The organism is Falsirhodobacter halotolerans, assembly GCF_022899245.1.
In the GTDB taxonomy this organism is placed as follows: domain Bacteria; phylum Pseudomonadota; class Alphaproteobacteria; order Rhodobacterales; family Rhodobacteraceae; genus Falsirhodobacter; species Falsirhodobacter halotolerans.
Genome location: NZ_JALJAZ010000002.1, coordinates 226,742 through 272,717, shown reverse-complemented (window position 1 = coordinate 272,717; position 45,976 = coordinate 226,742). Strand labels below are relative to the sequence as shown.

Annotated in this window: 46 protein-coding genes (1 of these 46 only partly in view); 31 read left to right on the top strand and 15 right to left on the bottom strand. The window is 62.0% G+C overall.

Annotated elements, in window-relative coordinates; genetic code table 11:
* The coding region (locus tag MU449_RS14685; RefSeq protein ID WP_244739404.1) for a tetratricopeptide repeat protein at positions 1 to 598 on the top strand (598 nt) is incomplete at its 5' end.
* Between the two features lie 4 nt (positions 599 to 602).
* Here MU449_RS14685 and MU449_RS14680 read toward each other — a convergent pair.
* From MU449_RS14680 to MU449_RS14650, 7 genes are all read right to left on the bottom strand, one after another.
* Complete coding sequence (locus tag MU449_RS14680; protein WP_244739403.1) at positions 603 to 977, bottom strand: hypothetical protein; 375 nt, start codon at positions 975 to 977, stop codon at positions 603 to 605.
* A 1-nt stretch (position 978) separates the two neighbouring features.
* A complete protein-coding gene (locus MU449_RS14675; protein ID WP_244739401.1) occupies positions 979 to 2,253 on the bottom strand; it encodes a type II and III secretion system protein family protein in 1,275 nt (424 codons plus the stop codon).
* Positions 2,254 to 2,278: 25 nt separating this feature from the next.
* Positions 2,279 to 4,405: a type III secretion system export apparatus subunit SctV gene (sctV, locus tag MU449_RS14670; protein WP_244739399.1), complete on the bottom strand. Its 2,127-nt coding sequence runs from the start codon at positions 4,403 to 4,405 to the stop codon at positions 2,279 to 2,281.
* Entirely contained in the window at positions 4,402 to 4,734 is a 333-nt protein-coding gene (gene sctY, locus MU449_RS14665) for a type III secretion apparatus assembly chaperone SctY (RefSeq protein ID WP_244739397.1), read from the bottom strand. Before sctY ends, sctV begins: the two co-directional genes overlap by 4 nt.
* Positions 4,731 to 5,120 (bottom strand): hypothetical protein, encoded by a 390-nt coding sequence (locus MU449_RS14660; RefSeq protein WP_244739396.1) that lies wholly within the window; start codon positions 5,118 to 5,120, stop codon positions 4,731 to 4,733. Before MU449_RS14660 ends, sctY begins: the two co-directional genes overlap by 4 nt.
* A gap of 28 nt (positions 5,121 to 5,148) precedes the next feature.
* Complete coding sequence (locus MU449_RS14655; RefSeq protein ID WP_244739395.1) at positions 5,149 to 6,027, bottom strand: SctD/MshK family protein; 879 nt, start codon at positions 6,025 to 6,027, stop codon at positions 5,149 to 5,151.
* A 62-nt stretch (positions 6,028 to 6,089) separates the two neighbouring features.
* Complete coding sequence (locus tag MU449_RS14650; protein WP_244739394.1) at positions 6,090 to 6,254, bottom strand: hypothetical protein; 165 nt, start codon at positions 6,252 to 6,254, stop codon at positions 6,090 to 6,092.
* Positions 6,255 to 6,452: 198 nt separating this feature from the next.
* On the opposite strand from MU449_RS14650, the gene MU449_RS14645 reads away from it, so the two are divergent.
* Genes MU449_RS14645 through sctT form a run of 12 tightly spaced genes read left to right on the top strand, consistent with a single transcriptional unit; the run spans position 6,453 to position 13,916 of the window.
* On the top strand, positions 6,453 to 7,058 hold the full coding sequence (locus MU449_RS14645; RefSeq protein ID WP_244739393.1) for a hypothetical protein: 606 nt from the start codon (positions 6,453 to 6,455) through the stop codon (positions 7,056 to 7,058).
* Between the two features lie 22 nt (positions 7,059 to 7,080).
* On the top strand, positions 7,081 to 7,293 hold the full coding sequence (locus tag MU449_RS14640; RefSeq protein WP_244739392.1) for a hypothetical protein: 213 nt from the start codon (positions 7,081 to 7,083) through the stop codon (positions 7,291 to 7,293).
* Positions 7,290 to 7,700 carry a hypothetical protein gene (locus MU449_RS14635; protein WP_244739391.1) on the top strand — a complete coding sequence of 137 codons (411 nt, stop codon included), beginning with the start codon at positions 7,290 to 7,292 and terminating at the stop codon, positions 7,698 to 7,700. The genes MU449_RS14640 and MU449_RS14635 overlap by 4 nt, the downstream gene beginning before the upstream one ends.
* Positions 7,701 to 7,708: 8 nt before the next feature.
* Entirely contained in the window at positions 7,709 to 8,470 is a 762-nt protein-coding gene (gene sctJ, locus MU449_RS14630; RefSeq protein ID WP_244739389.1) for a type III secretion system inner membrane ring lipoprotein SctJ, read from the top strand.
* The gene (locus MU449_RS14625) at positions 8,467 to 8,982 is read left to right on the top strand and encodes a hypothetical protein (protein ID WP_244739387.1); all 516 of its coding nucleotides are present in this window, start codon (positions 8,467 to 8,469) and stop codon (positions 8,980 to 8,982) included. Before sctJ ends, MU449_RS14625 begins: the two co-directional genes overlap by 4 nt.
* Positions 8,979 to 9,551 (top strand): hypothetical protein, encoded by a 573-nt coding sequence (locus MU449_RS14620; RefSeq protein WP_244739385.1) that lies wholly within the window; start codon positions 8,979 to 8,981, stop codon positions 9,549 to 9,551. Before MU449_RS14625 ends, MU449_RS14620 begins: the two co-directional genes overlap by 4 nt.
* Positions 9,548 to 10,867: a FliI/YscN family ATPase gene (locus MU449_RS14615; RefSeq protein ID WP_244739383.1), complete on the top strand. Its 1,320-nt coding sequence runs from the start codon at positions 9,548 to 9,550 to the stop codon at positions 10,865 to 10,867. Before MU449_RS14620 ends, MU449_RS14615 begins: the two co-directional genes overlap by 4 nt.
* A complete protein-coding gene (locus MU449_RS14610; RefSeq protein ID WP_244739381.1) occupies positions 10,864 to 11,310 on the top strand; it encodes a hypothetical protein in 447 nt (148 codons plus the stop codon). The genes MU449_RS14615 and MU449_RS14610 overlap by 4 nt, the downstream gene beginning before the upstream one ends.
* 5 nt (positions 11,311 to 11,315) lie before the next feature.
* Entirely contained in the window at positions 11,316 to 12,176 is an 861-nt protein-coding gene (locus MU449_RS14605; RefSeq protein ID WP_244739380.1) for a FliM/FliN family flagellar motor switch protein, read from the top strand.
* Positions 12,173 to 12,829 carry a type III secretion system export apparatus subunit SctR gene (gene sctR, locus MU449_RS14600; protein ID WP_244739379.1) on the top strand — a complete coding sequence of 219 codons (657 nt, stop codon included), beginning with the start codon at positions 12,173 to 12,175 and terminating at the stop codon, positions 12,827 to 12,829. Before MU449_RS14605 ends, sctR begins: the two co-directional genes overlap by 4 nt.
* Positions 12,830 to 13,099, top strand: a complete 270-nt coding sequence (locus tag MU449_RS14595) for an EscS/YscS/HrcS family type III secretion system export apparatus protein (protein WP_244739378.1) — start codon at positions 12,830 to 12,832, stop codon at positions 13,097 to 13,099.
* A gap of 4 nt (positions 13,100 to 13,103) precedes the next feature.
* Positions 13,104 to 13,916 carry a type III secretion system export apparatus subunit SctT gene (gene sctT, locus MU449_RS14590; RefSeq protein WP_244739376.1) on the top strand — a complete coding sequence of 271 codons (813 nt, stop codon included), beginning with the start codon at positions 13,104 to 13,106 and terminating at the stop codon, positions 13,914 to 13,916.
* Positions 13,917 to 13,952: 36 nt separating this feature from the next.
* Here sctT and MU449_RS14585 read toward each other — a convergent pair whose 3' ends face one another.
* The gene (locus MU449_RS14585; protein WP_244739374.1) at positions 13,953 to 14,414 is read right to left on the bottom strand and encodes a hypothetical protein; all 462 of its coding nucleotides are present in this window, start codon (positions 14,412 to 14,414) and stop codon (positions 13,953 to 13,955) included.
* 913 nt (positions 14,415 to 15,327) lie between these two features.
* Between MU449_RS14585 and MU449_RS14580 the strand changes: the two genes are divergently transcribed.
* The 16 genes from MU449_RS14580 to MU449_RS14505 all read left to right on the top strand — a co-directional run bounded on the left by MU449_RS14580 (position 15,328) and on the right by MU449_RS14505 (position 35,748).
* Positions 15,328 to 16,116, top strand: a complete 789-nt coding sequence (locus tag MU449_RS14580) for a metallophosphoesterase (protein WP_244739373.1) — start codon at positions 15,328 to 15,330, stop codon at positions 16,114 to 16,116.
* Between the two features lie 76 nt (positions 16,117 to 16,192).
* Complete coding sequence (locus MU449_RS14575) at positions 16,193 to 17,305, top strand: AAA family ATPase (protein ID WP_244739371.1); 1,113 nt, start codon at positions 16,193 to 16,195, stop codon at positions 17,303 to 17,305.
* A gap of 95 nt (positions 17,306 to 17,400) precedes the next feature.
* Complete coding sequence (locus tag MU449_RS14570) at positions 17,401 to 17,874, top strand: DUF6634 family protein (RefSeq protein ID WP_244739370.1); 474 nt, start codon at positions 17,401 to 17,403, stop codon at positions 17,872 to 17,874.
* Between the two features lies 1 nt (position 17,875).
* Positions 17,876 to 18,694 (top strand): phosphoesterase, encoded by an 819-nt coding sequence (locus MU449_RS14565; RefSeq protein WP_244739369.1) that lies wholly within the window; start codon positions 17,876 to 17,878, stop codon positions 18,692 to 18,694.
* A 1-nt stretch (position 18,695) separates the two neighbouring features.
* Positions 18,696 to 19,103 carry a hypothetical protein gene (locus MU449_RS14560; RefSeq protein WP_244739368.1) on the top strand — a complete coding sequence of 136 codons (408 nt, stop codon included), beginning with the start codon at positions 18,696 to 18,698 and terminating at the stop codon, positions 19,101 to 19,103.
* 112 nt (positions 19,104 to 19,215) lie between these two features.
* A complete protein-coding gene (locus MU449_RS14555; RefSeq protein ID WP_244739367.1) occupies positions 19,216 to 19,386 on the top strand; it encodes a hypothetical protein in 171 nt (56 codons plus the stop codon).
* A 34-nt stretch (positions 19,387 to 19,420) separates the two neighbouring features.
* The gene (locus tag MU449_RS14550; RefSeq protein WP_244739366.1) at positions 19,421 to 21,442 is read left to right on the top strand and encodes a type I restriction-modification system subunit M; all 2,022 of its coding nucleotides are present in this window, start codon (positions 19,421 to 19,423) and stop codon (positions 21,440 to 21,442) included.
* A complete protein-coding gene (locus MU449_RS14545; protein ID WP_244739365.1) occupies positions 21,439 to 22,749 on the top strand; it encodes a restriction endonuclease subunit S in 1,311 nt (436 codons plus the stop codon). Before MU449_RS14550 ends, MU449_RS14545 begins: the two co-directional genes overlap by 4 nt.
* Complete coding sequence (locus tag MU449_RS14540) at positions 22,746 to 23,672, top strand: GIY-YIG nuclease family protein (RefSeq protein ID WP_244739364.1); 927 nt, start codon at positions 22,746 to 22,748, stop codon at positions 23,670 to 23,672. Before MU449_RS14545 ends, MU449_RS14540 begins: the two co-directional genes overlap by 4 nt.
* Positions 23,669 to 26,908: a type I restriction endonuclease subunit R gene (locus tag MU449_RS14535; RefSeq protein WP_244739362.1), complete on the top strand. Its 3,240-nt coding sequence runs from the start codon at positions 23,669 to 23,671 to the stop codon at positions 26,906 to 26,908. The genes MU449_RS14540 and MU449_RS14535 overlap by 4 nt, the downstream gene beginning before the upstream one ends.
* 98 nt (positions 26,909 to 27,006) lie before the next feature.
* The gene (locus MU449_RS14530) at positions 27,007 to 29,292 is read left to right on the top strand and encodes an AAA family ATPase (RefSeq protein WP_244739360.1); all 2,286 of its coding nucleotides are present in this window, start codon (positions 27,007 to 27,009) and stop codon (positions 29,290 to 29,292) included.
* Positions 29,293 to 29,500: 208 nt separating this feature from the next.
* Positions 29,501 to 30,118, top strand: coding sequence for a hypothetical protein (locus MU449_RS14525; RefSeq protein ID WP_244739359.1), 618 nt, complete (start codon positions 29,501 to 29,503; stop codon positions 30,116 to 30,118).
* Between the two features lie 1,020 nt (positions 30,119 to 31,138).
* Positions 31,139 to 31,681 carry a hypothetical protein gene (locus tag MU449_RS14520; protein ID WP_244739358.1) on the top strand — a complete coding sequence of 181 codons (543 nt, stop codon included), beginning with the start codon at positions 31,139 to 31,141 and terminating at the stop codon, positions 31,679 to 31,681.
* Complete coding sequence (locus MU449_RS14515) at positions 31,681 to 33,852, top strand: Mu transposase C-terminal domain-containing protein (RefSeq protein WP_244739357.1); 2,172 nt, start codon at positions 31,681 to 31,683, stop codon at positions 33,850 to 33,852. Before MU449_RS14520 ends, MU449_RS14515 begins: the two co-directional genes overlap by 1 nt.
* Positions 33,853 to 33,856: 4 nt before the next feature.
* Complete coding sequence (locus tag MU449_RS14510) at positions 33,857 to 34,816, top strand: ATP-binding protein (protein ID WP_244739356.1); 960 nt, start codon at positions 33,857 to 33,859, stop codon at positions 34,814 to 34,816.
* Between the two features lie 2 nt (positions 34,817 to 34,818).
* The gene (locus tag MU449_RS14505) at positions 34,819 to 35,748 is read left to right on the top strand and encodes a TniQ family protein (RefSeq protein ID WP_244739355.1); all 930 of its coding nucleotides are present in this window, start codon (positions 34,819 to 34,821) and stop codon (positions 35,746 to 35,748) included.
* 827 nt (positions 35,749 to 36,575) lie between these two features.
* Here the strand turns inward: MU449_RS14505 and MU449_RS14500 are convergent.
* The 7 genes from MU449_RS14500 to MU449_RS14470 form a co-directional block, all read right to left on the bottom strand.
* Positions 36,576 to 37,313, bottom strand: a complete 738-nt coding sequence (locus tag MU449_RS14500; protein WP_244739354.1) for a FadR/GntR family transcriptional regulator — start codon at positions 37,311 to 37,313, stop codon at positions 36,576 to 36,578.
* Between the two features lie 344 nt (positions 37,314 to 37,657).
* Positions 37,658 to 38,701, bottom strand: coding sequence for an Ldh family oxidoreductase (locus MU449_RS14495; protein ID WP_244739353.1), 1,044 nt, complete (start codon positions 38,699 to 38,701; stop codon positions 37,658 to 37,660).
* Positions 38,701 to 39,663, bottom strand: coding sequence for a phosphoglycerate dehydrogenase (locus MU449_RS14490; RefSeq protein WP_244739352.1), 963 nt, complete (start codon positions 39,661 to 39,663; stop codon positions 38,701 to 38,703). The genes MU449_RS14495 and MU449_RS14490 overlap by 1 nt, the downstream gene beginning before the upstream one ends.
* Complete coding sequence (locus tag MU449_RS14485; protein WP_244739350.1) at positions 39,660 to 40,547, bottom strand: dihydrodipicolinate synthase family protein; 888 nt, start codon at positions 40,545 to 40,547, stop codon at positions 39,660 to 39,662. Before MU449_RS14485 ends, MU449_RS14490 begins: the two co-directional genes overlap by 4 nt.
* Positions 40,548 to 40,558: 11 nt before the next feature.
* Complete coding sequence (locus MU449_RS14480) at positions 40,559 to 42,043, bottom strand: tripartite tricarboxylate transporter permease (RefSeq protein WP_244739348.1); 1,485 nt, start codon at positions 42,041 to 42,043, stop codon at positions 40,559 to 40,561.
* A gap of 60 nt (positions 42,044 to 42,103) precedes the next feature.
* Positions 42,104 to 43,060, bottom strand: a complete 957-nt coding sequence (locus tag MU449_RS14475) for a Bug family tripartite tricarboxylate transporter substrate binding protein (protein WP_244739347.1) — start codon at positions 43,058 to 43,060, stop codon at positions 42,104 to 42,106.
* A 24-nt stretch (positions 43,061 to 43,084) separates the two neighbouring features.
* On the bottom strand, positions 43,085 to 43,549 hold the full coding sequence (locus MU449_RS14470; RefSeq protein ID WP_244739346.1) for a tripartite tricarboxylate transporter TctB family protein: 465 nt from the start codon (positions 43,547 to 43,549) through the stop codon (positions 43,085 to 43,087).
* A gap of 615 nt (positions 43,550 to 44,164) precedes the next feature.
* Between MU449_RS14470 and MU449_RS14465 the strand changes: the two genes are divergently transcribed.
* Both MU449_RS14465 and MU449_RS14460 read left to right on the top strand, forming a co-directional pair.
* Positions 44,165 to 45,106 (top strand): LysR family transcriptional regulator, encoded by a 942-nt coding sequence (locus tag MU449_RS14465; RefSeq protein WP_244739345.1) that lies wholly within the window; start codon positions 44,165 to 44,167, stop codon positions 45,104 to 45,106.
* 216 nt (positions 45,107 to 45,322) lie between these two features.
* On the top strand, positions 45,323 to 45,976 hold the 5' portion of the coding sequence (locus MU449_RS14460; protein ID WP_244739344.1) for a TRAP transporter substrate-binding protein. It continues 327 nt past the right edge of the window; only the first 654 of its 981 coding nucleotides appear in the window; its start codon is at positions 45,323 to 45,325; the stop codon falls past the right edge of the window.

Genomic DNA, 45,976 nt, shown 5'->3' with positions numbered 1-45,976 from the left:
CAGCCCGGCGGCGCAGATCCGGCTTGGGCAGGGGATGCTGGACGCAGGCCAACCCGAACGTGCGGCGACGGCCTTTCGTGCCGCCCTGAACACCGCGCCGGAGAATGGCCCCGCGCTTTTGGGTCTGGGCACTGCGCAGTTGCGCGCGGATCAGGTGGAGGGCGCGGCCCGCACGCTGGCCATCGCGGCGCCCAAGGTGCGCAGCTCGGCGGCCTACAACCGGCTGGGAACAGCGCTGATCCTGACGGGCCAACCGCCCGAGGCGGAGGCCGCGTTCCGTCAGGCCCTGAAGCTGGAACCGGCCAATCTGGACACGCAGTCCAACATCGCGCTGGCGCAGGCGCTGGCGGGCCAGCCCGCCGCGGGGGCTGAGACGGCGCGCGCCGTCACAACCTCCCCCCGGTCCGAGCGGCGGCATTACCGCAATCTCATGTTGATCCTCGTGCTTGCCGGGCAAGAGGACGCGGCCCGTGCGGTTCACGTTCCCGACGATGGCGAGGCCGACCGTCGCGCGTTCATCGCCGAGGCGCGCAACATCCGGTCCATCGCCACCCCCGCCGGTAAGGCGCGCGCGATCGGTCTGCTGGCGGGCGGCTGACATCTCAGTTCAGCCGGTCGGTGGTGGACAGGCCGTCTTCGGGCAGACGTTCGGGTGGGGGGGCGGTGCCATCGATCACCCGACGTGCCGCCCGCGCCTGCGGCGCGGCCATGGCCGGACCGGGGGTGCGCCCACGCATCAGGTCCGACGGCGCGGCCGCCATCATCTGAAGGTTCAGCGCGTTGGCGCATCCCGGCGGCAGATAAAGCGGGTCCGCCGCCACGTCGGGCGTGATGCAGGCATCGGGCACCATGCGGCCGGAGGCTGCTCCCTTCTGAACCAAGCCACCCCCAAGATACTGGTAGTTCGGAGAATAGGGCAGCGGATCGCGGGCCGGAACTGAGCAAGCCGCCAGCGCAATAAGGGGAAGAAGGAACAACTTACTGAACATAAAATCCAAACCCTGCATTCGTTTTTGGACGGTTCACCTCGGCCACCGGCTCCGACAAGGCGCCGCGCGGACTGTCGAGCGGGGTCTTCAACGTGCGCGCGCTGACCGGCTCCACCAGATAGGGGGTGATGAGGATCACCAGCTCCGTCTCATTGCGCCGGAAGCGCGAGGATCGGAACAGCTGGCCGAGAATCGGGATATCCCCCACCAAGGGCACCTTGTCGATCTGCTGGGCCTGATCGCGTTGGAACAGGCCCGCGATGGCAAAGGTCTGGCCGGATCCCACCTCCACGGTCGTGTCCGCCCGGCGCACCTGAAGGGAGGGGACCGACAGGTTGGCGATGTCGATCATCCCCTCGCCCGACAGGCTGCTCACCTCGGGCCGGACCCGCATGGAAATGCGGTCATTGGGCAGAAGTGTCGGCGTGAACAGGAGCGAGACGCCGAACTGCTTGTATTCGATCCCCACCTGATCGCGGGTCACGGGCACGGGGATCGGAATTTCGCCCCCGGCAAGGAAGCTTGCCGTTTCGCCCGTCACGGCGGTGATGTTGGGTTCGGCAAGAACGGTCAGGATGCCGTTCTGCTGCAACGCCTCCAACAGCGCGTCAACCCGCGCGCCGGTGCCGCCGATCCCCAGCCCCGCGCCGCCCCCGCCCATCACGCTGCCGAAGGTGAAGGAATCCCCGCCCCGGAACACGTCCCAGGTGATGCCATAGCGCAGAAGCTGGTTGCGCGACACCTCGGCGAAACGCACCCGGATGTTGATCTGGTTGGAGCCGGACAGAGTGGTGTTGTTGAAGACCGGCTCCTCCTCGCCCGCGAACGCCTCCATCGCATCGGCGGTGTCCATCGCCTCTTGCAAGGACCGGGCGTTGCCATGGGCGACGGGGGCGTCCTGAAACAGGCGAAGGCTGATGGTGCTGGTGGGTTGGGCGCGGCGCTGGCCGCTGGCAAGCGCCCCCGCATCGGCCGTGACGCGCAGGTCCACCTCGCCCACCGTCACCTCGTCATCGCTCAGCGCGATGAGGTTGGTGCGTCCTTCGGTCAGGGCGTGGATATAGGCCATCTCGGGCGAGATCACGCGCACATCCGCCACCGTCGCATCGGCCAGAAACACCTGCGACACGGGTTCGTCGAAGCGCAGGATGCGCCCGTCGCCCACGGACAGGGACAGGGCCTCGCCCCCCCGTGCGTCCACCGTCTGGGCCGTCACAGCCAAGGGGAAAAGGAGCGCCAGACACAGGCAGGCAAAGGTCGTCATTCTTCGGATCATCGGGACAGTCGCATCAGGCAGGGTGTGGAAGGGCAGGGCCCGGAGCGGGCGGCAGGCTCCGGGCACCCCGTCCGGACGCGGGAAGGGCCAGAGTAAGGAGCGATTGCACCGAATATTCGGGCGCAATCTCGGCATAGGACAGGACAGGCACGTCGATTCCATGACGCAGCAGAAGTTGGCGAAGTCCGTGGCGCAGGTCGCCGGCCGTCAGCACCACGGGGGCGGGCCCTTCGCCGTCGTGGCGGATCTGGTCGATCAGGGTGCGGGCCTGCGCCTCGGTCGGGTGAAGGCCGGGGCCCATGCCGGTGGTGCGGGCGGTGGCGCGCAGCGCATCCTCGGTCGCGCGGTTGGTGATGCGGGCGGCGATCACGCGGTTCATGCGGGCGTGGCGGTGGCAGATCTGCCGCGCCAACGCGATGCGCGCGCGTTCCGTAAGCGAGGCGGTGTCGCCATCGCGTGGCGCCCATTCGACCAACGCTTCCAGAATGGCGCGCATCTGCACGATCGGCACACCTTCCTCCACAAGTCGCCGCAGGATGTCCGAAAGGCGGTTGAGGGGCAGGACCCGGCCCGCTTCGCGCACCAGTTCGCCGTAATCATCCTCCATCGCGGTCAGCATCTCGCGTGTTTCCTGGATGCCGATGAAATGCGCGGCATAGGCGCGCAGCGCCCGGTCAAGGCACCGCGTCAGCACGTCAGGCGCATCGAACGCGCCGATCCCGGCCCGGTCCAGTGCAGCGCGATGTTCCTGTGCCACCCAGATGGTGCGCGACCCGTCGATCAGCCCCGGCCCGTCGACATAGGGGACATCCAGCAGATCCAGATGGACGGGATCGTCGTTCAGCAAAAGGCGACCTGCCGGAATGTCGCCTTCGCGGATCGGCACACCGTCCAGATCCACACGGAAGCGGTCGGGGGGAAGGGCGGGATCGACGCGCAGTTCCACTGCCGGAAACTCGGGCCCAAGATCGTCGCGCAGGTGGCGACGCAGATCGTCGGTATCGCGGCGGAAGCGTTCGGACCACAAGGATTGACCCAATGTCGGCCCGGCATGGACCAGCAGCTTGTGACGCACCGCGCCATCGGAAATCAGCCGGTCGTCGGGGGCATCCGGCAGGGCGGGCATCTCGGGGGGTGGGGCATCCTCTGCCCTGAGGGCGGGGCGGGCCCGCACCAGCGCGCCCATGCCGGCAAACGCCGCCGCCAGGACCAGAAACACCAGCGTGGGAAAACCCGGAACCAGCGCCGCCCCCGCCAGCACCACCGCCGCCAGAAAAAGCGGGCGATGGTCGGAGCCAAGCTGATGCAGGATCTCCGTCCCCAGATCGCGATCCGCCTCGCTGGCCACACGCGTGACCACGGTGCCCGCCCCAAGCGAGATCATCAGCGCCGGGATCTGCGCGATCAGGCCGTCGCCCACGGTCAGCAGCGAATAGGTGTGCCCCGCATCGCCGAAGGTCATGCCGTGGGTGACCATGCCCACGATCAACCCGCCCAGCAGGTTGACGAACACGATGATGAGACCCGTGATCGCATCGCCCTTGACGAATTTCATCGCCCCGTCCATCGCGCCGTAAAGCTGGCTTTCCCGTTCCAGCCGCCCGCGGCGAATGCGGGCCTCCGATGCCTCGATCTCGCCCGCGCGCAAGTCGTTGTCGATCGCCATCTGCTTTCCCGGCATCGCATCAAGCGTAAAGCGCGCGGCCACTTCGGCCACGCGTTCGGCGCCCTTGGTGATGACGATGAACTGCGCCGCCGTGATGATGAGGAAGACGACAAGGCCGACGATGACCTCCCCCCCAATGACGAACTGGCCGAAGGTCTGGACGATGTCGCCCGCATCCGCCTGCAGCAGAATCAGCCGCGTCGTGGTGATCGACAGGGCAAGGCGGAACAGCGTGGCCAGCAGAATGATCGGCGGCAGGGCCGAAAAATCCGAAGGCCGCCCGATATAGAAGGCCACGACCAGGATCAGAAGGCTGAGGGCGATGTTCACCGCGATCAGCACGTCCACCAGCAGCGTGGGCAGCGGGATGACCATCATCACGACCGCCAGCATCATGAACGTCGCCACGATCACATCCGACCGCTGCGACGCCATCCGTGCCAGCCGGGCAAGGGGGGACAAAAGCGCGTTCACGCCGCGTCCCGCCCGGCGACATAGGCGGCAAAGCAGCGCCGGGCCTCGGCCTCGTCGCCCGTCATCCACAGGGCGCGGGCGCGCAGCAGGGTGGCGGCCTGCGTGCCCTCCGGTTCCAGCACGGCCAGTCGGTCAAGGGCGGCGAGCGCGCGGGCCGAGGAGCCGTTCTCGATCAGTGCCGACGTCAGGGTCCGCAGGATCCCGCCGCTGTCGGGGGCAATCTGGTTGGCCAGAAGCAGCAGCACCAAGGCCCGCTGCCCCCGGCCCGCCCGAAGATAGAGATACCCCAATGCGTGTAGAAGGTCGGCGGAATCGGTCGTGCGGGTCATGCCGGGCCGCCTTCGTCCTTGGTCAGCCGGCTGCGGATGTCGCGTTGGCTGGCGATCTCTTCCTCCAGCAGGGCGCGGGTGATGGCGTGGGTGTCTTCGGGCATGTCGAGCGTGGGCAAAACCTTCTCCGCGACATGCGCGAGGATGTCGGTCATCCGGCCGGACGCGAAGATGCCCGGATCGGCGACCTCGGGCATGGTCAGGGCCTCGATCTCGTTGCGCAAGGATCGCCCGGTGGCATTGGTGCCCCGGCGGCGCTGATGCAGGATCGCATCGAAAGCGGCGATGCGGGCGCGCGTGACGGGATCCGCCCCCTGACCGGCGGCCACAAGGGCGCTGTCCAGTCGGTGACGATCGCCGGGGCCGTGGCGGGAAATACGGCTCATGCCGCGTTCCTGTGGATGCGGGATGACGTCATAAGGTCAGATGGAACTCGGTGCTGCCCTGGGCGACGGTGATGCGCCCCGGCGTGATGGATTTCAGCATCCAGCCGTCCTGCAGCGCGGCCCCGGGATAGCGCCGCTCTCCGCGCGCATCGACCACATAGGGATCTGGGCCGAACCACACGGCCTGGAAGGCGAAGGAGGGGGGGGCGGCGACAGGCCGGAATACGACTTCGGCCGTCAGAACATGGGTTGCGCCATAGGTGCGGTCGAACCAACGGCGGATATCCTGCCAGACCTCCCTCCGGTCGTCCGTAAGGTCGCCCACGACGTTCAGACGATGATCGGTCGCCGAGACGACGAGCGGAAGGTCCGCCTCTGCGATCCGGGCACGCAGGGCATCGGGGGCGGATGTGTCGACCGGCGCAGAGGGCACGACGGTCGGTTCGGCGGGGCGGTCCTGCACCTGGGCCTGACCGACGCCGGTGACGTGCGAGGTGTAGGTCAGCCCGAACGCCAGCGCAAACAGCGCGGCCGCACCTATCAGCCATCCGCGCCGCCGCCCTTCCGCCATGACCGGACGTCCCACACGGATGGTCGTGGACCCGAGGGTCAGGATGGCGGGCATGACCACACGGGTTCCGTGACCCCGCTGCACCGGCACCCGGCCTTCGATGCCGACATCGCCGCCAAGCGCGTCCACCGCCATCTGTCGACCGTGAAACCGCAGGCGCAGATGGTTCGCCACCACGCCCTCATCGGTCAGAAGGATATCGGACTGCGGCCCCGATCCGATGGTGCATACGTCGCCATGGACCGGTGCATGGGCCCCGCGATGCGCGCCGTCCAACACGGACACGACACGTGCGGCAGGGGCCGGCCGCGCGGGAAGGAGGTGAAGAAGGGCCAAGAGGGTCGCCTTGAATTCCGGGGGTGGGGTGGGGCAGGCGATGGTCCGCCTGCCGCCGGTCGTCAGTTCTGCGGACGCTGTTTGGTCGCGTCGAGCTCGGTTTTCTTCTCGGTCGTGATCTCGGTGATCTTGGCCGATTTCTCGATCGCGCGGTCGAACGCCGCTTCCATGCTGGCGATGGCGGCGTCGGAACCGCCCGAAGCGGCAGGTGCGTTGGTCGTGGCCATGATATCTCTCCTGGCGTTTGTGTCTGTCGATCGGGAGGCACAAAGCATCCCCGACGGCATTCGATCTGTTCGATCCGTCGGGGTCAGGTAGACAGTCCCAATGTAAAGCTTTTGCATCGGTTCCAGAAAATTTTCCGAAAAACTCATTTTCTGTTAACCGTCATAAAACCGTGTCCTGTGCGTGGTTCTCCATGGGTCATGACAAGCGCCCTCATTCCTTCCCGTGGACTGGCCCCCCTTCTGGCAACGCTGACGGCATTCGCCTGCGGCCCGGCGGCGGCGCAGGTCTGGGCGGACCGGCCCTACGACTATGTCGTGCTGGATCAGGATATCCGCACCACGTTGCAAGAGTTCGGCCGCAACATGGGCGTGTCCGTCCAGCTGACCGACGCGGTGCGGGGTCGGGTGCGGGGCCGGGTAGAGGGCGAGACGGCTGGCGACTTCATCGAAACGCTGGCGCGCACCCACGGCCTTGTCTGGTATGATGACGGCGCCGTTCTGAATGTCAGTGCGGCGCGCGAATTCGCCACCCACCTTGTTTCCGCAGGCGATCTGAACGCCGAGGCCGCGTTGCGCCAGATGCGCGATCTGGGCCTTGTGGACGATCGTTTCACCCTGCGGGCGACCGAGGGCGGGGGGGTGATCTCCGTCTCCGGCCCCCCGGCCTATGTGACGATGGTCGAGGATTTCGTCCGCAATCAACGCCCCGCCCTTGCCGCCGCGGGCGATGACCCGCGCGTGCGCGTCTATCGCGGTCGCGTCGGGATCGAGGATGTCCCGACCGCGCCCACACCCGAAAACTGACCCACCAGAAGGACGCAACCCCATGGCCATCTCCCCCGTTTCCGGCTCCGATGCCGCAGCCTCCGCCACCACCGGCGAGACCGCCTTCGACACAGCCATCCAGAACGCCCAGTCCAACGAGATGACCCCCGAGATGGAAGAGATGATGGGCGAAGGCATGATCAAGGTCGGCGGCCAGATGATCATGATGCCGCTGGCCAACGATATCCTGAAAGAGGCGATGTCGGACGAATGACCGGGGCAGAGATCGGAGCGGTTCCGGCAGCCGCCCCCCAGACCGACACGCAAAACCTGTTCGAACACGCCGCGCTTCATGCGCAGGGTCTGTCCGAAGGGGCGGGGCCCGCGCAACTGGGCGGAGAAGTGTTGCAAAGCCTTCAGGGCTATGCCGAACGCAGCGGAACCCTGGCCGAACGCGCCGGGCAACGGACAGGCGAGGTGCCGCCCCCCGAACTGGTCTCCGCGTCCGGCGCGCCGGTGCCCCCGGCGCCCGACCCCGCACGGGAGGTGAGCGGACCGCAGATGGATCGGGCGATAGAATCGCTGGGTCTGATGTTCGATCATGCGATCGAAACGCAGCTTGTCGTGCGGGGGGCCACGCAGGTCTCGGGCGCGGCCAACACCCTTTTGCGAGGGCAGTAATGGGCGTGATGCCCCTTCACAGGCTGCGTCTTGCGGCGATGGCGGGGCTGCTCGCCCTCGCCGCGTGCCAGGAAGACCTCTATACCGGCTTGGACGAACGTGAGGCGAACGCCATCGTCGCCACGCTGGACCGGGCGGGCATTCCCGCCCGCCGCACGGTTCAGGATGACGGCGATATGCGCGTGACCATCGACGGCGCGCGGTTTGCCGAAGCGGTCGGTGTGCTGGAAAAGGCGGGCCTGCCCCGTCAGCAATTCGCATCCATGGGCGAGGTGTTCCGCCAAGAGGGGCTCGTGGCCTCTCCCATGCAGGAGCGGGCGCGCCTGCTGTTCGCCCTGTCCGAGGAACTGTCGCGCACCGTGACCGAAATCGACGGCGTGCAATCGGCCCGGGTGCACGTGGTGCTGCCCGAAAACGACCCCTTGCGACGTGATGCGGTGCCGTCATCGGCTTCGGTTTTCCTGCGGCACGATGCGGGGTTGAACGTCGCGCCGCTGATCCCGCAGATCAAGACGTTGGTGGCAAACGGCATTGCCGGGCTGACTTATGACAAGGTGTCCGTCGTGCCGGTGGCCGCCGCCATGCCGGATTTTGCCGAACGCGGGCCGATGCTGGTGTCCGTGCTGGGCGTCTGGATGGTGGAGGGAAGCCGGGGCTGGTTCCTGACGCTGGTGGGAGGGCTTGTGCTTCTTTGCGCAGGTTTGGGCGTGGCCGTGGCCATCTTGCGGCGGCGGGCGCGGCACGATTACCGGCTGGAGATTCTGGAATGACGCCGCACCCCCTGCGTCTGGCGCGCCATCTGGGCCGGGACGTCCCCGAAACGCTGGCGGCCCGGCTTTTGGCCGAAGCGCGATTTGCGGACCGAATCGCCACGCTTTTCCCCGAGGGAGAGCCGTTGGGCGATCCCGACGCGCGGATCGCGGCGATGGACATGACGGCGCTCGACCGGCTGGCCCTGCGTGCGGGGGCGGTGATCCATGCCGACCGCCTTCTGCGCGAGATACGGGGGCCGGTCATCGCGGACTGGACCGCGCGGTTCGGCGCGGATGCCTTGGCGCTGGCCCGCGCCCACGCCGATCTGGCCCTGGCACGCCCGGAAACGGCCCTGGCGGAGGAGGACGGGCGCGCCTGTCTGGGGGCGTGGATTGCCGCCCTGCCGCCTGCGGCCAAGGCACGTCTGTCTCTTTTGTGGCCGGACGAGGATGCGGTTCCGACGCCGGGCGATGCGGTGTTTCGCGACCACGGTCCCGTGGTGATCCGGCGATTGGCAGAGGCGGTATGACCGACCTTCCCGAACGCCCCCACACGCGCCTTTTGCGCGCGTCCGAGGCTGTTGCATGGACGGACGGTTTCGCCTTCCTCGATGCGGCCCGGACGGAAGCGGCCCGATTACGCGCAACAGCTGCGGCCGAGGTTGCGGCGGCGCGCGCCGAAGGCCGTGCGGAGGGGCGCACCGAAGGCGCGATGGAGGCGGCCCGCATGGTGCATGATGTGCGCGCCGCGCTGGACCGGCATCTGGCCGGGGCGGAGGGACAGATCATCGAGTTGGTGATGACGATCCTTCGCGACACGCTGGCCGGGATCGGGGATGCGGAGATGATTGTCCGTGTCACGCAAGCGGCGCTGCGCACGCTGCGCGGCATGCATGACCTGACGCTTTCGGTGCCCGTTGCGCATGTCGCAGAAGTCGAGGAACGGATCGCCGAGATGGGGGCGACACGCATCCGCGTGGCCCCGGACCGCCTGCTGACGGGGCGGCAATGCGTGCTGACGGACGCCGACAGCAGCATTGACCTGGGCATCGACGCCCAATTGGCGGTGCTGCGCGCGGCGATGGAGAGGGCGGTGTGATCGACCTCTCCGCCATTCTGCCGCGCCTGACCCGTGCCGTCGCCGGCGCCGAGTCCCGCCCCGTGCGCGGACGCCTGCGCGAGGTGCGGGGTATCCTGGCCGAGGCCGCGATCCCCACGGCCCGCATCGCCGAACTTTGCCATCTGCGCGATCCGGTCAATGGACGCATCGTCCCGGCCGAGGTGATCGGATTTCGCGGCGATGTGGCGATCCTGTCGGCTGTGGGCGATCTTCAGGGCCTTTCCTCTCGCTGCGAGGTGATCCCGACGGGGGCGACGCTTCGGGTGCGGGTTGGGGACGGACTTCTGGGGCGCGTGATCGACCCGATGGGCGGGCCGTTGGACGCCCGCCCCGCCCCCTGCGATGGCCATGTGCGCCCGGTGGAGGTCGATCCCCCCCGCGCGATGGATCGCGACCCGATCCGCTCCCCGCTCGCATTGGGCATTCGGGCCATCGACGGGCTGATCACCGTGGCCGAGGGTCAGCGCATCGGCATTTTTGGCGAGGCGGGGGTGGGGAAATCCTCCCTTCTCGCCTCGATCATTGCGGGAACCGAGGCGGATGTGATCGTCATCGGCCTGATCGGGGAACGCGGGCGCGAAGTGCGCGAATTGCTGGACGCGCGTCTGCCCGTCGCCGCACGGGCCCGCACGGTGGCGGTGGTCGCGACCTCGGACCGTCCGGCGATCGAACGAGTGAAGGCCGCGCACACCGCGACGACCGTGGCCGAACATTTCCGCGATGCCGGCGCGCGGGTGCTCTTGGTGATGGATTCGATCACCCGGTTCGCCCGTGCGCAGCGCGAGGTGGGGCTGGCGGCGGGCGAGCCGCCCACCCGGCGCGGCTTTCCCCCTTCATTCTTCTCGGCGCTGCCCCGCCTTCTGGAACGGGCGGGGCCGGGAAAGGGCGGGTCGATCACCGGCCTTTACACCGTTCTGACCGAAGGGGATGTGGCGATGGATCCTGTAGCCGAGGAGGTAAAGTCCATCCTCGACGGTCATATCATGCTGTCACCCGATCTGGCCGAGCGCGACCATTTCCCCGCCATCGACATCCTTCGCAGCCGCAGCCGCCTGATGGGGGCGGTGGCCTCGGACCGCCATCGCGATCTGGCGACCCGCATCCGCGCCAGTCTTGCCGCCCATGAGCAGGTGGAGTTGCTGTTGCGCGTGGGCGAATACGCGTCCGGGTCGGATCCGGCGGTGGATGACGCCATCGCGCGCCACCCCCGGATTGAGGCGTTCCTGCGCCAGCCCCCCGCCGAGGAGGGCGACCTGCCCGACACCCTGCGCCGCATGGAGGCGATCTTCTCATGACCCGCCGGTTCGATTTTTCCACCCTTCTGACCCTGCGCGTACGGCGCGAGGACCGGGCGGCTCTTGCCACGGCGGGGGCCACCCGGTCGGTGGATCAGTGCCGTCGCGCCGTCACCACCGCCGAAGATGCCCGCAATTCGCACGACATGCGGCAGGCGGCACTCGACGCCCGGTTCGACGCGGTGCGCGAGATCTCCCACGCCGATCTCCATCTGGACCGCGCGCGGGTGCTTCACGCCGACCTGGGACGCGACGCCCTGACCGCCGATATCGAAACGGCCCGCGCGGCGGTGGAGCAGGCGGTGGCGGTGCAGACCACATGCCGGGCCGAATGGCATGCGACCCGCGCCAGGACAGAGGCGCTCAGGGCTCTGGCCGCACGCCACCGTCGCGCGGCGCAGCGCCGTCATGACGCGCGCACCGAGGACGACGGCGCATGGTGAACGACATGCCTTTCCAACGATGGATGACGGCCGACATTCCCGCCGTTCCGCTGATCCTTGCCGGCGTCGGGATACACCTGTCCTTCGGAACGTGGACGGAGCCAGAGGATCGCCTGCCGCTGCCTTTTACCGTGGGAGGAATGGCGGCGCGCCTGCATCTGCCACGGGGCCTTGCCGCACGGCTGACAGCCCCGGCGGGGGTGCCCGAAAGCCCTCTTGCCTTGGGGCTGCTTGTCGAACTGGCCTGTCTCGACCTTGTGCGCGGGCTGGAAGATGTGTTGGACCGCCCCGTCCGTCTTGGCATAGGGGACGGAGGGGGTGCCATCCGCCTGACGCTGAACCTCGGCGAATGGGCGGTGCCCGCCGAAATGGACCCCGATCTGGCCCTCCTTCTGTCGGCGGCGCTGGAGAAGATGGATCCCGCGCCGCACCCGGACCCGGTGCCGAACGATGTCTCCGTGCGTCTCGAGCTTGGTCGGCAGATCCTGACGCCTGCGGAAATCGCCACGCTGGCCGTGGGCGATGTGGTGATGTTCGATCCCGGCCCCCCGCGCGCCATGATCGGCGATCGGGTGGCGGCGGTGACGGTGGACGGGGCGGGGGTGACGCTGCGTTCTGCCTTCCTGCCCGCGCCGACACCTGTTCCGCACCCGGGACACGTGACGGTAAGCGCCGAACTTGCCCGCACCACCCTGCCGTTCAAGAGGCTGGAGACCCTCGGCCCCGGCGAGGTCCTGCCCCTGGCGGTGTTCGACGCGACCGTCGCCGATCTGGTGGCGGGCGACCGGATCCTTGCCCGCGGCAATGCCGTCGCCTTGGGCGCGGGCACCGGCCTGCGCCTCATCTCTGTCTGCGAGGGGCCATGACCGAATTCCAGCCCAACCTTCTGTCCATCATCGCAGTCGTGTCCACCATCGGTCTTTTGCCGTTGGCGATCGTAACGATGACGGGGTTTCTCAAGATCTCGGTCGTGCTGTTCCTGATCCGCAACGCGCTCGGCGTGCAGCAATCGCCGCCGAACCTCGTCCTTTACGGGATTGCGCTGATCCTGACCGTCTATGTCACGACGCCGCTGGTCGGAAACATGTATCTGGCGCTGGAACGCAGCCCCGTGGACCTTCAGACGCTGGACGGGCTGCGCGCCGCCGCCGAGGCCGTGGCCGCCCCCTTGCGCGATTATCTGGAACGGTTCGCGAGCGAGCGGGAGCGGGCCTTCTTCATGGAAGCCTCCGCCTCGGTCTGGTCCGATGAGGCGCGTTCGGCCTTGCGTTCGGACGATCTGATCGTACTGATCCCGGCCTTTGTCGCCTCTGAACTGACTCGTGCGTTCGAGATCGGGTTCCTGCTCTACATCCCCTTCCTCGTGGTCGATCTGATCGTGGCCAACGTGCTGATGGCAATGGGGATGATGATGGTGTCGCCCACGCTCATCTCCATCCCGCTGAAGATCTTCCTGTTCGTGGCGGTGGAGGGGTGGTCGCGCCTGATGCACGGCCTGATCCTGAGCTATGGGGGCTGAATGGGACAGGATGTTTTTCTGGCCGAGATGAACCGCGCCCTGATGGTGGTGCTTCTCGTATCGGCGCCTGCGCTGATCGTTGCCATCGTGATTGGCGTATCGGTGGGGTTGTTTCAGGCGCTGACCCAGATCCAGGACCAGAGCCTGCCGCAGGCAGTCAAGCTGGTGGCGGTGATGCTGGTCTTGCTGGTCGTGGGGGGCCTCATGGCCGCGCAGGTCGGGCAGTTGGCCAGCCACATGCTCGATATCTTCCCCGGCGTCACGCGGTAGGCGGGTGGATCTGACCGCCGTCACCTCCGCGCTGACCGAACTGGCCTATCCGCTGCTGGTCGCGGCCTCGGTCGGGGTGGCGCGGGCGATGGGGATGATCCTGCTGACGCCCGCGTTCATGCGATTGGGGCTGACGGGGATGATCCGGTCGGCCGTGGCGTTTGCCGTGGCGCTGCCGGTGGTGCCCGCCGTGTTCGCCGGGCTGGACGGGACGGCACTGCCGTCCGCGCTGGACCTTGCGGGGCTGGTGATGAAGGAGATGGCGGTGGGGGCGGTGATCGGCCTTTTGTTCGGCATTCCTTTCTGGGCCGCCGAAATGGCGGGGGAACTGGTGGACCTTCAGCGCGGATCGACGATGTCGCAATTGGTCGATCCATCCTCGGCGGGGGAATCCTCGGTCACGGCAACGCTGTTCACGATCGCGCTGATCACGCTGTTCTTCATGTCGGGGGGATTTCTGTTCCTGCTGGACGGGTTCTATCGCAGCTATGCCTTCTGGCCCGCAGACGCGTTCCTGCCTGTCACGGGCGGTGCGGGGGCACAGGCGCTTCTGGGGCTGTTGGACCGGATCATGCAGATCGCCGTGGCCCTGATCGCGCCGGTGGTCATCGTCATCCTTGTTGTGGACGTGATGCTTGCCTTCTTGTCGCGGATGGCCCCGCAGCTTCATGTCTTCGACCTGTCCATGGCGGTGAAGAACCTGATCCAGGCCGGCGTGATGGTGCTGTATCTGATGTTTCTGGCGCCGTTGATGTTCGATCAGGTCATGGCCCTGGACGGATTGATGGACCGGATGGGCGCGGTCTTCGCGCGCTGAAGCCCCCGGCTTCTGAAAAGCCGGGGGCAGGCGGGCTCAGTTTTGCGGACGCTGCTTGGAGGCGTCGAGCTCGGTCTTCGCCTCGGTCGTGATTTCGGTGATCTGCGCCGATTTGGCGATCGCGCGGTCGAAGGCGTCCTGCATGGAGGCAATGGCCTGTGTCGCGGTTCCATCCAGCCCGCCTGCCGCGGCCCATTCGAAATTCCACACGCCTGAAAAGTCGTCCTTGCGGGCCACGTCATGCGTCTCGATCGCGGTAAACACGGCGTCGTGGCGCAACATATAGGCTGCGGCGGCGGACACGTCCGCGTTGAACGCGCCGTTTCTGTTCTCTGCCATCGTCTGAAGATCGGCCTTGTGGACCGCACCCTTGCCTTTGGCATTCATGTGATCGGCAATGATCCGCGAGGATTTCGCGATGTCGAGGCTCTGGTCGAACGAAGAACGCTGCGTGGCGGCTGCCGGGACGGCGTTGGTTGTCGGGGTGGAGATAGACATGGCGGACCTTCTTTGCTGAATGCGATGCGCCGACATTGCCCGACATGTGCGACGACTACATGAAAGGTTTCGTTCATCGAGATTTTGGCTGTGACGCCTCTGTGTAGGGGTTATGTCGAGAGCTGCAAACATACGGGGAAATCGCGTGGAATTGACATCTCGGGTCGGTATTGCGACCTCATGTAAGCGGGATCACGGCTAGGATTCTCTTTATTATATCACATAATTTCTCTTACCATACGATCTTGCGTAAGCGGGGGCACACGTATCCTACTACTGAAATAATGGCCATTTAGGCCCTCATTTTGTCCATTAGACAACTAATTGTTGTCCATTGGCATGGTTGGAACCCGATAATACTGCATAGTTTCAGAATGCTACGTGAATGCGATCGAGCCAGACCCCCGCTGTGATCCGGCGTCTGAGCCGCAAGTCGGCTCGTTGACCGTTGGGCCGCTGCCCGGCATGGTTGCTCCCATGTCTTCCGGAGTGTTGGAACGTTCTGTGCGTAGCCCGATCCCCGGAGTTTCCTAATCATCACGTCTCCGTCGGAAAGCACCGCTTCTCCGAACGGCGGAGCCATGCCTCGAAGGTCAACACGATGTTGCGACACAAAGCCCATCCGGACCCCAGCCATGAAGCCCATCGGTCGCAGGCGCAATCACCACCGCGTTTGCCCAATAGGATGCGCGTTCGCCCCTACTGAGTTGAACGCCGCCCCCCTGCCCTGACCCCATCTCTACTGTAATAGCCCGGCCTGTTTCTGGCCGCTGATGCCGCTTTGCCGCTTTGCCGCTTTGCCGCTTTGCCGAAAGGATACCTCCATGTTCCGCAAGCCGTCTATCAAAGCCCGTTTTCCCAAGCCGAACGAGTTCAGGGTCGAGCGTGATTTCGCCGAAAAGGTGTCGATCCAATGAACATCCTGATCGCCGCCGACCTGCACCTTGATCTCTGGGCCGACGCCGGGCGAGATCCGTTCGCAGGCATCTTGCCGGTGCTGCGTAGCCTTGATGCGCTTATTATCGCAGGTGACTTGGCCAATGATCCGCAGCGGAACTGGCCTTGGGCGCTGTCCCGGATCGCGCGGATGGTCTCACCCGCGCAGATATGGGTGATTCCGGGCAACCATGACTATTACGGCGCCACCCTCGACGACGGTGTTCTGGTTCGGATCGCAGCGGAGGCCGGGGTAAGCCTTGCCCAGAAACGCGCTCTGACCTTCGGCACTACCCGCCTACTGTGCTGCACGCTCTGGACCGATTTCGCGCTCACCGGCGATCCGGAGGCCGCCATGGTGCGCGCCGAAACAGGGATGCTGGACTATTCCCGAATCCCCCGAGCCGAGGGCGGACTTATCCGCCCCGAAGACACCGTCGCGGTTTACCGCAATCATATCGAGTGGCTAACGCGGGAGATCGCCAAACCCTGGCCTGGCCAAACAGTGATCGTCACCCATCACGCCCCAAGCCCGGCGGTCTCCGGTGCTATGTCCGAGCTCAGCCCGGCCTTCGCCTCGAATCTTGACGTTTGGATCGAGGCACACCGGCCTGACTACTGGTTCTTCGGCCACACCCACCGGCCGCTCTCGACCCGCATCCGCGGGGCACCGGTCATCAACGTCTCGCTCGGCTATCCCGACGAGGTGCCCGAAGGCAGAGAGGCCGAACTGCTGCTGCGCGGCCTGATCTTCCCCGGCACCTGATCGCCACTTTCCCCAACACATCTTCCCCGACCAGGCCACTCCCGGTCGACGGCCCCCTCATGCCCGGAGTCATCCAATGTCCAACACCATCCCCTTCATCGAGGCTCGCTTCTTCAGTGCGAACGAGGGCCGCGTTGAGCTCGAAGTCCGTCTTAAGAAACACCTGCGCGGGCTGCGATGCAGAAGGCTCCCTCCGAACCTTCTGACCCCGTTCCGCGATGTTGAGGACGCCGATGACGTCTCGGCGCCCGACCTGACGGACCTTATCGGTATAGGCCGTGACGACGAGAGCCGTATCAAGCGTCGGGTCAATCGTATCCTCGAACGCCGCAAGGCGGCCTCTGGCCTCGAGCATTTGAGGTCCGATGACCGGGCGCGACTCGAGGTGCTGAAGGACGGTGCCCGGCTGGTTTCCATCCGGGACGAGCATCACGCCGACGAACTGGCCGCAGCCTTGCACGCGGACATGCCCTGGATGGCCCCGGCCACCGAGGTGGTCTGGCACGCGATGCGCCGGTCGGTGCGTGAGGGCCTGCCGGGCCTCAAGATCCCGCCGCTCTTGCTCGACGGCCCACCCGGCATTGGCAAGAGCGAATTGGCGCGACGCCTCGGCAAAATGCTGTCCACGCCTACCACCGTGATCGAAGCGACGGGGGAAAATGCCTCGTTCGGGATCGTCGGTTCGCAGCGAGGCTGGGGCGGGTCCTGCCCGGGGCGCCTGATTGAAACCATTCTGCAGAATCCTATCGCCAACCCGGTGGTGGTGGTCGATGAGGTGGAAAAGGCCGGCACCGCTGTTTCGACGAAGGGTCATGCCTTCGGTCTGGCCGAGGCGCTTCTGCCGCTGCTTGAACCCCTGACCGCGCGGCACTGGAGCTGTCCCTACTATCAAGTCAAGTTTGACATGGGTTGGGTGATCTGGGTGCTGACCTCGAACGATTACCGACAGTTGCCGGAGCCGCTGCTCAGTCGGTGCCCGCCGATCCAGCTGCGTCACCTCACCCTCGCAGAACTGATGAACTTCGTCCGCCGCGAGGGCACAAAGCGTAGCCTGTCCGAAGCCTCCATCGAGTCGATCTGCGAGATTCTATCCCATCCCTCCCTGCAAAGGCATCGGCCCAGTCTGCGGGTCGCGGCACGAATGCTGCAACGCGCCGCCGATCTGGAACAGGGGCCGACGCTCCACTGAGCCGCCCGTCTACCTTTCCATACCTCCCTGAATCCAACGCGCCTGCGGCATCGCCGCAGTTGCCCTCTTCATACCATCGAGACGGAGACATCATCATGAAACTCTCGCCTACCGACCGCGCGTGGTTCGACAAGGTTCTACGCGCCATTGCCGCTGCCGAGACCGGACCATCTGAGGCGGACCTCGCGCAGGCACCGGTCCTGTCAGACTGGAAGGCCGCGATTTCGCCCGGCTTGCACGTAATGCTCTGGGGCGAGGTGACCGACCACCCGCTTCTTGGCACTGCAAGCATCACCACGTCGCAGCTGATCGCGATCGATGCAGAGGCAGGCTGGGCGCGGACCGCGTCAAGATGGTATCGACTTGGCCGCCCCCTCGACGCGCTCGAAGTGGAAATGGTAAAATCCCTGACCGAGAAGAACACTGAGGCCGATGCTGTTCGTTTCACCTTGCCTGGCTTCATGAACATCGATGATCCCGCGCTGCTGGCCCGGCTATTAACCCAATACATCATGAATGTGCGCGAGATCGATGCGGCAGACCGGGCCACCTCCGGACGGGGGGTGTGAAATGCACTGGTTCACCGCAGATCCCCACTATTCGCACGACAATATCATTCGATTTTGCGACCGCCCCTTCTCAGACGTGGGCACGATGAATGCCCATCTGCTGGCTGAATGCCGGGCCCGGGTCCAGCCAGATGACGATCTTTGGATTCTGGGAGATTTCACCGCCGGAAGATCCACCGATGCACAGCGGCGAGACGTGCGCGGCATTTTCTACGCGTTACCCGGCCGCAAACACCTCATCCGCGGCAACCATGATGAAAGCTGGGTCTGTGACCTACCCTGGGACAGCGTGAGCGAGACTGCGGATATCGTCGTGGACAAGCGGCGTTTGTTCCTCTGCCATTACCCGATGATCACCTGGCCCGGCGCACGGCATCAGGGTCTGCAGTTGTTCGGCCATGTCCATCAGAACTGGCAGGGTTCGCGCAACAGCATCAACATTGGCGTGGATGTCTGGGATTTCAGGCCGGTCACGCTGCAGGAAATCGAGCGCCGCGCCGCCAGACTTCCCGTCAATCCTCTTTGGGATCAGGTCGAACCGGGCCGCGCTTGGCCCACCGTGCTTTGCGCGGGCTGCGGCCGGGTCCTCGACCCGTCGCTGGTCTCGGGCCATGCCGTGGTGCGCAACGGGCGGATCGTGGTGTCCTCAACCAAAGAGATGATCGTCCTCATGGGAAAAGCCATGCGCAAATGGCTGCCGGAGGGCCAGCACGTCTGCCCTGAATGCATTGGCAACTATCTTTCCGTAAGGGAGGTGGCGCTTCCTCCCGGATTAAGCTTCGATGAGGCGCGGAACCGCGCCGTTCCCAATGGAAAATAGGATGCCGCCGGAACATTCCACCGACAAAGCCAGCGTCGAGGACCGCCTCCTCGCCAGCATCGACCTCGTTGATGCGGGGCAGGCCTGCACCCTGTTGCGCATCGATGCGGATGATGCGGAAAGCGCCATTCAAGCATTGGCTCTGGACGATGCCATCATCACCCTGGTTCAGAATGGCCGGAACATGGTGCCGCTCTTCCAATTCGATACGGCAAACAACAGGCTTTTCGATGTGGTCCGCGCCATTCTGCAGGTTAGGCCACCCCATATCAGCAATCTGAGGCTGGTGTATTGGATGACGCGGGCGCATGTAGACTTCCGCTGCGCGCCTGCTCAACGGTTCGGCAAAAATGACGCGGCAATTGTCGGCGCATTCAGGCGATATATAGAGCCCGAGAGCCATGGGTGACCGTCGCGTTGCAGACATCTGCCTCCCGTAAAGCAGAGCAAAAAGCACACGTTTCTTTCTTCCATTGACGAAAGCAAGAAATCGCCTTACTTTTCTCCAAAAGGATAGGAAAATGCCCAATGATCCCGAAAAGCTGGCCAACCTGAACCTGAAGATCACCGAGGATGAACGCTGGGATTTTAAGGAGTTCTGCGTTCGTAACCGCATGAGTCAGGTTGACGGTTTCCGCTTGGCTTTCAGCCTTATGAAGAAGCATTTTGAAAGCCAAAGCGAAGAATCTTGAGACACGAACGTGCTGATTTCGAAGGACGAAGGCATTGAGCAAGACGCAGGTAACGAATACATCCCTCGCGGATTTCATCTGGAAGAATGCGGATGATCTTTGGGGGCCCTTCAAGCATGTCGAGTTCGGCAAGATCATCCTGCCCTTCACCCTGCTGCGTCGTCTGGAATGTGTCCTCGAGCCGACCCGGGAGCAAGTCCGGGAAACCGTGAAGTCCCTGAAGGACAGCGGGATCGACATGGACATCATACTGCGTCAGCAGACCGGGTTTCCGTTTTACAATGCCTCGAACTACTCCCTTGCCAGCCTAGGCGCGACCCGGACCCGGCAGAACCTCGAGGACTACATCGCGCGGTTCTCGGAAAATGCCCGGGTCATCTTCGAGCAATTCGATTTCGCCAACACCATTGCCCGCATGGACCGGGCTGGCGTGCTCTACAAGGTTTGCCTGAACTTCTCGGCGATCGATCTGCATCCGGATGCGGTGCCCGAACGGGTCATGTCCAACGTCTATGAACACCTGATCCGCCGCTTCGGCGCAGAGGTGAACGAGGCGGCTGAGGACTTCATGACGCCCCGCGACGTGGTCCATCTGGCGATCGAGCTTCTGCTGGATCCGGATGACCAACTGTTCATCGAAAATCCGGGCCTCATCCGCACCCTGTATGATCCGACCTGCGGCACGGGCGGTTTTCTGTCTGACGGCATGGAACATGTCCGCAGCCTGCAGGACCGTTATTCCATCGCCCCGGTGATCGTTCCCTACGGCCAGGAACTGGAACCGGAAACCCACGCGGTTTGCCTTGCGGGCATGTTGCTGAAAACGCTGGAATCCGATCCGGGCCGGGATCTGTCGAAGAATATCAAGCTCGGTTCGACCCTGTCGGCGGACAAGCACCGTGGTGAGAAGTTCCATTACTGCGTCTCGAACCCACCCTTCGGCAAGAAATGGGAGATGGATGCCGACGCGGTGACCCGGGAACATCTCGAACAGGGGTTCGAGGGGCGCTTTGGCCCGAAGCTGCCGCGCGTCTCGGATGGATCGATGCTGTTCCTTCTGCACCTGCTGTCCAAGCTTGAGGATCCGATCAGGGGCGGCGGCCGTGCGGCGATCGTTCTGTCGGGCTCGCCGCTCTTCAACGGCAACGCGGGTCAGGGTGAATCCGAGATCCGGCGTTATCTCCTGGAGCAGGACGTGGTTGAGGCGATCATCGAGCTTCCGACCGAGATTTTCTTCCGCACCGGCATCGGCACCTATATCTGGATTCTGTCCAACAAGAAGCCGAAGCACCGCAAGGGCATGGTGCAGCTGATCAACGCGACCGGGCTCTATGAGCCCATGCGCAAGAGCGAGGGCAACAAGCGCCGCCGCGTGGGCGAGGACCAGACCGCCGAGATCGTGCGGATGTATTCCGAGTTCATTTCGACCAAGGAAAGCCTGATCCTTCACGCGACCGATTTCGGCTACCGCCGCATCCGGGTGCTGCGCCCGCTGCGCAAGAAGATGGTCATTTCCGAGGAGGGTATCGCGGCCCTGGCCGAGGAAAAGGCATGGGAAAAGCGCAACGAAGACCAACGGGCCGGTTGGCTTGATCTGTTCCGCGAGAACCTGGGCCGCACGGAGGGCTGGCACTGGATCGAGAGCTTTGCCAAGAATGCGGTCAAGCGGGATGATGATCTGGGTAAGGTCGATGTTGCTCTGATCAAGGCGTTCCAGAAGGCCTTCGCGGTCCATGATCCGCACCTAGAACCGGTGACAGACAAAAAGGGCAATGTCATTCCGGACGATGACCTGACCGATTACGAGAACGTCCCGCTGGCGACGGATATCCACGAATACCTCGCCGCCGAGGTGCTGCCCCATGCTAAGGATGCCTATATCGACGAGACCTATCGCGATGAGGCCGATGGGGAGATCGGCATCGTCGGGTATGAGATCAACTTCAACCGTTATTTCTACAAATATCAGCCGCCGCGGGATCTGGAGGATATTGACGCCGAGCTGAAGGCCGTGGAGGCCGAAATTGCGGGGATGCTGGCGGAGGTGACAGAGTGAGCCTGCCGAAGCATTCTTCCTTCAAGCCTGCCATCGCACCATGGATTCATGAAATCCCTGACAATTGGGAGGAAAAGCCATTCTATGCGGTTGCGCGGGAACGGAAGGTTAAGAACAAGGGCATGAAGGAAGCCAACCTTCTGTCCCTAAGTTATGGAAACATCGTCCGCAAAGACATCAATACCCCATCCGGCTTGCTGCCGGAAAGCTTCGAGACCTATCAGATAGTCGAACCTGACGATGTTGTTTTCCGCCTGACTGACCTTCAAAATGACAAGCGCAGCCTTCGTAGCGCCATCTGTTTGGAACGTGGGATTATCACTTCCGCCTACCTGGCAGTGCAGTCTGATGGCGTTCTGCCTGCCTTTATGAATTATCTGATGCGCGCATATGACGTCCAAAAGATATTCTATTCGATGGGTGGAGGCCTCCGTCAGTCGCTAGGCTTCGAGGATCTTCGGAGAATGTCGATTGTTGCGCCGTCAGTAGAAGAACAAACCGCCATCGCCCGCTTCCTTGACCGCGAGACCTCGCGGATTGATGGGCTGCTCGAGAAGAAGGGCCGGTTCATCGAGCTTCTGAAAGAAAAGCGCGCCGCCTTGATCACCCATGCGGTGACAAAGGGGATTGATGCCGGTGTGCCGATGAAAGACTCCACCATCGACTGGATTGGTGAGGTGCCGGAACATTGGATGGTAACAAAATTAGGTTATCTTGGACGCTCAGCAAACGGCATCAACATCGGCGGTGAGGCCTTTGGGAGCGGATACCCTTTCATAAGCTACGGGGACGTCTACAAAAACAGACAACTGCCTGAGAAAATTGAAGGCCTTGTGCAATCATCAAAGGCAGATCGTGTTACATACTCGGTGAAGGCCGGCGATATCCTTTTCACCAGAACTTCAGAAACGGTTGACGAGGTCGCATTCCCGTCAGTAGCGATGTCGACAATTACAGGGGCGGTTTTTGCAGGATTCTTGATTCGCTTTAGGCCTTATGCAAAGGCACTTTCTCCCCTTTTTTCAAAATATGCTTTTCAGAATTCTGGCTTGCGCGACTTTTTTGCCCGAGAAATGAAAATCGTTACAAGGGCATCGCTTAGCCAAGGCATACTGCAGAGTATGCCAATTGTATTGCCTCCATTAGCTGAACAGGAAAAGATTGCAGCTCACCTGGAAGAAATGAGCATAAAATTCGATACTCTTATATCGAAAACCCACCGCAGCATCGAGCTTCTCAAGGAGAAGCGCTCGGCCCTGATTAGTGCTGCCGTTACCGGCAAGATTGACGTAAGGAACGCGGCATGAGCACCGCAGAGACTTTCGGACGCACCATTCAGCTTTTTCTGGTGGATGGCAAACCCACGGGACTGCGCAAGGCAACCATTCACGGATGGACCGGCCTCTTGTTCGTCAGCGGCGCATCCGCCTTTGGCGATCTGACCAAACGTATCGAGGTTGACCGGACCGGCGTTTATATTCTGGCTGGACCAGATGCCGACAAACCGGGTGTAACCCGCGTTTATATCGGCTCGGGGAATGCCGTCTCGGAGCGGATCGAGCAAAGCGCCAAGAAGCGTGATTTTTGGGAAACCGCAATCGCGGTGACCACCAGCGACGACGACCTTTCCAAAGGGCATGCCGAGTATCTGGAGGCCAGGCTGATTGCGCTGGCGGCACAGGCTGGTCGTGTGGTTCTGGACAACGGCACCCAGCCCGCCTCGGACCGTCGCCGTCTGCCCGAGGCCGATGTCGCGAACATGGAGCAATTCCTCGCCAACCTGCGGATCATTCTCCCCGTGATCGGCGTGGATATGCTGAAGCCCCAGCCGAAAGCCGTGACCCAGACGGCAACGCCGCCGGAGGCGCGAACCGAAGCGGAGGTCCATTTCGAGATCCGCCATAAAAGCGGCGTCCAGGCAACCGCCGTCGAGGAAGAGGGCGAATTCGTTGTCCTCGAAGGCTCCGAGGCGCTGACCGGAACTGGATATGTCCAGCAGAGCTATGGCGGGCTCAAAGAAAAGCTGATTGCCGACGGGGTTCTGGTCCCGAGCGGGGAGGGCCGTATGCGGTTTTCGCGCCCCTGGTCGTTCAACAGCCCCTCTGCCGCTGCCGCGGTGGTCCTTGACCGCAACAGCAACGGGCGTCTTGAATGGAAGGTTCGCGGATCATCACAGAATTATCACGACTGGCAGCAGGCGCAGGCCGCCGCGCAGGGAGAGAGCGCATGAGCGATCTGCACCACGAAAAACATCTCGAGGCCTATATCGTCCAGAAACTAGCCGCCCAGGGCTGGCTGGTGGGCAACAGCGCCGGATACGATCCGGATTACGCCCTTTATCCCGAAGACCTCGAGGCCTGGATGATGACCACCCAGGGCGCGAAATGGGACAAGCTTGCCGCCATGAACGGCGACAAGACGCGCGAGGTGGTGATGAAGCGCCTTGAGGTCGCGCTGGAAAAGGACGGCCTGATGCATGTCCTGCGCCGTGGCTTCTCGATCGCGGGCTGCGGTCATCTGGACTTGTCCGAGGCCGCACCGGAGGACCAGCGCAACGCCGATGTGTTGCATCGCTATGCCTCGAACCGCCTGCGGGTTGTGCCGCAACTCAAATATCATCCTGGCCGGGAACTGGCGATCGACCTGGGGTTCTTCCTCAACGGTCTGCCTCTGGCCACGGTCGAACTGAAGACCGATTTCACCCAATCGATCGAACACGCCAAGAACCAGTATCGTAATGACCGCCTGCCGGTGGATCCGATCTCGAAACGCAAGCACGCGCTGCTGACGTTCAAGCGCGGCGCCGTGGTGCATTTCGCCATGTCCGATAGCGAGATCTGGATGACAACTAAATTGGCCGGCGAGAATACGTTCTTCCTGCCCTTCAATCAGGGCTTCGATGGCCACGGCGGCAACCCGCCCCGCCTAGATGGGGAATACCCGGTTGCCTATTTCTGGGAGCGGATCTGCCGGCCCGACAATTTCCTGCGGATCTTCCACAGCTTCGTCTATGTAGAGAAGAAGAACGTCGTTGACCTGAAAGGCAACTGGTCCGTCAAGGAAACCTTGATTTTCCCTCGTTACCACCAGTTCGATGCGGTGAACTCGATGATCGCGGACGCCAGGGCGAAGGGGCCCGGGCAGGCATATCTGTGCGAACACAGCGCAGGTTCAGGTAAGACCTCGACAATCGCCTGGACCGCTCACGACCTGATCAAGCTGCGCAAGGAGGACGGCACGCCGATCTTCGACGCCGCTATCATCGTGACTGACCGCAATGTCCTCGACGGGCAGCTGCAGGACGCGGTGCAGCAGATCGATCACCAAAAGGGGCTGATTGCCGCCATCGACCGCGAAAAATCCTCGAAGTCGAAGAGCGACCAGCTGACGGAGGCGTTGACCAAGGGCACCCCGATCATCGTCGTGACGATTCAGACCTTCCCCTTCGCCATGGAAGCAATCCTGACGGAAAAGTCGCTGCGGGATAAGAACTTCGCGGTGATCATCGACGAGGCCCATACCTCACAGACCGGCAATACCGCCTCGAAGCTGCAGGCAACACTGGCCCTGTCCTCGAAGAAGGATATGGCCGACATGACGGTCGAAGATATCCTTATGGAAATCCAAAGCTCGCGGAAGCGGCCGTCGAACGTCTCGCATTTTGCCTTCACCGCGACGCCCAAGCATTCGACCATGATGCTCTTTGGTCGCCCGGCCGATCCGGCCAGGCCTGCGTCGGACGACAACCTGCCGGTGGCGTTCCACAAATACGAGATGCGTCAGGCCATCGATGAGGGCTTCATCCTCGATGTCCTGGAGGGCTATGTGCCCTACAAGACCGCATTCAATCTCGGCAAGGAGATGGTCGACGAGAAGCGCGTGGACGGCAAGGCCGCGAAACGCGCCTTGGCCGCCTGGATGGCGCTCCACCCAACGAACGTGACCCAGAAAGTCCAGTTCATCATGGAGCATTTCTCGAAGAACGTGGCACACCGTTTGGATGGGAAAGCCAAAGCCATGGTTGTGACCAGCTCCCGCGCGGCCGCGGTGCGCTACAAGAAGGCCTTTGACGCCTTCATCGAGGCCAACCCGGCCTATCAGGAAATTCGGGCCCTGGTGGCATTTTCCGGCAAGCTGACCGGAAAGGAGGTCATGCATCCTAACGACGACCTTCTGAGCAATGACATCTTCACCGTCGATGAGGATGTGGAGTTCACCGAAAACAACATGAACCCCGGCATCGGCGGCCAGGATCTGCGGATCGCCTTTGACCGCCCGGAATACCGCGTGATGCTGGTGGCGAACAAATTCCAGACAGGTTTCGATCAGCCTAAGCTGGTGGCGATGTATATCGACAAAAAGATCGCCAACGCGGTCGAGATAGTGCAGACCCTGTCGCGTCTCAATCGCACCTTCCCGGGCAAGGATCAGGTCTTCATCATCGACTTTGTGAATGATCCGAGCAGCATCCAGGCCGCCTTTGCGCAATATGACAGTGGGGCGAAGATCGAGCAGGTCCAGGATCTGAATGTCATCTATGACATCAAGGACAGGCTGGACGCTGAGGGAGTCTATGACAACGGGCATGTTCTGAACTTTATGACCGCCCGATACCAGACCGCCGCGGCCTTCAACACCGGTGGCCAAACCGAGCATAGGGCCATGTTTGCGGCCACCCAGGAACCTACGGACACCTTCAATGAGAGGCTGAGGGGGCTGCGTGATATTGCGCAGGCCGCCGAAAATGCCTTCGAAAGGGCCAGTCTGGATGGTGATGACGCCGGTATGAAGAAGGCGGATCATGACCGCGCCCGAGTCGCCGAGGCTATCGGGCAAATGATGGAGTTCAAGAAGGGTCTGGGGCGCTTTGCCAGAACCTACTCTTACATCGCCCAGCTCATTGATCTTGGCGATCCGGAGTTGGAGAATTTTGCATCCTTCGCCCAGCTCCTGGAAAACCGGCTCAACGGCATTCCGCCGGAGAACGTGGATCTCCGCGGAATCACCCTGACCGGCTATGATATCAAGACCCGTCCTCCGGAAGGCACCGACGGGGAAGATGGGGGAAGCGGGGATAAAAAGGGCCTCATCCTCAAGCCGGAGGGCTCCGGCGGTGCCGCAAGGCCTGGTTCGGTTCCCGTCTATATTCAGGAAATCATTTCGAAGCTGAACAGCATCTTCGGCGAAGCTACCCCCCTCAATGATCAGTTCAGCCTTGTGAATCAGATTGTTGCGATCGTAAGGGAGAACGCGGTGGTCATGGCGCAGGTCGAACGCAATGATAAAACCAGCGCCATGAAAGGGAGTCTTCCCGGAGCGGTCGAGGCTGCCATTGCGCGGGCCATGTCATCCCACGCGACCCTCGCCACGCTACTCCTGAAATCTGACCGTCAGGCGCTCCGACTGCTTATCCCGATGATCTATGACCTTTTGAAGCAGGGCGGACAGATCGAACTTGGCCAATGAGCTAATCTAGTTAGAAAGGCTCAATCGAGCGGTTTATTGGTCAAGATGGTATAATCTTGGGCACCAATGACTTGGCGTCAACGTGGGAATTTCATTAAATGATTGATCGCATTCAGCTTCTCAGAAATGTCGGGCAGTTCGACAATGTCAGCCCGCAGCAACAGTTTACGCCCCTCACTTTAATCTATGGAGAAAACGGGCGGGGAAAGACAACCGTTGCGGAAATTCTGCGCTCTCTTGCGACAAATGACCCGGCTCTAGTGACAGAGCGTCGGAGGCTGGGTTCGCCGCATCCGCCGCATGTTGTCATCTCCCATGCCGCCGGAAGTGCCATCTTTCAAAATGGTGCCTGGAACCGACATCTCCCCGATATCACAATCTTCGATGACGCGTTTGTCTCGGCCAATGTATGCTCCGGAATCGAAATCCAAGCAGCCCATCGTCAGGGCCTGCATGAGCTTATTCTTGGGGCGCAGGGGGTTGCTTTGAGCGCAGACCTTCAGATCCATGTGCAGCGGATCGAGGGGCATAATACCGCGCTCCGTGAGCTGGCCGATGCTATTCCCGCCGCCGCGCGCGGGCCCTACAAAGTCGATCCGTTCTGTGCCTTGCCGCCGGATGAGGCGATCGATGTCAAAATTCAGGAAGCAGAGCGACGCCTGGCCGCTGCCCGCGCATCCGATGCCATCCGTCAGCGTTCCGGTTTTCAGGAATTTGGCCTCCCAGATTTTGATCTTGATGCTATTGACCAAATTCTGGAGCGAGGCTTGCCCGGTCTTGAAGCGGATGCGGCTGCCCGCGTTAGGGCCCATATCGCCAAACTGGGTCAAGGCGGCGAAAGCTGGGTTGCAGATGGGATGCCCCGGATAGAGCGAGCATCCCAAGGACAAGATGGTGAAATCTGCCCATTCTGTGCCCAGGACATTGCAGGCTCAGACATCATCGCGCACTATCGCGCCTATTTCTCGCAAGCCTATGATGACTTGAAGGCCGTCATTCGCCAGACTGGGATCGGTGTTCGGGATACGCATGGCGGTGACATCCCTCCTGCCTTTGAACGCAACATCCGCACGGCTGCGCAAACGCATGAATTCTGGAAGGATTTCACAGAACTTCCGGAAATTGAGATTGATACCGCAGCCATTGCCCGTGAATGGAGCGCGGCGCGCGATGCCGTTCTTGGGCAGCTTCGGGAAAAGGCCGCTGTGCCGCTGGATCAGATGCGCCTGACGCCGGAGACTCGCCAGGCGGTGCAGAGCTACCGCGCACGGATTGCCGAGGTCGCCACTCTCTCTGCCAGCGTGCTGGGTGCGAATGCGCGGCTCGATATCGTCAAGGAACAGGCACAAGCCGATGATCTCGCGGCGCTGACAAGTGATCTGGCAAAGCTGAATGCGCAAAAGCTACGGTTTGACCCTGCTGTTGCGCAGTGCTGCGACGCTTATCTTGCCGAAAAGGAAGCAAAAGGGGCCACCGAGCTCCTTCGCACTCAGGCCCGCACAGCGCTCGATCAATACCGGGAGCAGATCTTCCCGGCCTATGAAGCGGCCATCAACGATTTTCTGCGCCGCTTTGGGGCCTCGTTCCGGCTGGGCGAGGTCCAATCAGTCAACATGCGCTCAGGCTCTTCTGCATCCTACTGCGTGGTCATCAACCAGCAAAACGTCAACCTGACGGCCGAGGCAGGACCTTCCTTCCGTAACACCTTGAGCGCCGGAGACCGGAACACGCTGGCGCTCGCGTTCTTCTTCGCTTCGCTTGAACAGGATCCCAACCTTGCCAACAAGATCGTCGTCATCGACGATCCGATGACCAGTCTGGATGAACATCGCACGCTGCGCACCCGCGAGGAGATATTAGCCATGGGCAGGCGGGTTCAGCAGGTTATTGTCCTATCCCATTCGAAGGCGTTTCTTTGTCACTTGTGGGAACAGGCCGATAGGAACGCGGCCGTTGCGCTGCGCATAAACAGGGCCGCTATCGGCTCTGAAATCGCTGGCTGGGATGTGCGGAATGACAGTATATCCGAGTATGACAAGCGCCATGAGCTTGTTCGCGGATATCTCCGGGCCGCCGATCCAAATCAAGAGCGAGCGGTTGCCACCGCACTTCGGCCGATTTTGGAGGCCTTTATGCGCATAGCCTATCCGGAATATTTCCCTCCAGGCACGCTGCTAGGCCCGTTCATCCGGACATGTGAGCAGCGAGTTGGCGGGGCCAATGAGATTCTCTCAGCGGCAGATATAACAGAACTGAACAGGCTGAAAGATTATGCAAATCGGTTCCACCACGACTCGAATCCTGCTTGGCAGGTTGCCGCAATCAACGATTCTGAGTTGACCGACTTTGTCGAGCGAACCTTGTTATTTGCTTCCCGCAGGTAGGTTTCGTCGACGGACGCGCAGCGTCCTGCGGGGGCGTTGCTCACTCGTGAATCTGGCGGGTGAGCTGCACCGTCGTTGACGGCCCTGGGACCGTGGTCCTCCGCGGCTGTCTGTTTTACGACATTTTTTATCCGTTAAGTTTGACGCAAATGTTGACTCATGTCGGCGCCTCGCATACACCTTCTCCTCGAGACGAAAGGAGACCGGCATGGCAAACTCGACCAACATGGCAGTCGCGCTCGCGGCCATCTTCGGCCAGACCCTGACGAGCGTCGAGGGACTCAGCCGGGCCCTTAAAAAGGCCGGTCTGCGAACCGATGGCGGCAAGGGGCGTGGGGCAAGCAACATGGTGGGACAGGATACGTTCAACCTGGCGATTGTTCTTGCCGCTGGTGTTGGTATGACCGCCGCACCGGCCTTCGTCCGCAACGTCATCGACATGGAGCTGAAGAGCGGTGTTCTCCTGCAGGGAGAGCAGGTCGTATGGGCACCGGGAAATCAGCCGCCCCGAGGTTCCACGCTTGGCCTCATGAAGCAGGATCTGCTGCCCGGCGTTGAGGTCACCTCAACCCTCGGCGCGTTCATGGGCAACTGGATCGACGGCCTGTTCGACGCGACATTGCCTTGGAAGGAGGAAGGCGTTGCCAACCTTGAAATCGGGCTGAGCGGTCCATGGGCTGATTTCACTCTGGAGTGGGCCGGCAATCGACTGGAACTCGGCTTTGCTGCGCAAGGGGCGGATCCGAGGGCCGAGCCTGACTGGGAGCGCCGGATCATTTTGCGCGGAAACCTTTTCCGCAAGCTGGTGCAAATTGTTGAGACCTGAACCAAACAGCCACCCTTCGCGATCCCGAATTATTGCCTTCAGACAGCTGGTCCCGAACATGATTCCTCATATCGTCCTCACGGCCTTCCGCCTGATACGCTGATCCCCCAGGATCGGGCGCAGGGTATCGCTCAGCCTGATGTCACCTCTGATCGCAGGCAAACGCCCTCGAATCACCTTCTATAGAGTAGGCCGTTCTAGGGTTGTCCGGATCGTTCAGAGGGCCATCCACCCCAAGCTTTCCTGCGGCAGGCGAAATTCGGCACTCTGGCCGATTGTTTTTCGCACCGCGGAAGCCTGATCCAGATCCAAGCTGAAAAACTCTCTGTCGCAGGCCCAAGAGGTCGGTCCACAAGACCTGCCCCCATAGGGTGCTAAACTGAATGTGAAAAACCGACGCACGTTTGGGGTCATACTCAAGCCTTTGATAAGGTTTGATTTCTTCCAAAACGGCCGACGGCAGGATATTGTAGGCGCAAAAGCCAAGCATCTTCTGGAGGTATAGAATGATCAACACCTGATGACCCCGGAATCGAAAACGCCGGAATGTTGGCGCATTCCGACGTGATCGCATCAGGGAAGACCTAGGCCCTCCAGCTCACATACTGGTTCCTTAGCAGATTCTGCGGTCCGCCGCAAGGATTACGCATGGGCCGCGGTCCTCCTCCCCGCATAGCGCTCCGGAACGGCTGAGACCGGCCTGACCTGATCTTCACTGGATCAGGCAGGACACTCTCATGTTCGCATCCTGGAAGGACAATTGCTGGAACAGGTCTTTTTAACCGTTCCGGCGCCTCACCGCACCTGTCCCCAGAGGGCGGGTCTACCCTTATGAGAACCAAAGACATGCACACTCCTTCTCGTCCTGTTACGGGCCGCGCCGCCCTGCCTCTCCCGTTACCCAGCACAGCGAACCGCCAGGTCGCCCTCAGCTCCACGGCTCATTTCTGCGGGCACGTTGTCATCGGCGACGGTTCCGGCCGAGGTGCCGCCAGCGGCGCACCGGCCCGGGTGCTTCAGGTGGAGAGCTATCTTGAACTTAGCTGGTGCCTCTGCCTGACTCTTCGCCTCGATATTGCCGACCTGCGCGAACAGGTGGGTTTCGACTGGTTCGACGAACATGGTGAGTATCACACTCACTATTTTGACCTGTTTATCACCAAGACGGATGGCACCCGGATCGCCTGCGCCATCCGTCCGATCGCCCGGACTGGCGGCAGCTTCGGACGGCAAATGCCGCGGATTGCGGCGCAGGCGAGGCGTAGCTGCTTTGCTGATGATGTCCGCCTGCTGACTGATGCGGATCTCGATCCGGTGGAAGTGCATAACGCTTGGCTGCTTCATAGCGTCCGTGCGTCTGAACCCGTAGCCGATGAAGCCGCGGCACAGGTTCTAGGCGCCATGGCAGGCACGGCCTCCTTTGCCGAACTGACCGCTCGGACCGGCTGCGGCGCCGCAGGTTTCCAAGCCCTTTTGCGCCTCGTTCGCAGCGGACAGCTTCGCCCTATTCACAATGAACGTATCACCTCAGTCACGGTGGCCTACAAGCGGAGCAACCTCTGATGCATATGCATAACCTCACCTTTGATACCAACCGCCACCATTATGCCTTCGGCAAATATGACCGCATCACCATTGAAGGTCAGATCTACCGGACTTCGCTTTATGGCCGAAATGAAGAAGGCTGGCTGCTGGAGCTGGATGATGGTTCTGGTCGGTGCAGCAGCTTCACCCATCAGAAGCTGAGCCGCTTGGGCTCGATGCGGCGCATCCGGGTTGAACACAATTTTTATGCGCCCGAGAGCTCCAGGCAGCGTCTTCTTACCGGAGGCATTCTGATCTCGGAGCTGTCGGCTAAACCTGCAGCTCGGCTGACTAAGAAGCACGCCTATATCGAAGCCTTCTTTGAAATGGAGCGTCAAAACCTCATCAACCGCACTGATGCGGCCATTGATGCCAACAAGTTCGAGTTGCGGGGCCGGGCTATGGACTACGCAACGCAGTTCCAAGGCGGAGAAGGCACCCAGCAGTCGCTGGATTTCAGCAAGTGTCCATCACCGCGCACCTTGCGCCGGTGGCTTGCCGAGCACCGGAAGGCGGGCGTAAGCGGTCTCGTTGATGCTATGAACCGGCGCGGGAACCGCAACCGTCTGATGGGTCCTGAACAGAATGCGCTGATGATGCGCGAGGTCAAACGGTATGCCAGCGAAGATCGGCCGAATATCCGGACGATCCATGAAAATGTCTCCATTGCCTTTGAGGCGCGCAACCAAGCACGGGTGGCGGACGGGCTGCACCCCTTCCCCGTTCCTAGCTATGAGACCGTGCGCCGGGCAATCCACATGCTCGATCCTTTCGAGGTTGAGGTTGCCCGAGAGGGAATTGAGGCGGCTCGGAAGAAATTCATGCCGGTTGGCGAAGGCCTGCGCCCGACCCGTCCACTCGAGCGTGTGGAAATCGATGAAAACACAATCGATATCATCTCGCTGACCGAATCTTGGGGGCTGCGTGAACTGCTGACAGACGAGGAACAGAAGATCCTCGGGCTGGATCGCGGCAAGGCGCGCTGGTTTGTGACAGTCGCCATCTGTGCCACGACACGCTGTATTGTTGGCATGGCCTTTTCACGTTCAGCCAAGGAAAAGGCCTCTCTGCAGGTGTTGCAGATGATCCTGCGCGATAAGGGCAAATGGGCCGATGCGGCCGGTTCCCTCGGATCCTGGGATATGCATGGCACTCCGATCCTAATTGTTACCGACAATGGCCCGGCCTTCAAATCCGAGCTTTTCCGGACGGCCTGTGCGGATCTGGGCATCACCACACTGCGGGCGCCCGCCGGGCTGCCTCAGATGCGGGCCCGTAACGAGCGCTTCTTCCACAGTCTGAACACCGGTCTGTTGCCCCGTCTGCCGGGCCGCACCTTCAGCAGTGTCCGCGAAAAGGGAGATGCAGACCCGGAGGCGCGCGCAGCGCTGACCTTCGATGATCTGGCGTTCTGTCTAGTGCGCTGGATCGTCGATATCTATCACAATGCCCCGCATGCCGGTTTGGGTGGGGAAACGCCGCTGAATTGCTGGCGTCGCCTGACTGCTGAATGGGGTGTTCAGCCCCCACCGGATATGGGCCTGCATCGGGTTATCTTCGGCGAACGGCTGCCCCGCAAATTGTCCCGTGAGGGCGTGAGCGTGATGGGCTTGCGTTATCACTCTGAAGCGCTGGCGCAGCTGATGACCAAACGGGAAGAGCGCGATGTCGAGGTCCGCTGGCATCCGGACGATATCGGCAGGGTGACCGTCTATGCAGGAGAGCATAAGTTCGAGGTTGGCACGGTCCTGTCCGGCTTCGACGGCATGTCTGCCCGCCAATGGGTGGCCGCAACACGGCGACTGAAGGCAGCAAATGCCGGCCGCAAAACCTACGATCAAGAGATGATCCATGCCGCGATCACCGCGATCGAAGCGCGCAGCACTGCGGCGGCCCAGATGGCCGGGTTGCTCGTCGACGAATGGACGCCCGAGCGGATCCGAGGCTTTGAGGCCAGCCTCTATATCGGCTTCAATGTGGGTGGCAAGAAATCGGCACAGCCTGCCGCGACGGATGGCATCGGTCGCTCCATTCCTGACCTGGAAATTCATGCGCCGCTCCCGGCGCTCCCGGTCGCTGGTCCCGCCGCAAAAAATCTCGACCTGCCCGACGCATCTCCCGTAACGCAACCTTGGTCCATCACGGAGTAAACCCATGCCCAACCCTGCTGAAGCCGCTCAAATTCTGCAGAAACTGCGCAAACTCCGCGTCGATACATCGCGGGACGCCGGATTCATTACCCATCTCAACCGGCTGCTGTTACGGGATGAGGCGGGCAACCTCTTGCCCGAGCCACTGCGCTTTTCTGCGGGGCGCGAGACCCGTGGCGTGATGGTGGTGGATGGTGCTGGTGGCGGCAAGACCACGCTGATCTCCCGCGCTCTGGAACGGCACCCGGTTTTGTCGGGTGTCACGGGGCGGCACTACCTTGATGCCAGCGTGCCCAGTCCTGCCACCTTCAAGAGCATGATCGGCGCGCTGTTGCAGCGCAGCGGTTACCCGGTGATTACGTCCAATCGTGAGGGCTGGAGCCTTTGGGAAACTCTTCGGGGTCGGCTCAAGGATCAGGGCATTATTGTCCTCTGGATCGACGAGGCCCATGACCTGTTTTGTGCGGATCGCCACTTGATTTTGCGCGCCCTCAAATCCATGATGCAAGGGGACGAGGCTGTCATCCCGATCCTGTCCGGCACCGAGAGGCTGCATGAGATCGTCCGTTCCGACCCGCAGGTCCAGCGCCGGCTTTCGACGCTGATCCTGAAGCCGGTTTCGGAAGCGACTGATGGAGCAGAATTCTTCGCAGTAATGCGGGAATATTGCCGGATCGCCGGGCTTGAGCCACCGCTGGACAGTGATCTGATCCCGCGCTTGTTCCATGGGGCACGTTATCGGTTCGGCCGCTGCATCGAAACCTTGGTCGGCGCCATCGAGTTTGCTCTGGAGGCACAGGCATCCCGCTTGGATATTGTCTACTTTGCGGAGTTCTGGGCGATGCAGGAGGGCTGCCCGCCTGGCAGCAATGTCTTCCTTGCACCGGACTGGCCGCAGATCAATCCCGATAGGGACGAGGCGGATGACATGCCTGTGCGCGGGCGGTCACGGCGGCGGGCATGAGCATGGCACACCTGTTTCCCCTGCTACCGTTCTGCACGGACGAAACCCATTGGTCATGGGCGGCTCGCATGGCCGCCCTCCATATTCGTGGCCCCATTGGCATCTTCCTGCGTGATCTCGGCCTTGATCCTTATTTGCTGTCCATCGGCGACGTGGGTGAGGTAACCCGCCTGTGCGTGATTGCCGGGCAGGACCCGAAACCAGTGTTGCGAAACACCGTGACGCAGCATAGCAGCCGGAGCTGGCGCCTTGGGAAAGAAGCGTTGACCGACTGTCTATGCCCACAGCAGGAACTCCGCTTTTGTCCAGCCTGTCTGGCAGAGGACGATGCCATGGCGGACGGTCAGGACATTGCTATCCACCGGCGAGAAAGGCTGATTTGGCGGCTGAAGCCAATCAACTCCTGTCCAAAACACCGGCTGCCCCTGATCCGTCGTGAACGATCTGACTCGGCTGTTGGTAAGGGCGTCTTCGCCGACTGCGTGCCTGAAACCGCCACCATGCTCTTGGATATTGCGGACCATGCTGAGCCTTGTCTGGGTTCGTCGCTCCAGACTTATATCGCCGACCGGCTTGCAGGTCGCCCTGGCCCGGCATGGCCGGACAGTCTGCCTCTGGAACCGGTGATCAGGATTACCGCACAATTGGGCGCAGCGTTGAAGGGCGGGCCGTATGTCGTGTTCGATGACCTTCCTGACACAGAGCAGGACGTCGCCTCGGCCTGCGGCTGGAGCTACATCGCCAAAGGAGAAGCGGGCATCCGACACGCGTTGCAAGTTCTACAGGCCGGTTTCGAGACAAACGACTCGACCTGCATTATCAAACATTGGCGGGCTTTCGTGCCATTGGACGATGTCCTCTGGCATCCCCCTCTATGCCGACCACTCCGTAGAATCTTCGATGAGCGTTTTGCCAGTATTCCTGGAAACTGACCCACAATGAAGGCTAAGATTCGGTTTACCCTTCCACCATCCATCTGTTTGTTAGTCAGGCCGCCCTCCGGGCGGCCTTTTTCTTTGGTTTAGGCGAAAGTTTCGATGGTCACGAATTGCGCGGAAAATGGCCAAACTTCGAAAACGGGCGATTCATGAATGAAGCAAAATCAACGATTTACGCCTAGTAAACTGGTGCGAGGTGGCCACTTTTTCAGTGGTCAGACAACACGCTAACCTTAAGTGCGACGATCGAGATAAGATTTTACGTGAACGGCATAGCGAGCGACGTTCATTCCGGGGGGATCGTCGTCCATTGGCAGACTTGCGAAGTACATGGCTTCACGCCCTTGTATAAGCCGATGTTTTTTTGCCTGAATATCACGAAGGTTTTCGCTCTGCTCGACCCGGCATCAGGGCACCACACCACCGCCCTCGAGTTGACCTGCAACCCCCTCCCTCCGCACGCTACCTTTATAAAGCCAACCTGGCTTGACCCATGAGGAACAACCGCGTCGAAGATCGCCAGCGGTTGCAGGACCTCTGATCGGAGCTGCGTCAGCTTCAGGCCGGACCTGCACCCGGACTGAAGCGGCACCCCGACGGAACGCCGATCATGGCAGAGATCAACGCTTGGACGGACAAGGTCGGCCTGCCCCCATCGGGTGGGCCGGTCTAGATCTTAATGTGTGATGGGCCTTGGTGCCAAGGCAGGAGATGATCGGGTTGCGGTCGCTGCACTGTGCATAGTCAGAAATTGATGAGGCAATGTAAGGCGCTTGGTTTGGAACCCGATTGATTTCGCCCGCCCAAAAAATAAGAGCCACTCATTCATTATTTTGGTTGGTTTGATGGCGCAAATCAATTGTAATACCGCCGAAAAGCCTGTTTTGCGAGCAGACAATGTGCCGCCGCATCAGGTTCGCGGCAGCATCACCGTCTGCCGAGGCTATGGCAAGATAGATGCCGCGATGCTCGTCCAGCACACGTTGAAGACCAACTTGCCCCTCTCGCAACAGCGATTGCCCGTGCATCTTCATTCCCACAGAAATCTGTTCGTGCAAGGCGCGCATTGTCGCTTCGAAATAGGAATTGTTCGCCCCTTTCGCCACCGCCATGTGAAATGTAAAATCCGCATCCTCACGATGCATTGTTGATCCGGTCGCAACGCCCATCAGATCCAACGCGCGCTTGATCTCCGAAAGTAACCTGTCATCGCGACGTTCCGCGGCCAGCCGTGCCGTTTGTGGCTCGACCGTGAGGCGGAATTCATAGCAGCGTTGGATGTCGGCGATGGTTTCGATGCGGCCGAAGCCAAGGGTGTTCACGTGCCGTACGCTGACGAAATTGCCGGCACCCTGACGCGAGACGATGTAACCTTCCGATCGCAACCGCTCCAAGGCGTCGCGCAGGACAGGGCGTGACACGCCGAATTCCGTCGCCAGAAGCATCTCCGAGGGGAGCTTCTGTTCGGGTGCGTATTCACCATTGCTGATCCGCCCGTAAATCGAGTTGTAGACGTGATCGGCAAAGGACGGACGCGTTTTCGGCTGACGCTCTTTCAAAGTTTTTTCCTAATCAATGTCGTCATGAGCGCGAGGGCAACACATCAATTATCTTTGGCTTTCGCCCGTCGGCAAGCGTGGCTTGCTCCGGGCATCGTGGCGGCGCGTGCAGTGGTGGTCGGAATCCAGAGCCCAAAATCGACCGATACGGGCTGTTACCTGCCCTATCAAGGGGATTTCGATATGGTCATGGCCCAGTGTCACGACCAAGGACTTACGCCGATCGAGGCGGTGATTTTTGGCATCCTTGGGACGGGCGAGGGCAATCTGCGAACGTGCTCAGCGCGCCGTCCCATGCGGCGCGCCTTGCGTATGCAGAAGGATCCGTCGCCTGACATCGACACTCAGATTAAGGGTGCGGGAAAATCAAGCTGATATCTCTCGGCCTCGGCCGCCAGGTCGTCGACAATACCTGGATAAAATCTGACCCCGGATGCCAAGGCCTCGGCCTTGCGCGCCAAAGCTGCCTGGCCGGGCAGACGGACCGGGTGCGCAGGATCACGTGGATGCGAGGCGCGGCAGGCGTCCGCCAGCCAGCCCATCTGGCGCAGGAACGCGTCCACCCCACCGAACGCTTGCGGATCATGGACCGAGATGGTCACGGCCGCATTTGTGCCCGCCGGCGCGTCGGCCCGGCCATATCCCGCCAGCCCTTGGGTCAGCGCTTCCACCGAAAGGGCCATTCCATATCCCTTCTGACCGTGATCCAGCCCGCCCGTCGGCAGCAAAGACCCGCCTTCGGACAAGGCCCTCGGATCGCGTGTGGGTGAGCCTTCGGAATCCATCAGCCAGTCATGGGGATAGGTCCGCCCCTCTCGCACCATGCGGGCGCACATGTTGGCTGTCGTGATCGACGCCGAAATGTCGATCAGGATCGGTGCACCGGGGGCCGGAATTCCCCAGGCCACAGGGTCGGGGGTGAAGACGCCCTGCGTGCCCCCGAACGGAGCAACCTGCGCACCCGACGGCGAGGACGACGCGATCGACGCCAGAAGGCCCTGATCGGTGGCGATATGCAGATAGGCGGCCAGTGCGCCGATGTGATGGCTGTCACCGATGACCAGCGTTGCCGTGCCGTGGGTCTGCGCGCGTTCGCAGGCCAGTTTGAGACCTTGCGAGGTCAGCCATGCCCCGGGCAGGCGCCTTCCACGCCAACAGATCGCCGCACCCCGGTCCGAGACGACCTCGGGCGCGCCTGCCTTTGTCATGACCCCATCCTCGATTCCGCGCAGATACCACGGGGCCAAGGCCAGACCGTGGGTCGTGTGCCCCATGAGGTCGGCTTCCAGAAGATAGGTCGCGACCGCGACCGCCTTGTCGGCCTCGAGGCCCGCTGCGATGAACAGGCGCGTGGCGAAATCCCGCATGGCGTCGGCATCATACGGCATCAGTCCAGCTCCTTGGAATTGAGGCATCGCGCGGGCCGGTTGCCCGCCATCAGCGTCTCGATATCCTCGCACACCATCAGGCCCATATTCTCCACCGCTTCCCGGGTATCGGCACCGGAATGCGGCATGAAGACCGCGCGGGGATGGGCGAAGATCGGGTGAGAGATGTCCGGCGGTTCGACGACGAACGCATCCAACGCAACGCCCCCAAGGCGGTCGGAGGAAAGCGCCGCGGCCACGGCATCCAGATCGACGACCTCGCCGCGGGCGAGGTTCAAGAGACAGGCCGACGGCTTCATCTTCGCCAGCTTTTCCGCGTTGATAAGCGCGGCGTTCCCCGCACCGCCGAACACGTGCAGCGACACGTAATCCGACTGCGCCAGCAGGTCGTCCAGCGGCAGGATGGTGACGCCCCACTCGGCCGCGAACGCCGTGTCGGGATAGGGATCGCTGGCCAGAACCCGCATTCCCAGGCCGGACGCCAACCGTGCCAATCGCTTGCCGATATTGCCGAATCCCACGATGCCAAGCGTCTTTCCGCCCAATTGTGTGCCGACTTTGCGGTCCCACCCCCCCGACACAACCGAGGCATGGCCGGATGGCATGTTGCGGGCCAGCGCGAACAGAAAGCCGATCGCCAGTTCGGCCACGGCATCGGCATTGGCGCCGGGAGTGTTCGTCACGGGCAGACCGGCTGCCGTGCAGGCCGGGATATCGATATTCTCGACGCCGACGCCATGCTTCAGCACGGCCTTCAGCGACGTGGCTTGCGCCAGCGTTTCCGGCGTGACCGCGACCAGTCCCACCACCAGATAATCGGCGCGGGCGATATGGTCGGACACACCGCCATCGGCGCGCGATGTGTCGGTGCAGCGCACCAGTTCCCACCCGTTCCGGGCGATGACGTCCGGCACGCGGCCATGCTTGCCGAAACCGGGCGACGTTGTCAGAACGACTGTCATTGCACCAATCCCCGCGACGTCATGATCTTGCGGATCGCCTCATCCTGCGCATTGTCGGGCAAAAGCGCGGGTTGGCGTGACAGACCAACCGAGCTGTCATTGGTATAGAGCGCGCGTTTGACCATCGCCGGGGGAAAGCCAAGGGCATAGAGATCCTTGCGAAGACCGGCGAAAACCTCTTGTGCCGCCTCGGCTTTCGGGATGTCGTTCTCATTGAAGGCGCGGATGATCGTTGCCAGAACGTCCGGTGCCACATTGCCCAGACCCGAGATCACGCCCGAGCACCCCTTTTGCAAACCCCACAGCACCAGATGATCGGGCGCGCAATAGACCTCGAAGCCGGGCACCTGCCGGGCAACCTCCAGATAGACCTCGACGCTTTCGGTCGACCCGCCGGAATCCTTGATGCCCTTGATGTTTCCATGGGTGGCGAGCGTCAGGGCCGTCTCCGCCTCGATATGGTTCTGGGTGCGTGCCGGAATGTCATAAAGATAGATGGGCGTCGCCACGGCATCCGCGACGGTCGAGAAGTGCCGCACCATGCCGTCCTGCGAGCAGGCGATGAAATAGGGCGTGATGACGGCCGTTCCGGCGAGTCCGAACCCATCGAAGGCTTTTGCCAGACGCACCGTTTCGAAGGTCGAAGGGCAGCCGGCATTGGCGATGATACGCCCACGACCGGCGACCTCATCCGCGACTTCCGCGACCAGACGGACCTTTTCATCGAACATCAGCGCGCTGAAGTCACCGTTCGTGCCGCAGACCATCAGATCGTTGCCGGCCTCGATTTGGCGGCGGGCATGGGCGCGTGTGGCGGCGAAGTTGATCGTCTCATCGTCGTTGAAGCACGTGACAAGCGCCACATAGGCATTGCGGGTCATCATCTATCCAGTTTTCATTTGAGTTGGGGTTGGTTGCGGCGTGCCTTTGCCTGCGCAAGCAGCGGAAGGAACAGCGACAGCGCCGCCAGCCCGAGAAAGACCAGCGTGATCGGCCCGGACAGGAACGCCCCCAGATCGTTATGCGTCTGCAACAGGCCGCGGCGAAGGTTTGCTTCCATCATGGGGCCGAGAATCAGCGCGATGCAAAGTGCCGGCTGACTGAAGCCGAATTTCTGCATTCCCCAGCCCAACACGCCAAAGCCGACCATCGTATAAAGATCGACCGGATTCAGGTTGATCGAATACGACCCGATGAAACAGAACACCACGATGGTCACCGCAAGGATGTGCTTGGGGATCATCAGAATGCGTGAGAATACCGGGATCAGTGCCATGCCGAAGATGAACATGAAGATCGTGGCGATGAACGTGCCGCCGAAAATGCCGACCACCACGTCGGGATTGGTGACGTAAAGCATCGGCCCCGGCGCCAACCCCTGGATCATCAACCCGCCCATCAGCACTGCCGTGACGACGTCGCCCGGAATCCCAAGTGCCAGTAGCGGAATGAGCGCCGCCGCGCAGACGGCGTTGTTGGCGCTTTCGGTGGCCGCAAGGCCGGGCGGGTAGCCCGTGCCGAACTTTTCAGGCGTTTTGGAGGAGCGTTTGGCTTCGTTATAGGCGATCCAGGAGGCGGTCCCCGATCCGGTGCCGGGAATGATGCCGATGATCGTCCCGATGATCGAGCCGCGGATCAGCGCGCCCCGGCTGTCGCGCATATCGGCGCGGGTTGGCCAGCGCCCCGCGACCTTGAGTGTGACTTTCTCGTCGCGGCCAAGCCGTTCGAGCTGGGTGAAAACCTCGGAAAGCGCGAACAGGCCGATCAGAGCGGGTGTGAACGCGAACCCCGAGGCGAACCCCGACAGTCCGAACGTGTAACGAAGTCCGCCCGTGATCGGATCGGCCCCAAAGCACGCGATCAGGATGCCGAGCAATCCCGAAATGACGCCCTTGAGAATGTCACCGGAAAGAGAGGCGATGATCGTCAGACCGAACAGCGCGAGCGCGAAATACTCGGCCGCGCCGAAGCGCAGCGCCACGCCCGCAAGCTGCGGCGCAAGCGTCGCCAGCACGACAGCCGCGAACAGCCCCCCGATGGTTGACGCGATCGTGGCCATGCCAAGCGCGCGACCCGCCTCGCCCTTCAGCGCCATCGGATAGCCGTCCAGAACGGTCGCCGCCGATGATGGTGTGCCGGGCGTCCGAAGCAGGATCGCCGAAATGCACCCCCCGTAGATGCCGCCGATATAGATGCCGATCAGCATGTTCAGGCCCATCACGGGCTGCATCCCGAAGGTCAGGGGAATAAGCAGCGCGACGCCCATCGTCGCGGTCAAACCCGGCAGGGCGCCGATGATCAACCCCCCAAGCGTGCCAAGGGCAATGACCCACAGCACCTCCAGATCGAACAGGGGTAGGAGATAGGAGAGAATGTCCATGAGCGTCCCGCAAAGCACGATGCCCGCCCCTGGAGGACGGGCATACGGTGGGTTTCAAGGTCAGTTGTTCATGCCTGTGAGGCCAAGATCGTCAATCGTCTGACGTGCGATCTCGCTGTCCGCCTCGGCCCTGGCGCGATAGCCTTCCGAATCCTCGAAGGTGACGAACTCACCCAGATCATCCATTGCCTTCAGGAATTCTTCGTCTTCCACCGCAGCGGCAAGCGCCTGCTGAAGCGTCGCCTGGACGTCTTCAGGAAGGCCTTGAGGGGCAATGATGCCCTTCCAGGACGACCAGGTGAAATCGACACCTTTTTCCACGGCCGTGGGCGTGTCGGGGAAAAGATCGATACGTTCGTCCTCCATCACGAAGATCGGCGTCATCTGCCCCGCCTCCGATGCGGCCAGAGCCTCCGCAGGAGAGGCAACCATCGCGTCGATATGCCCCCCGATGCAGGCGGTGCGCGCATCGGCAGCGCCCGGGTAGGGAACACTTTCGATCTTCACATTCGCAACCTTGGCGAATGCCTCGGCCGAGATGTGGCTGGCACCCCCTGCCCCCGAGTTTCCAACCTGCACCGGCGTGTCGCGGGCGTATTCCATGAAGCTGTCGAAGTCTTGGAATGGCGCGTTTGCGCACCCGACCAGCACCTGCAAGTTGCGTCCGAACAGGGCAACGAACCCGACTTCGTCAAGCTGATAATCCGTCCCACCCATATGCGGCAACAATGAGATGGGCCCTTGCGCGCCGGTTCCCAGCGTATAGCCATCCGGACGGGCATGAATGGCCGCCGACGTGCCGATCGATCCGCCGCCGCCCGGTTGGTTGCGAACCACGACGCGTGCATTCGGCAGGTGTCTTGTCAGGCTTTCGGCCAGCAGGCGAACGGATAGGTCTGTCCCACCGCCCGCCGAATACGGCACGATAATCTGGATCGGGCGTTCAGGATACTGCGCGAGTGCAGCCGTCGCCAGAAACGAGGCCGCCGTCGCAGCCAGTGCGGCAGTGATTTTCATGTTTTCCTCCAATCAGTGAAATTGTCAGGGCAGCCAGACATTCAAAAGCTGCGTGAACCCCCAATAGATCGCCCCTGTCACGATGCCGGGCACCAGCAGCAGAACGAGGGGCCTGCGCTCGCCAAAGAGCGCCAGCGCGGCGACAAATATGAGGAGGGTAGAGGCGAGATATCCGATCGCCGTGAATGCTATCGCATAGCCGACAAGCAAAACGGCCAGACAACTCAGCCGGGCTATCGTGCCATAAGACAGGCCCTGCGCAGACTCCTTATCTCCCGTCCGGGGGCCGCCCCGCAAAGCCCGAATAATGAGCCAGATGGACAAAAGAGCAATTCCGCCGATCATGATCCACGGAATCAGGGTGGGCCCCGCCCCGCTGCTCGCGCCGACCGGGCGCATCAGCGATGTGCGCCACGCCATGAACGCGCAAAGAGCCAGAAGCCCCGCGCCAATGATCACATCGCTCTGCCCGCGAACCTTGTTTCGCATGACCCTACCTCCCCAAGCCCCGCGTCATGAGGCCTCTCCAACCCTGACGGTAAGTAAGCGTTGTAAACTTGTCAAACATAGATGGCGATCAATTTCGATCATGCGCCCGAAAATTGGCTCATTTTATCCTAACTGGCCTGACACGCATGTTAACTGGTAAGATTTCAGATTGATGATCACGTATCGTGCCGGAAAACGGGCATCGCCTTATCGCGTGGAATTTCATCAAAAAGCCCGCGTGAGGGACAACTGCCCACCTAAAGCTGCGCTTACGTGCGCCTTCAGACCGTCGGGTGTCGGGGGCGGTTGCCTTGCGCCCGGGGTCCCTCGATCATGATCAGAGTCTCCCGTTTTTGAAATTGGTAGTGAGCGGGTGGTTTCCAAAGGCGCGCGCCAAAAGAGCCATCAGGAAGAGCAAACGTCCGGCCCGCTGCGAGCGGCGTCACGTTGCCGAGCGGGCAGTGTCACCTGACGGCGTTGCCATCATAGCGCCGGAGGATGATCGCGCGGTACGGGTCGCCCAAGGGCGGTCACTGCCAAATGGTCGGCACCACGTTCTGTCGTTACGACAATTCTGCCTTGCGCTGAACCGCATTTGCGCCTTCGTTGAAGTCAATGCCACCTCTGGACATCGCCATGCACGATCTGCCGGTCTCATTTCGCACCCTCCGATACATCGTGGAAACCGCAAACTACGGCAGTGTGACCGAGGCTGCGCGACGTCTGTCCGTTTCCCAGCCCTCCATATCCTCGGCATTGGCGCAGGCGGAACGGGATCTGGGGGTGCAGATCTTCGTGCGTCATCATGCGCGGGGAATGACCCTGTCGGTGCCGGGCCAACGTCTGGTCGATGCCGCCCGCCAGCTTCTCGAACAGACGGGCGAGTTCGCCGATACGGTGCAGAACCTTGGCCATCCGCTGCGTGGAGAAATCGTGGTGGGCAGTTTTCCTACCCTCGCCATGCGGTATATGCCACGGATCATCGGCAGTTTTACCAAGGCCTTCCCAGAAATCACGGTGCGGCTGGTCGAAGGCGATCATACGGAACTTCTGGCGGGGCTGGACGATGGCGGGATCGAGGTCGCGCTGGCCTATGACTTCGCCCTGCCTCCTGTTGTTCATGCGCATCCGTTGAACGTTTTACCGCCCCATGCCCTGTTGTCGCCGGATCATCCGCGGGCGGCAGACCTGTCGGTGCGCCTGGCCGACCTGACGGACGAGCCTTTCATCCTGTTGGACCTGCCCCATTCGCGGGATTACTTCTTCGGCCTTTTCACGTCATGCGGTCTGCGCCCGAATATCGGCTTTCGCAGCCGTTCGCCGGAACTGGTGCGGGGCCTTGTCGGAAATGGTCGGGGGTTTTCCATCCATAACGTCCTGCCCTTGGGATCGGTCGCCTATGACGGCAGCCAAGTGGCGATGGTCCCGCTGCAGGACAGTTTGCCGCCGGTCCGGACGATGCTTCTTCACACGTCCCACAGCGATATGCGACCAGCGGTAAAGGTGTTTTCAGACCACGTCCGCGCGGCATTCCACAACGGAACCTTCGCGTTATAGGCCCAGCCTTCGCATTGCGAAGATTCGCATGACCCTTGCCTTGGATAGGCGCACATTATCCTTGGCATAGGGGCCGGTTTTCTCGTTTCCGTTTTTCACAAGTCGCTGAAATATTGGCCTTAATATCAAGCCAATGCCGCTGTTTTATACGCGAATTCCTGTTGCCGACCGGCGCTTCGGATGCCGATCATGGATCAAAATCAGCAGGAGGTTCCATTGAAACACGTTGCAGCGGCACTCGGGATGTCGGCCTTTGCCACCTTGTTCATGACGGCGGCGGCGGTGGCCGATACGCGTATGCGATTGGCCGTCGAGACGACCAGCGGCGACCCCACCCACGTCATGCTCTCCACCTTCCGGGACAGGCTTCAGGCCAGCGCGGGCGACGCGGTGGCGATCCAGTTCAACGATGGCGGATCGCTGGGCGACGAAAATGCGCTGGCCGAACTGATCCGCGCGGGCGCGGTGGATGTGATTCCGATGGGATCGGACGGGGTGGCAGCACTGGACAGCCATTTTTCGGTGTTCGACACCCCCTTCCTGTTTGCCAGCAAGGAACAGGCGCGCGCCGCACTGGACGGGGAATTCGGTCAGGTCATGGCCGCCTCCCTGCGCGAAAACGCCAACCTCGAGGTTCTGGCCTTCGGCGAATTGGGCGTGCGCGTCATCAGCAATTCCAAGCGCGAGGTCGTGACCCCCGCCGACCTGTCCGGTCTGAAATTGCGCACTCCGTCCAGCCCAACGCGCATGATGGCCTTCACCACCTTGGGCGCGATCCCGACGAACTTGCCCTTGGGCGAGGTTTACATGGGCCTGCGTCAGGGCGTGATCGATGGACAGGAAAATCCGCTGTCGGTCATCAAGGAGTTT

Coding starts and splice junctions, on each gene's coding strand:
- MU449_RS14495 (WP_244739353.1), bottom strand. CDS start 38,701: ATGCCGTATGATGCCGACGCCATGCGGGATTTCGCCACGCGCCTGTTC.
- MU449_RS14640 (WP_244739392.1), top strand. CDS start 7,081: ATGGCCATCTCCCCCGTTTCCGGCTCCGATGCCGCAGCCTCCGCCACC.
- MU449_RS14535 (WP_244739362.1), top strand. CDS start 23,669: ATGAGCGATCTGCACCACGAAAAACATCTCGAGGCCTATATCGTCCAG.
- MU449_RS14650 (WP_244739394.1), bottom strand. CDS start 6,254: ATGGCCACGACCAACGCACCTGCCGCTTCGGGCGGTTCCGACGCCGCC.
- MU449_RS14580 (WP_244739373.1), top strand. CDS start 15,328: ATGAACATCCTGATCGCCGCCGACCTGCACCTTGATCTCTGGGCCGAC.
- MU449_RS14465 (WP_244739345.1), top strand. CDS start 44,165: ATGCCACCTCTGGACATCGCCATGCACGATCTGCCGGTCTCATTTCGC.
- MU449_RS14485 (WP_244739350.1), bottom strand. CDS start 40,547: ATGATGACCCGCAATGCCTATGTGGCGCTTGTCACGTGCTTCAACGAC.
- sctJ (WP_244739389.1), top strand. CDS start 7,709: ATGCCCCTTCACAGGCTGCGTCTTGCGGCGATGGCGGGGCTGCTCGCC.
- MU449_RS14470 (WP_244739346.1), bottom strand. CDS start 43,549: ATGCGAAACAAGGTTCGCGGGCAGAGCGATGTGATCATTGGCGCGGGG.
- sctY (WP_244739397.1), bottom strand. CDS start 4,734: ATGACCCGCACGACCGATTCCGCCGACCTTCTACACGCATTGGGGTAT.
- MU449_RS14490 (WP_244739352.1), bottom strand. CDS start 39,663: ATGACAGTCGTTCTGACAACGTCGCCCGGTTTCGGCAAGCATGGCCGC.
- MU449_RS14515 (WP_244739357.1), top strand. CDS start 31,681: ATGCATATGCATAACCTCACCTTTGATACCAACCGCCACCATTATGCC.
- MU449_RS14610 (WP_244739381.1), top strand. CDS start 10,864: ATGACCCGCCGGTTCGATTTTTCCACCCTTCTGACCCTGCGCGTACGG.
- MU449_RS14540 (WP_244739364.1), top strand. CDS start 22,746: ATGAGCACCGCAGAGACTTTCGGACGCACCATTCAGCTTTTTCTGGTG.
- MU449_RS14605 (WP_244739380.1), top strand. CDS start 11,316: ATGCCTTTCCAACGATGGATGACGGCCGACATTCCCGCCGTTCCGCTG.
- MU449_RS14620 (WP_244739385.1), top strand. CDS start 8,979: ATGACCGACCTTCCCGAACGCCCCCACACGCGCCTTTTGCGCGCGTCC.
- sctR (WP_244739379.1), top strand. CDS start 12,173: ATGACCGAATTCCAGCCCAACCTTCTGTCCATCATCGCAGTCGTGTCC.
- MU449_RS14645 (WP_244739393.1), top strand. CDS start 6,453: ATGACAAGCGCCCTCATTCCTTCCCGTGGACTGGCCCCCCTTCTGGCA.
- MU449_RS14595 (WP_244739378.1), top strand. CDS start 12,830: ATGGGACAGGATGTTTTTCTGGCCGAGATGAACCGCGCCCTGATGGTG.
- MU449_RS14525 (WP_244739359.1), top strand. CDS start 29,501: ATGGCAAACTCGACCAACATGGCAGTCGCGCTCGCGGCCATCTTCGGC.
- MU449_RS14585 (WP_244739374.1), bottom strand. CDS start 14,414: ATGTCTATCTCCACCCCGACAACCAACGCCGTCCCGGCAGCCGCCACG.
- MU449_RS14660 (WP_244739396.1), bottom strand. CDS start 5,120: ATGAGCCGTATTTCCCGCCACGGCCCCGGCGATCGTCACCGACTGGAC.
- MU449_RS14625 (WP_244739387.1), top strand. CDS start 8,467: ATGACGCCGCACCCCCTGCGTCTGGCGCGCCATCTGGGCCGGGACGTC.
- MU449_RS14675 (WP_244739401.1), bottom strand. CDS start 2,253: ATGACGACCTTTGCCTGCCTGTGTCTGGCGCTCCTTTTCCCCTTGGCT.
- MU449_RS14565 (WP_244739369.1), top strand. CDS start 17,876: ATGCACTGGTTCACCGCAGATCCCCACTATTCGCACGACAATATCATT.
- MU449_RS14560 (WP_244739368.1), top strand. CDS start 18,696: ATGCCGCCGGAACATTCCACCGACAAAGCCAGCGTCGAGGACCGCCTC.
- MU449_RS14570 (WP_244739370.1), top strand. CDS start 17,401: ATGAAACTCTCGCCTACCGACCGCGCGTGGTTCGACAAGGTTCTACGC.
- MU449_RS14555 (WP_244739367.1), top strand. CDS start 19,216: ATGCCCAATGATCCCGAAAAGCTGGCCAACCTGAACCTGAAGATCACC.
- MU449_RS14510 (WP_244739356.1), top strand. CDS start 33,857: ATGCCCAACCCTGCTGAAGCCGCTCAAATTCTGCAGAAACTGCGCAAA.
- MU449_RS14480 (WP_244739348.1), bottom strand. CDS start 42,043: ATGGACATTCTCTCCTATCTCCTACCCCTGTTCGATCTGGAGGTGCTG.
- MU449_RS14475 (WP_244739347.1), bottom strand. CDS start 43,060: ATGAAAATCACTGCCGCACTGGCTGCGACGGCGGCCTCGTTTCTGGCG.
- MU449_RS14575 (WP_244739371.1), top strand. CDS start 16,193: ATGTCCAACACCATCCCCTTCATCGAGGCTCGCTTCTTCAGTGCGAAC.
- MU449_RS14530 (WP_244739360.1), top strand. CDS start 27,007: ATGATTGATCGCATTCAGCTTCTCAGAAATGTCGGGCAGTTCGACAAT.
- MU449_RS14635 (WP_244739391.1), top strand. CDS start 7,290: ATGACCGGGGCAGAGATCGGAGCGGTTCCGGCAGCCGCCCCCCAGACC.
- MU449_RS14505 (WP_244739355.1), top strand. CDS start 34,819: ATGGCACACCTGTTTCCCCTGCTACCGTTCTGCACGGACGAAACCCAT.